The sequence below is a fragment of the Hyphomicrobium sp. genome, from assembly GCF_047600905.1.
Lineage (GTDB): Bacteria > Pseudomonadota > Alphaproteobacteria > Rhizobiales > Hyphomicrobiaceae > Hyphomicrobium_B.
On record NZ_JASGKD010000001.1, the window covers coordinates 3,305,370 to 3,362,014 of the forward strand.

53 protein-coding genes and 2 pseudogenes (2 of these 55 cut by a window edge) are annotated in these 56,645 nt (G+C 59.1%); 24 read left to right on the forward strand and 31 right to left on the reverse strand.

Annotation, left to right across the window (positions count from 1 at the left end):
* From QM780_RS15915 to QM780_RS15925, 3 genes are all read right to left on the reverse strand, one after another.
* Positions 1–112, reverse strand: the 5' portion of a protein-coding gene (locus QM780_RS15915) for a hypothetical protein (protein ID WP_415071417.1). The gene continues 200 nt to the left of window position 1, outside the view; the window shows 112 of its 312 coding nt (coding positions 1–112); its start codon is at positions 110–112; its stop codon lies beyond the left edge, outside the window.
* An 88-nt stretch (positions 113–200) separates the two neighbouring features.
* Positions 201–1,415, reverse strand: coding sequence for an efflux RND transporter periplasmic adaptor subunit (locus QM780_RS15920; protein WP_415071418.1), 1,215 nt, complete (start codon positions 1,413–1,415; stop codon positions 201–203).
* Positions 1,405–4,593 carry an efflux RND transporter permease subunit gene (locus QM780_RS15925; protein ID WP_415071419.1) on the reverse strand — a complete coding sequence of 1,063 codons (3,189 nt, stop codon included), beginning with the start codon at positions 4,591–4,593 and terminating at the stop codon, positions 1,405–1,407. The genes QM780_RS15920 and QM780_RS15925 overlap by 11 nt, the downstream gene beginning before the upstream one ends.
* Before the next feature lie 259 nt (positions 4,594–4,852).
* On the opposite strand from QM780_RS15925, the gene QM780_RS15930 reads away from it, so the two are divergent.
* Positions 4,853–5,791: a LysR family transcriptional regulator gene (locus tag QM780_RS15930; RefSeq protein ID WP_415071420.1), complete on the forward strand. Its 939-nt coding sequence runs from the start codon at positions 4,853–4,855 to the stop codon at positions 5,789–5,791.
* A gap of 9 nt (positions 5,792–5,800) precedes the next feature.
* On the opposite strand, the gene QM780_RS15935 is transcribed toward QM780_RS15930, so the two are convergent.
* The 6 genes from QM780_RS15935 to QM780_RS15960 all read right to left on the reverse strand — a co-directional run bounded on the left by QM780_RS15935 (position 5,801) and on the right by QM780_RS15960 (position 11,502).
* Positions 5,801–8,110 carry an ABC transporter substrate-binding protein gene (locus QM780_RS15935; protein ID WP_415071421.1) on the reverse strand — a complete coding sequence of 770 codons (2,310 nt, stop codon included), beginning with the start codon at positions 8,108–8,110 and terminating at the stop codon, positions 5,801–5,803.
* Between the two features lie 152 nt (positions 8,111–8,262).
* The gene (locus QM780_RS15940; RefSeq protein ID WP_415071422.1) at positions 8,263–9,105 is read right to left on the reverse strand and encodes a putative DNA-binding domain-containing protein; all 843 of its coding nucleotides are present in this window, start codon (positions 9,103–9,105) and stop codon (positions 8,263–8,265) included.
* A 9-nt stretch (positions 9,106–9,114) separates the two neighbouring features.
* Positions 9,115–10,005 (reverse strand): DUF692 domain-containing protein, encoded by an 891-nt coding sequence (locus QM780_RS15945; RefSeq protein ID WP_415071423.1) that lies wholly within the window; start codon positions 10,003–10,005, stop codon positions 9,115–9,117.
* A gap of 16 nt (positions 10,006–10,021) precedes the next feature.
* Positions 10,022–10,741: a cytochrome c biogenesis CcdA family protein gene (locus QM780_RS15950; protein WP_415071424.1), complete on the reverse strand. Its 720-nt coding sequence runs from the start codon at positions 10,739–10,741 to the stop codon at positions 10,022–10,024.
* A gap of 12 nt (positions 10,742–10,753) precedes the next feature.
* Positions 10,754–11,149: a thioredoxin family protein gene (locus QM780_RS15955; RefSeq protein WP_415071425.1), complete on the reverse strand. Its 396-nt coding sequence runs from the start codon at positions 11,147–11,149 to the stop codon at positions 10,754–10,756.
* A gap of 95 nt (positions 11,150–11,244) precedes the next feature.
* A complete protein-coding gene (locus tag QM780_RS15960) occupies positions 11,245–11,502 on the reverse strand; it encodes a hypothetical protein (protein WP_415071426.1) in 258 nt (85 codons plus the stop codon).
* Between the two features lie 265 nt (positions 11,503–11,767).
* Here QM780_RS15960 and QM780_RS15965 point away from each other — a divergent pair, with 265 nt between their 5' ends.
* On the forward strand, positions 11,768–12,256 hold the full coding sequence (locus QM780_RS15965; RefSeq protein WP_415071427.1) for a DoxX family protein: 489 nt from the start codon (positions 11,768–11,770) through the stop codon (positions 12,254–12,256).
* Positions 12,257–12,358: 102 nt separating this feature from the next.
* On the forward strand, positions 12,359–13,255 hold the full coding sequence (locus tag QM780_RS15970) for an SDR family NAD(P)-dependent oxidoreductase (protein ID WP_415071428.1): 897 nt from the start codon (positions 12,359–12,361) through the stop codon (positions 13,253–13,255).
* 236 nt (positions 13,256–13,491) lie between these two features.
* Here the strand turns inward: QM780_RS15970 and QM780_RS15975 are convergent, their stop codons facing one another.
* On the reverse strand, positions 13,492–14,397 hold the full coding sequence (locus QM780_RS15975) for an alpha/beta hydrolase (protein ID WP_415071429.1): 906 nt from the start codon (positions 14,395–14,397) through the stop codon (positions 13,492–13,494).
* 301 nt (positions 14,398–14,698) lie between these two features.
* Here QM780_RS15975 and QM780_RS15980 point away from each other — a divergent pair, with 301 nt between their 5' ends.
* A complete protein-coding gene (locus tag QM780_RS15980; RefSeq protein ID WP_415071430.1) occupies positions 14,699–15,814 on the forward strand; it encodes a beta-ketoacyl-ACP synthase III in 1,116 nt (371 codons plus the stop codon).
* A gap of 11 nt (positions 15,815–15,825) precedes the next feature.
* Here the strand turns inward: QM780_RS15980 and QM780_RS15985 are convergent, their stop codons facing one another.
* Positions 15,826–16,557, reverse strand: a complete 732-nt coding sequence (locus tag QM780_RS15985) for a DUF1345 domain-containing protein (RefSeq protein WP_415071431.1) — start codon at positions 16,555–16,557, stop codon at positions 15,826–15,828.
* Positions 16,558–16,814: 257 nt separating this feature from the next.
* Here QM780_RS15985 and QM780_RS15990 point away from each other — a divergent pair, with 257 nt between their 5' ends.
* Positions 16,815–17,222 carry a response regulator gene (locus tag QM780_RS15990; RefSeq protein ID WP_415072065.1) on the forward strand — a complete coding sequence of 136 codons (408 nt, stop codon included), beginning with the start codon at positions 16,815–16,817 and terminating at the stop codon, positions 17,220–17,222.
* A 39-nt stretch (positions 17,223–17,261) separates the two neighbouring features.
* Here the strand turns inward: QM780_RS15990 and QM780_RS15995 are convergent, their stop codons facing one another.
* The 7 genes from QM780_RS15995 to QM780_RS16025 all read right to left on the reverse strand — a co-directional run bounded on the left by QM780_RS15995 (position 17,262) and on the right by QM780_RS16025 (position 25,796).
* Entirely contained in the window at positions 17,262–17,936 is a 675-nt protein-coding gene (locus tag QM780_RS15995) for a response regulator (protein ID WP_415071432.1), read from the reverse strand.
* A 13-nt stretch (positions 17,937–17,949) separates the two neighbouring features.
* Complete coding sequence (locus QM780_RS16000) at positions 17,950–20,313, reverse strand: ATP-binding protein (protein ID WP_415071433.1); 2,364 nt, start codon at positions 20,311–20,313, stop codon at positions 17,950–17,952.
* 480 nt (positions 20,314–20,793) lie between these two features.
* Positions 20,794–21,006, reverse strand: a complete 213-nt coding sequence (locus QM780_RS16005; protein ID WP_415071434.1) for a hypothetical protein — start codon at positions 21,004–21,006, stop codon at positions 20,794–20,796.
* A gap of 146 nt (positions 21,007–21,152) precedes the next feature.
* Entirely contained in the window at positions 21,153–22,097 is a 945-nt protein-coding gene (locus QM780_RS16010; RefSeq protein ID WP_415071435.1) for a LysR substrate-binding domain-containing protein, read from the reverse strand.
* Positions 22,098–22,120: 23 nt separating this feature from the next.
* Positions 22,121–23,701, reverse strand: a complete 1,581-nt coding sequence (gene ahpF, locus QM780_RS16015) for an alkyl hydroperoxide reductase subunit F (RefSeq protein ID WP_415071436.1) — start codon at positions 23,699–23,701, stop codon at positions 22,121–22,123.
* A gap of 90 nt (positions 23,702–23,791) precedes the next feature.
* Entirely contained in the window at positions 23,792–24,355 is a 564-nt protein-coding gene (ahpC, locus tag QM780_RS16020; RefSeq protein WP_415071437.1) for an alkyl hydroperoxide reductase subunit C, read from the reverse strand.
* Positions 24,356–24,542: 187 nt separating this feature from the next.
* Positions 24,543–25,796 (reverse strand): Zn-dependent hydrolase, encoded by a 1,254-nt coding sequence (locus QM780_RS16025; RefSeq protein WP_415072066.1) that lies wholly within the window; start codon positions 25,794–25,796, stop codon positions 24,543–24,545.
* A gap of 498 nt (positions 25,797–26,294) precedes the next feature.
* On the opposite strand from QM780_RS16025, the gene QM780_RS16030 reads away from it, so the two are divergent.
* The 7 genes from QM780_RS16030 (at position 26,295) to QM780_RS16060 (ending at position 35,542) form a co-directional block, all read left to right on the forward strand.
* Positions 26,295–27,302 (forward strand): Lrp/AsnC family transcriptional regulator, encoded by a 1,008-nt coding sequence (locus tag QM780_RS16030; RefSeq protein WP_415071438.1) that lies wholly within the window; start codon positions 26,295–26,297, stop codon positions 27,300–27,302.
* Between the two features lie 145 nt (positions 27,303–27,447).
* Positions 27,448–28,749 carry a cytosine permease gene (locus QM780_RS16035; protein ID WP_415071439.1) on the forward strand — a complete coding sequence of 434 codons (1,302 nt, stop codon included), beginning with the start codon at positions 27,448–27,450 and terminating at the stop codon, positions 28,747–28,749.
* A gap of 336 nt (positions 28,750–29,085) precedes the next feature.
* The gene (locus tag QM780_RS16040; RefSeq protein ID WP_415071440.1) at positions 29,086–30,249 is read left to right on the forward strand and encodes an ABC transporter substrate-binding protein; all 1,164 of its coding nucleotides are present in this window, start codon (positions 29,086–29,088) and stop codon (positions 30,247–30,249) included.
* A gap of 7 nt (positions 30,250–30,256) precedes the next feature.
* Complete coding sequence (locus tag QM780_RS16045) at positions 30,257–31,249, forward strand: ABC transporter ATP-binding protein (protein ID WP_415071441.1); 993 nt, start codon at positions 30,257–30,259, stop codon at positions 31,247–31,249.
* Positions 31,249–32,139, forward strand: a complete 891-nt coding sequence (locus QM780_RS16050) for an ABC transporter permease (RefSeq protein ID WP_415071442.1) — start codon at positions 31,249–31,251, stop codon at positions 32,137–32,139. The genes QM780_RS16045 and QM780_RS16050 overlap by 1 nt, the downstream gene beginning before the upstream one ends.
* Positions 32,132–32,944, forward strand: coding sequence for an ABC transporter permease (locus QM780_RS16055; protein WP_415071443.1), 813 nt, complete (start codon positions 32,132–32,134; stop codon positions 32,942–32,944). The genes QM780_RS16050 and QM780_RS16055 overlap by 8 nt, the downstream gene beginning before the upstream one ends.
* A 147-nt stretch (positions 32,945–33,091) precedes the next feature.
* Complete coding sequence (locus tag QM780_RS16060) at positions 33,092–35,542, forward strand: GcvT family protein (RefSeq protein ID WP_415071444.1); 2,451 nt, start codon at positions 33,092–33,094, stop codon at positions 35,540–35,542.
* A gap of 5 nt (positions 35,543–35,547) precedes the next feature.
* On the opposite strand, the gene QM780_RS16065 is transcribed toward QM780_RS16060, so the two are convergent.
* Positions 35,548–36,111 carry an NAD(P)H oxidoreductase gene (locus QM780_RS16065; protein WP_415071445.1) on the reverse strand — a complete coding sequence of 188 codons (564 nt, stop codon included), beginning with the start codon at positions 36,109–36,111 and terminating at the stop codon, positions 35,548–35,550.
* A gap of 63 nt (positions 36,112–36,174) precedes the next feature.
* The gene (locus QM780_RS16070) at positions 36,175–37,683 is read right to left on the reverse strand and encodes an aldehyde dehydrogenase family protein (protein ID WP_415071446.1); all 1,509 of its coding nucleotides are present in this window, start codon (positions 37,681–37,683) and stop codon (positions 36,175–36,177) included.
* A gap of 159 nt (positions 37,684–37,842) precedes the next feature.
* On the opposite strand from QM780_RS16070, the gene QM780_RS16075 reads away from it, so the two are divergent.
* The gene (locus tag QM780_RS16075) at positions 37,843–38,454 is read left to right on the forward strand and encodes a helix-turn-helix domain-containing protein (protein ID WP_415071447.1); all 612 of its coding nucleotides are present in this window, start codon (positions 37,843–37,845) and stop codon (positions 38,452–38,454) included.
* A gap of 12 nt (positions 38,455–38,466) precedes the next feature.
* Here the strand turns inward: QM780_RS16075 and QM780_RS16080 are convergent, their stop codons facing one another.
* Entirely contained in the window at positions 38,467–39,081 is a 615-nt protein-coding gene (locus tag QM780_RS16080) for a helix-turn-helix domain-containing protein (RefSeq protein ID WP_415071448.1), read from the reverse strand.
* 247 nt (positions 39,082–39,328) lie between these two features.
* Positions 39,329–39,571: a hypothetical protein gene (locus tag QM780_RS16085; protein ID WP_415071449.1), complete on the reverse strand. Its 243-nt coding sequence runs from the start codon at positions 39,569–39,571 to the stop codon at positions 39,329–39,331.
* Between the two features lie 275 nt (positions 39,572–39,846).
* Here QM780_RS16085 and QM780_RS16090 point away from each other — a divergent pair, with 275 nt between their 5' ends.
* The 3 genes from QM780_RS16090 (at position 39,847) to QM780_RS16100 (ending at position 41,918) form a co-directional block, all read left to right on the forward strand.
* Positions 39,847–40,020 (forward strand): hypothetical protein, encoded by a 174-nt coding sequence (locus QM780_RS16090; RefSeq protein WP_415071450.1) that lies wholly within the window; start codon positions 39,847–39,849, stop codon positions 40,018–40,020.
* A 240-nt stretch (positions 40,021–40,260) separates the two neighbouring features.
* The gene (locus QM780_RS16095; RefSeq protein WP_415071451.1) at positions 40,261–40,821 is read left to right on the forward strand and encodes a TlpA family protein disulfide reductase; all 561 of its coding nucleotides are present in this window, start codon (positions 40,261–40,263) and stop codon (positions 40,819–40,821) included.
* Complete coding sequence (locus QM780_RS16100) at positions 40,818–41,918, forward strand: transglutaminase domain-containing protein (RefSeq protein WP_415071452.1); 1,101 nt, start codon at positions 40,818–40,820, stop codon at positions 41,916–41,918. Before QM780_RS16095 ends, QM780_RS16100 begins: the two co-directional genes overlap by 4 nt.
* Positions 41,919–42,013: 95 nt before the next feature.
* Here the strand turns inward: QM780_RS16100 and QM780_RS16105 are convergent, their stop codons facing one another.
* Positions 42,014–42,385 (reverse strand): PRC-barrel domain-containing protein, encoded by a 372-nt coding sequence (locus QM780_RS16105; protein ID WP_415071453.1) that lies wholly within the window; start codon positions 42,383–42,385, stop codon positions 42,014–42,016.
* Positions 42,386–42,978: 593 nt separating this feature from the next.
* Between QM780_RS16105 and QM780_RS16110 the strand changes: the two genes are divergently transcribed.
* Genes QM780_RS16110 through QM780_RS16120 form a run of 3 tightly spaced genes read left to right on the forward strand, consistent with a single transcriptional unit; the run spans position 42,979 to position 47,380 of the window.
* On the forward strand, positions 42,979–44,049 hold the full coding sequence (locus QM780_RS16110; protein WP_415071454.1) for an HlyD family secretion protein: 1,071 nt from the start codon (positions 42,979–42,981) through the stop codon (positions 44,047–44,049).
* Positions 44,046–46,403, forward strand: a complete 2,358-nt coding sequence (locus QM780_RS16115) for an ABC transporter permease (protein ID WP_415071455.1) — start codon at positions 44,046–44,048, stop codon at positions 46,401–46,403. The genes QM780_RS16110 and QM780_RS16115 overlap by 4 nt, the downstream gene beginning before the upstream one ends.
* A complete protein-coding gene (locus QM780_RS16120) occupies positions 46,403–47,380 on the forward strand; it encodes an HlyD family secretion protein (RefSeq protein WP_415071456.1) in 978 nt (325 codons plus the stop codon). The genes QM780_RS16115 and QM780_RS16120 overlap by 1 nt, the downstream gene beginning before the upstream one ends.
* 293 nt (positions 47,381–47,673) lie before the next feature.
* Here QM780_RS16120 and QM780_RS16125 read toward each other — a convergent pair whose 3' ends face one another.
* From QM780_RS16125 to QM780_RS16145, 5 genes are read right to left on the reverse strand one after another with little or no spacing between them, the layout of a single operon-like run.
* Complete coding sequence (locus tag QM780_RS16125; protein WP_415071457.1) at positions 47,674–49,140, reverse strand: nucleotidyltransferase family protein; 1,467 nt, start codon at positions 49,138–49,140, stop codon at positions 47,674–47,676.
* A 16-nt stretch (positions 49,141–49,156) separates the two neighbouring features.
* Positions 49,157–49,828 (reverse strand): glycosyltransferase family 2 protein, encoded by a 672-nt coding sequence (locus QM780_RS16130; RefSeq protein ID WP_415071458.1) that lies wholly within the window; start codon positions 49,826–49,828, stop codon positions 49,157–49,159.
* Positions 49,825–50,583 carry a glycosyltransferase family 2 protein gene (locus QM780_RS16135; protein WP_415071459.1) on the reverse strand — a complete coding sequence of 253 codons (759 nt, stop codon included), beginning with the start codon at positions 50,581–50,583 and terminating at the stop codon, positions 49,825–49,827. The genes QM780_RS16130 and QM780_RS16135 overlap by 4 nt, the downstream gene beginning before the upstream one ends.
* The gene (locus QM780_RS16140; RefSeq protein ID WP_415071460.1) at positions 50,580–51,659 is read right to left on the reverse strand and encodes a serine kinase; all 1,080 of its coding nucleotides are present in this window, start codon (positions 51,657–51,659) and stop codon (positions 50,580–50,582) included. The genes QM780_RS16135 and QM780_RS16140 overlap by 4 nt, the downstream gene beginning before the upstream one ends.
* Positions 51,629–52,072 (reverse strand): PqqD family protein, encoded by a 444-nt coding sequence (locus QM780_RS16145; RefSeq protein ID WP_415071461.1) that lies wholly within the window; start codon positions 52,070–52,072, stop codon positions 51,629–51,631. Before QM780_RS16145 ends, QM780_RS16140 begins: the two co-directional genes overlap by 31 nt.
* 208 nt (positions 52,073–52,280) lie before the next feature.
* On the opposite strand from QM780_RS16145, the pseudogene QM780_RS16150 reads away from it, so the two are divergent.
* Positions 52,281–52,721: pseudogene (locus QM780_RS16150) on the forward strand (class I SAM-dependent methyltransferase); the annotation flags it as partial.
* Here the strand turns inward: QM780_RS16150 and QM780_RS16155 are convergent.
* Together QM780_RS16155 and QM780_RS16160 are read right to left on the reverse strand one after the other, a co-directional pair.
* Positions 52,714–53,230: pseudogene (locus QM780_RS16155) on the reverse strand (SRPBCC domain-containing protein). The pseudogenes QM780_RS16150 and QM780_RS16155 sit on opposite strands and share 8 nt — an antisense overlap.
* Before the next feature lie 50 nt (positions 53,231–53,280).
* Entirely contained in the window at positions 53,281–53,754 is a 474-nt protein-coding gene (locus QM780_RS16160) for an SRPBCC family protein (RefSeq protein WP_415071462.1), read from the reverse strand.
* Between the two features lie 177 nt (positions 53,755–53,931).
* Here QM780_RS16160 and QM780_RS16165 point away from each other — a divergent pair, with 177 nt between their 5' ends.
* From QM780_RS16165 to QM780_RS16180, 4 genes are all read left to right on the forward strand, one after another.
* Entirely contained in the window at positions 53,932–54,321 is a 390-nt protein-coding gene (locus QM780_RS16165; protein WP_415071463.1) for a YciI family protein, read from the forward strand.
* Between the two features lies 1 nt (position 54,322).
* Positions 54,323–55,576, forward strand: a complete 1,254-nt coding sequence (locus tag QM780_RS16170; RefSeq protein WP_415071464.1) for an RNA polymerase sigma factor — start codon at positions 54,323–54,325, stop codon at positions 55,574–55,576.
* 71 nt (positions 55,577–55,647) lie between these two features.
* Complete coding sequence (locus QM780_RS16175; protein WP_415071465.1) at positions 55,648–56,061, forward strand: VOC family protein; 414 nt, start codon at positions 55,648–55,650, stop codon at positions 56,059–56,061.
* A 40-nt stretch (positions 56,062–56,101) separates the two neighbouring features.
* Complete coding sequence (locus tag QM780_RS16180) at positions 56,102–56,452, forward strand: hypothetical protein (RefSeq protein WP_415071466.1); 351 nt, start codon at positions 56,102–56,104, stop codon at positions 56,450–56,452.
* A gap of 1 nt (position 56,453) precedes the next feature.
* On the opposite strand, the gene QM780_RS16185 is transcribed toward QM780_RS16180, so the two are convergent.
* On the reverse strand, positions 56,454–56,645 hold the 3' portion of the coding sequence (locus QM780_RS16185) for an NAD(P)/FAD-dependent oxidoreductase (protein WP_415071467.1). Its footprint extends 537 nt past the window's final position; the window shows 192 of its 729 coding nt (coding positions 538–729); the start codon falls outside the window, past its right edge; its stop codon occupies positions 56,454–56,456.

Below are 56,645 nucleotides of genomic sequence, written 5' to 3' on the forward strand. Positions count from 1 at the left end.
CAATGGTCTTCGCTCGGTCCGCGGGGCTGACCGCGCTGTCGGCGTGAGCCGGCATCGAAGCTGCGATGATTGCCGCGGCGGCCGCGGCTGCGATAAGCCGTTTCTCCGTCATTGGACATGGTCCTTTCAATCGTTCCATGCGGGAACGCATGGGCCGATAGACCTGTTCCCAAAAATGCGGAATGCGCGGTCGGTTCCCCTCAGCCCTTGTTCGGCGGCGTCGGCCCATTGGAGGTCGACGGCGCATTCGCGGGATTTGGCTTTTCCTTGACGTTCACCTTGTCGCCGTCGCTTAGGCCATCCGGCGGGTTCTCGATGACGTGATCCTCCGGCGCGAGTCCCGATGCGATTTCGACAGTCGCGCCGCGGTCGCGTCCGATCGCGATGGGCTTGAGGTTGACTTTGTCATCGGTGCCGACGGTTGCGACGCGCAGCCCTTCCTTATCGAAGATGATGGCGCTCGAGGGAATGACGAGCACATTATGCTTGTTGCCGACGGTAAGATGGACGTTGGCGTAAGCGCCCGGCATCAGCTCGCCCGCAGCGTTGTCGACGATAAGCTGCATGCGCGTTGTTCCCGAAGCCGCGTCGACGGCGCCGGACGATGCTTCGACCTTGGCTTCGTATTTCTTGCCGGGGCGTTCGGGGACGGTCAAAATACCGACGGTTCCGGTCGGGATCATCGGCACGTAGGCCTGGGGCACGTTGACGTAAAGGCGCAGTTTGTGCACGTCGGCGACGACGAACAACTCGGCGCCGGACGAGCTGCCGGTATTGATCAAGTTGCCGACGTCGGTGTTGCGGACCGTCACGATGCCGTCGAACGGCGCGACAATGCGCTTGTATTCGGTCAACGCCTTCAGCCGGTCGACATTTGCCTGCTCGGACTTCACGAGCGCGTTCTTGGCGTCGAGATCGGCTTTCTTTTCGTCGGCGGCCTGATGCGTGACGTAATTGCTCGGCAGCAGCGCCTGATAGCGCTGGTTGGTAACCTGGGCAAGCTGAGCGTTGGCTTTGGCGTTCGTCAGATCGGATTCGGCCTGAGACAATTGCTGATCGAGATCGGGCGCGTCGATCGTCGCGAGCACGTCGCCGGTCTTCACTTTCGATCCGATGTCGGCATTGCGAGTCGCCACGTAGCCGTTCACGCGCGCAAACAGTGCGGCCTGATAGTAGGCGTCCAGACGGCCGGGAAGATCAAGCACGCCAATGCTCTGCTTGACGGTCGGATTGGTGGCGGCGACGGTCGGCACGGCCCGTTCCGCGGCTTTCGTTTTCAACTGAGCGACCGTCTGCTGGCGGCTCTCAATCCCGGTGAAGGCGAGAAACGCAGCACCACCGACGAAGATGATCGTCGCCAGTGGTAACTTCCAGCGCGAGCGCTGGGGCTGCTCGGCGGGCGCTTCAGGCTGCATGGAATTCTCCGGGCATTGCGGCTTGTGGCGACGAAGAGTTAGATGTTCGGCGTTTGTGCATCAGGCTGAAGATGACCGGCACGACGAAGAGCGTTGCGGCGGTCGCGAAAATCAGACCGCCGATGACGGCGCGACCGAGCGGGGCGTTTTGCTCGCCGCCTTCGCCCAGTCCGAGAGCCATCGGCGCCATGCCGATGATCATGGCGAGCGCCGTCATCAGGACGGGGCGGATTCGCACGTATCCAGATTCGGCGGCAGCCATGATCGGGTCGCCGTGATCGGCCAGCCGCTCGCGGGCAAAGCTGACGACGAGCACGGCATTTGCGGTTGCCACGCCCATGCACATGATGGCGCCCGTCAACGCTGGCACCGACAACGTCGTGCCCGTGAGGAACAGCATCCAGACGATGCCGATCAAAGCCGCAGGTAGCGCCATGATGATCACGAGGGGATCAGCCCAGGATTGGAAGTTAACCACGATCAGCAGGTATATAAGCACGATCGCGCCCGCGAGGCCGAACAACATTCCGGAATAGGCGGTATTCATCGTCTTTACCTGGCCGAGCATGACGGCGGTGGCGCCCTTGGGAAGATCTCCCGCGGTAGCGTCGATGACCTTCTGAATGTCGGCTGCGACGGCGCCGAGGTCGCGCCCTTCCGTCGTCGTCAAGATCTGCACCATCGGCTGGATATCGTACTGCGAGACGACGGCGTTGCTCGTCTGGCGTTGGAAATCGGCGACGGCACCGAGAATTTGCGGCGAAGGCGCGGTGCTGGACGTGATCGGCAGATTTTGCAGCGAAGCAAGCGAGTCGAGCTTGTACTGCGGCGTCTGGATGACGATCGGGTACTGCACGCCGTTCTTCGGGTTCAGCCAGAATGCGGGGTCCACCTGGCCAGTGCCGGCGAGGCTCGTTGCGACGCTGTTGGTGACATCGCGCTCCGTCACGCCGACGTATTGCGCGCGCGAACGATCGACATTCACGTCGAAGCCCGGGTTTCGCTGCGACTGCTGAATGCGTGCGTCGGCGACGCCCGGGATCATCTTGATCTGGCGAAGAATCTTCTGCGCGTAGGCAAAGGCGGCGTCGAGATCCTTGCCTCTGATTTGCAAATCGATGGGGGTCGGTGCGCCGAAGTTCAGGATCTGGCTGACGATGTCGGCGGGAAGGAATGAGAAGGTCACGCCGGGGAATTCCTTCGGCAGCCTGTCGCGGAGCTGCCTCACATATTCCGCAGTGGGGCCGTGACCTTCCTTAAGAGCGATTTGGATATCGCCGTCCTGCGGACCGATCATGCCGGTGTTGTTATAGGTCGTGTTGATGCCGCTGATCGGCATGCCGACGTTGTCGACCATGACTTCGATCTGGTCGGACGGGATAACTTCACGGATCGCGTCCTGAATTCTCGCGAATTCGTGCGCGCTCTCTTCGATGCGCGTTCCGACCGGAAGGCGGGCGTGCATCAGAATTTGCCCAGAATCGACGGCCGGAAAGAAGCTGCGGCCAAGATATGGGACAAGCAGGAACGACGCCGCGATAAATCCGAACGAGAAAAGAAGAACGATCGCTCGGTGCGCGAGAGCGCCTTCCAAAATCCGGTGATAGCCGCCGCGGAACGTTTCGAAGGCATGCTCAAAGCCGCGCTGGAAAAGTACGAAGGGATTTCGCGTCGGCCTCTCGTGGGCGTTGTGATCGTGGGGCTTCAGCAGATATTTCGCCATTGTGGGCACGAGCGTGCGCGACAGGATGAAAGAAGCAACCATCGCGAACATCACCGCTTCGGCCATCGGCACGAACAGAAATCGAGCGACGCCTTCGAGGAAAAACATCGGCACGAAAACGATACAGATGCACAGCATCGAAACGAAGGCCGGCGTCGCGATCTGATCGGCGCCGTCGAGGATCGCGGTCTCGACGTCCTTTCCCTGCTCCAGGTGATAGTTGATGTTCTCTATCGTCACGGTCGCTTCGTCGACCAGAATGCCGACGGCGAGCGCGAGGCCGCCGAGCGTCATGATATTCAGCGTTTCGCCGAGCGCGGAGAGCATGGCAACGGAGGCAAGAACGGCGAGTGGAATGGACGTCGCGATGATGATCGTCGAGCGCATGCTGCCGAGAAAGAGCAGGATCATGATGCTTGTCAGAGCCGCCGCGAGTATGCCCTCGTGGATAACGTTTTGAACGGCGCCGCGCACGAAGATCGATTGGTCGCCGAGATAGGAGATGGTCAAGGCGTCGGGAAGGCCCGGCTTGATCTCCTTCACCTTGTCCTTGATGCCCTGGATGATATCGAGCGTCGAAACGGCGCCGTTCTTCAACACGGTCAGCAGCACCGAGCGATTGCCGTCGACGTGCACGATGTTCTGTTGCGGTGGGTTGCCGTCGCGGACTTGCGCAACATCGCGGATGTAGACCATCGCGCCATTGACGGTTTTAATCGGCAGATCGCCCAACGCGTCGAGGTCGGACGGCGCGTTGTTGAGCTGCATCACGTATTCGGTCGGACCGATTTTCTGAGTGCCCGCCGGATTGATCAGGTTTTGCGCTGAGAGCGCGGTTTGCACATCCTGAGCGGACAATCCTTTGGCACGAAGCGCCGCATCGTCGAGATCGATCTGGATCTGGCGCGACTTGCCGCCATAGGGGTATGGCAAGGCTGCGCCCGGGACGGTGACGAGGCGAATACGCACCTGGTTCATACCGAGGTCGAAGAGGCGCTGCTCGGTCATGCCTTCGCCGCCGAGCGCCAATTGCACGATGGGAACAGTCGAGGCGCTGTAGTTCAGGATGAGCGGCGGATTGGTTCCGGGCGGCATCTGCCGGAGCATCGTCTGCGAAATCGCCGTGACCTGCGCGTTGGCGACGCTGATGTCGACCGAAGGATGAAAGAAGATTTTGACGACGCCGATGCCGTTATAAGAATTCGCTTCGATATGCTCGATGTCGTTGACGGTCGTTGTCAGCGCGCGTTGAAAGGGCGTGACCATGCGGCCGGACAATTGATCCGGCGGCAGGCCGGTATACTGCCAGACGACTGCGATGACGGGGATGCGGATTTCAGGAAAGATGTCGATCGGAGTGCGGAGCGCAGCCAAGCCTCCGGTGAGAAGAATCAGCAGCGCCAATACGACAAATGTGTACGGCAACCGCAGTGCGATTCGCACAAGTGCAGCCATCGCTGTGAAGTCTCCATCTCGCCGCCGCGGAAAAACGCGGGCTAGCGCCCAGGCTGCTAACTCGTAAGCCGACGTACATCCGTCTCAGAAAACAGCTGACACGTCGCGACGAAACGGCACGCCGACACGCTCGCCGGCTTCGCAACGTGAAAATTCGCGCCGACAACCGAAGCAACGACGGTCAGAATTGGGGGATTGCCGTCCATCTGTCCAATAGTATGTTAGGATGCTATTGTTCTGGGATATCGATTAATCTCGGATGGTGTTGAGAACCTTGGACCTCAAGCAACTGGAACATTTCGTAGCGGCGGCGGAGGAAAAGCATTTCACCCGCGCTGCCCGCAAAATGAACATTGTTCAATCAGGTTTATCGGCGTCGATCCGGGCGCTGGAGCAGGAAATGGGTGCGCCGCTGTTCGTGCGGACGACGCGGCACGTCGAACTCACAGTGGCCGGCCGTGTGCTTTATGAAAAAGCGCAAGCGATTATCGCCGGGGTCAAGGAGGCGCGGAGCGCCGTTGCGGCGATCAACGGTCTGGAGCGCGGGACGCTGACCATCGGGACCTGCGGCAGTCTCAACGCATTTTTCGATCTGCCGCTTCTTCTCGGGGAATTTCACGATCTTCATCCAACGGTGGAAATCAAGCTTTGCCACGGCACCGCGACGAAGATGATGGACAAGGTGAAGGATGGCAGAATCGACTTGGCTTTCTTTCCCCTTTTCGAGAAGAGCCGCGAGATCGTCACGATACCGATCGCGTCGGACAGCCTGGTGATTGCGCATCCTCTCGGCCACCGGCTCGAAGGTCGCGAGAACGTCACGCTCGAGAGCCTTGCGGACGAGACCTTCGTCGATTTCCAACCCGACAAGGGGACACGACGGATCGTCGATCGCGCGTTCGGTGCGGTCAATATTTCGCGGCGGACGGTTCTCGAAGTCGGCGATGTCCAGGTGCTTCTCGATCTCGTAGCGCGCGGCTTCGGTATTGCGCTGGTACCGAAAACGTTCGCGTGTACCCGCGCCATTTCGGCGGCTTCGCCGAAACTTGGAATTGCCAGCCTGAAAAAGCCCGGGCTTGCCTGGGAACTGGTGGCGGCATGCCTCGGCCGTGCGGGCACCGCGCAGACGCGCAATCCGACGGTCGCCGCCTTCATCAAGCTGCTCGATAAAATCCGCAGCGATGCGGTCGCAGCCTGAGCAACCGCGTCAGCTGATGCTAGCCTGATAGACGTAATAGGCCATCGCCGCAGACATCGCCGGAATGAGTGCGATGTGGATGAAGGCCAGAGATTTCTTCAGCCATCCGATCGGCTCGATGCGCCTGTTCACGCGCGCGATCGTGATCGCAATGATGACGCTCAGGACGAGATACGTGAATAAGAATAGCCGGTCGGAGAGCGTCTCGATGTTGGCATCGAGCTTGGGAAGCGCGAGGTAAAGCGCGACTGCTGACAGCAGGGCGGTAACCTGGATCGTCACGATGGCTTCGAAGTGATGGGTCGAGATGAAGATCGACAGATAGGCGATGAATAGGATGAATCCCAGGGGCACGACGACCCGGAGGAAATAGTCCGTCGTCTGCCGCTTCATCAGCCAGGCGAAGCTCGCTTTGTAAAACGGGACGACGCTCGGTTCGAGCGTCTGCGCATCGACGGTGCGCACGAAATCCTCGTCGTAGCTGACATACTGATCTTTCGGGTCCCAGCCGTCGACGGTGACGGACTTATCCCGAAGCTCTTTCGGTGGCGGCTGGACAATAAAGGCGCTGGCGCCGTTCTTCGGTTGCAGGTCGATTGAAAATCGCTGCGTGTCGAAGGGATAATTACGCAGGTTTGGCGAATAGAGAAACTTGCCCGTCACCTGATAGATTTTCATGTGATCGGGATAGGCGTCGCTCTTGCCGCCGTCGTGGATTGGGCGGATCGTGATTTGCCGGCTGTTGGATCCGGGATCGAGGTAAGCGTTGGAAAATTCGATCTGGTCGATGGATGCGCCGCTGCGATCGTTCATCGAAATGTAGAAGTCGGCCAGAAATGTCTGGTCGTTGTCATCGATGCGATCGGCGTGGATCAGATCGATGTCGGCGTAGAGCGTATCGATCCGGCGCATCGTGTCGTTGCGGAGATGAAGGAATTGCATCGGTGCGAGCTGGGGATGATTAATTCCCCGCGGCAGCACGACGATGAGCGGGGTGCGAGCCACCGCGCGTGACATCGGGCGGAACGACCAATTGCCGAAGCGGCCTTTGAACATGCCGCGACCGGCGGCGTAGGTCGTGCCGAGCTGCTCGACGATTTCATCGCGAAGGTTCTGAATGTTGGCTGCGGGCGGCGCGGCGCGAGCGGCCTCAGCGATGAGGCGGATCATATCGGCGTAGCGCATACCGGTCTGCAGCGCGCGCATGTTTTCTGTGTCCAGCGCGTTGGGGGGCAGATCGTCGTCCCTCACCTTGCAGGTTCCGTCCTTCCAGCCTGGCGCGGCGTCGTTCTTGGCGCCCTGGAAGATCCAGTAGTCGGGGTTGTTCGTTGTCAGGAGCAAGTCGCGCAGACGCTCGCTGTCGACATCGGGGAAGCCGTCCCAGGCAAGTTTGTAGACGTCGTTGGGATAGAAGCTGCCGCCTTTTGAGACCAGATCTTCGATCCGCCCGGTGGCGAACATCGGCGGGGTATATCCCGCGATCTTGAATTGTTTCAGTACGTCCTTGATACGATCGCTGCCGATCGCGATAAAAACCAGATCCGGCGTTTTGCCTTTCAAGTCGTCAACCATTGCCGCGACATCGGCAGGATTGAGCTTGTCGTCGGTGAGCGCCAGCCGATGATCGGCGACCATGGCATCGGCGCCGAGATATTTCTTCAGAGAGTCGCCCAAGTTGCCGCTTGCGACGTTGTCCTGCAGGCCGATGAAGGCCACGCGGGCGAATTTCATCTCTTTGACGAAGTTGGTGATGATCGGCATCCGCTCATCGTCTTCCGATGGGCGGGTGGTGAACACGGACGGGTAATCCGCGATGATGGCGGCGACAGAGATGTCGGACAGAAATGGGATGTTGGCGGCCTTCAGGGCTTGGCCGTTGGCCTCGAACGCCGCTTTGGAGCGCGTCGCGTTCGTCATGCCGACCATCGCAACCGTCTGCGGGTCTGAAATCGCAGCGGCGAGATTGGCGGCCGCCAATTTGGGATCACGTTTGTCATCGTAGAGATTGATGATGATCTGGCGGCCGGCGATGCCGCCCGTGCGATTGATGTAATTTTGCGAGAGCGTTGCCACACGTTTGATCGCGGCGACGATGCCGCTGTCGTAGCAGTCATCGCTCTTGGACGTGAAAAATATGGGAACGCTGACGGGCGGACGCTGGGCTGCTTCGGCATCGTCGGTGGCTTGTGCCGACGCCATCGTGCTCGGGCCTGCAAGGAGCGTGACCGCCAAAACGACGGCAATTTTGACATATCCCGCCAGACGCTTGCTCCAAGCGCCGGTGCCAAATTCAAATCCCGCTAATCTCAAATTTCCCACCCGAATTCATAGGATCAGAACGTCCGAAGCTCTCGGAGCCTTCCTATGTCCAAACCCATCGTGCCCGCAGGCTTTCTATAAGTCCGGGCTAGAAAGCGAAAGAATTTGGTTTGGATTGGGCGGCTCGGCGGCCGGCGTCGTTATTTGATGGCCTATTCTTCCAGGAGACCTTTTCCCAGAAGTCCGGACGCGATCCAGCCGTGCAGATATTGGGCGGCGCGCATCGGTGCGGACTCGGGGTCATCATAAACGGCGACCAGCTCGCAAAGGCCGCCGAACGGTACGCCGCTTGCTGCTTCCTTCCACATCATGGCTTCCTCGTAGGGCATGCGACGGACTTTCGGGGTCGTCTCGTGGCGCCAAACGATGATGTTTTCGGCTTCTGAACGTGTCTCAACCGGAGGTGGCGTTTCGGTATTTTTGAGCGCCAGCCATAGAGCGTGGGCGTTGGTCGAAAAAGAAAGAATGTGTGTAGAGGGATGGGCCTCAAAAATGAGATCGGCCCAGCTTTCGGGGGGAACGGCGGCGAGGTCGGACATTTTGACGGTCTCTTGGTCGGGAGCATCGAAGGCGTCGTTCAGCGCGCGCTCCAGTTCGGCAAGGTCGGCAACGTGCGGTTCGGAGGGGCGGACGTCGGCGATGAAGTCGGGAAAGCCGTGGGAGAACCATCGGGCATTCTGGTTCCGGGATGGGTGCGCCTGCACATAAGCCTTCGCCAGGTCCTGAAACGCGGTGTCGCCAAGGTATGCGGAGAGAAGCGGATGATCGTTGCGCACGACCTCGATCAGGCGCGCGACGTAAGCGTGACGATAAACGCCAAAGAGAACGTTTCGATCGGTCCGCGAATTGTCGAGGATCTCATTGAGAACGGCGTCGTCGCCGAGCATTACCGCGCGCTGAAACGCGTCCTGCATTTCGCTGAGCGATGGAGCGGCGGTTCTTGTTTTTTCCGCCGACTGGCCTTCTCGAGGAACGGATATGATGTTTGCCGGCATGATGAATTGCTACCGCTCGTTCGAGTCAGCGAAAACCTCTTTCGCAAGATGGCGCGCCTTGCCGAGCTCTTCGAGCATGACGTTCAACGGTGGAATGTCGTCGTCGCGCTCGATGATGGTTGAGACCGGGCCGAAACGGTTGAGTGCCGCTTTATAAAGCGTCCACACTTCATCGCAGACAAGGGCATCATGGGTGTCGATGATGTGGGTCATGTTGTGCTCATGGCCCGCGAGATGAAATTGCACGACGCGGTCGGCGGGAATTCCGGCGATGAATTCGTAGGGATCATATTCGTGATTGAAGGCGCTGACGTAGACGTTGTTGACGTCGAACACGAGCCAGCAACCTGTTCGCTTCGTCATTTCAGCGATGAATTCCCATTCCGGCATTTCGGAATTGCGGAACTGGACGTAGGACGAGACGTTCTCGAGCGCCAAGGGCCGCTTCAGATAATCCTGCACGTGGTGAATGCGGGAGACGACATGGTCGAGCGCTTCGGGCGTATAAGGGAAGGGCAGCAGATCGTGAAGATTGACGCCGTGCACGCCCGTCCAGCAGAGGTGGTCGGAAACGAAGACGGGCTCGGTGCGATCAGCGAGCGCTTTTAGGTCTTTCAGGTAATCGGCATCGAAGGGGGCGGTCGAGGCGATCGATAGCGAAACTCCGTGCATGACGATCGGATAGCGGGCGCGGATCTGGTCCAGGATGCGGAGCGGCTGGCCGCCCGGCACCATGTAATTTTCGGAGATCACCTCAAACCAGTCGATGTCGGGATTGCCGCCTAGGATATCGGCATAATGCTGGGCGCGAAGGCCCAAGCCGTAACCGAGGTAGCGCGGCTTTGCGCCCGCCTGCTGCCTGCGGTCGGTCGCGTTATCGGCTGTCGCTTGAACGAGCATGGGCAGGCTCCTCGTTTCAGTATTTCGTTGTCAATTCGGTTAGCCAAGCCGGCGAGGCAGCTACAATCTGGGCTTCGAGGGCTTTATCGAGGCCGGTCAGGATCGCGAGGCCGGTCAAGATCAGTACGCCGCCGAGAACATATTTACCCGCAGATCCGGCCGACGCCAGCGCGTTGCGCCAGCGATTGAGAATTTCGCGCGAAAGCGCGCCCAGGACGAGAAGCGGGACGACGGCTCCGATCCCGAACGAGAGCAGCGTCAGGCTCACCTTTCCGAGGTCTTCGCCTTGGGCGGCGAGCAGGGATGCGGCGCCGAGTGTCGGTCCGACACACGGGCTCCAGACGGCACCGAGAACGAGCCCGACGCCGAATTGTCCCCATAAGCCGGGTGCCGAATAGGTACCGAGCGTTTGGTCGGCCCAATTGGAAATGGGACCGGCGGCAACGGCAAAACGCTGCTGCAAGACAGGAACGACCAGAATCGCGCCGATCACAATCAGGAGCGTGGCTGCGACCGAGCGGAAGAACGCACCGTCCAACCCGATGGCGAATCCGACTGTTGCCACAAAAAGGCTTACCGCGACGAACGACAGGGCGACGCCTGCCGATAGCGCAACGGGACCATATCGATGTGCAGACGCTGCCGTCGCCATCACGATCGGAACGAGCGGCAGCACGCAGGGCGAGAGAACGGACAAGACGCCGGCGATGAAGGCCAATGCGAACGACGCGAGCATGATGCAGAACCCTTACAGCGCCTTGCGCAACAGGCTGTCGATCGCGCTTTCGTTTGTGCTGCCGACGGAGCGGCCGGCTTCATTGGCGCCCTTGAAAACGATCAATGTGCTTTGCGACTGGGCGCGGAACTTTCGCAGCACGTCTTTTCGGCTGTCGAAGTCGACGTCGAAGATCGTCAGATCGCCGTAGCGGGGTTCTGCCGCCAGTTTTTCTATGATCGGCTTTTGCGCCTGGCAGGTCGGGCACCAAGGGGCGGAGATGTCGATGAGGATGGATTTTCCTTGAGCCTGCGCTTCGGCAAATGCCTTCTCATCGAACGTTCTGCGGTCGGCGGCGGATGCACCGATAGCCGTCAAAATAATAAGGGCGAAAGCCAAACCGGCATGCGTCAGAAATCTGATTGTCATCGATCGTCCTTGAACTCTGCAATTGCAATTTTCCGGGCCGAATGGCCCAATAGAAAAAACGCCGCGGTTAGGCGGCGTTTTTTGAATTTTGCGTGTTACTTCGCGGGTTCGAAGTGGCCGGTCGTGCAGCCTTCCTTCGTCGTCTCGGTAAAGCCCTGGCCTTTGCAAGCGTTCTGACCTTTGCAGGCGTTGGTGGCGCTCTTGCAGGCGCTCTGACCCTTGCAAGCGTTGGCACCGACGCAATGGCCGGTTGCTTCATCGGCGAATGCGACCGTCGACATAACGGCGTTGGCGAGCATGAGCGATGCTGCTGCGGCCGCGAGAGCCGAACCGGACTTTACGCTGATCTTCATGGTATGTTCCTTTGGAAGATTTTGTTTCCACGCTGTCGTTTGTGCCCCGGTTGGACCGGTCACGAGGAAGGTTACGAACCATCCAACTTGGACGTTTCGAGTTTCGGAAAAAAAATATGAAGAATTTTGCTTTGGCGATGAGCCGGGGCGGATAGCCCGGCGAATTTATTCGATGGTGAATGTAACCGGCCAGCATTTTGCCTCGTAACCCCCCATCAGTTGCAGCGGAAAATTCCGCCTTTTTCTCCAGCTGAGGGCTTACGCCATGAGATTTCTGACGCATTGGTTGATCGACATTCCCGAGAAGCTTTCGCGGGTGTTTTTATGGCTGCCGCCGCTGTTCGCACGCATTGTCGTGGGCTGGGTGTTTATGTGGAGTGGCTGGGAAAAGCTGCATGCTCTGCCGCAAATCACCGCCAATTTTGAATCCTGGGGGATTCCTTTTCCGTCGATTTTGACGCCGTTCGTTTCGGGCGTCGAATTCTTCGGCGGACTTTTTCTTCTGCTTGGACTTTTCACGAGGATTGCAGGCGTGCCGCTCGTCGTTGTGATGATCGTTGCGATCATCAGTGCAAAGTGGGACCAGGTCGATTCGCTCGAGACGCTGCTTGGTTTCGAAGAAGTGTCGTACATGGCGCTGTTCGGGTGGCTGGCCGTTGCGGGCCCCGGACCGATCTCGCTCGATTACCTGCTGCAGAAGCTGCAAGCGAAGACCGACGATGGGGTGCTTGCTCCCTCGGTCAGCACAACGTGATGGGCTTATCGAAAACTGCGTTGGGGCCGCCTTGCGACCCGATTGAGGTTTCCTTACTTTCCGCTGATGGCGACAAAACCATCAGCGGGCCGTCACGAGAACATGCAAAAGCGGACGGCTCCCTGGTATGCGCGGCTTTGGCCTTGGCATACTCCCGCTGACGACGCGGCTGTAAGACGAGCGCTGCAGGACGTATCCGGTCTCGAGCCTGCCGTGGTCGTTACCGGTGGATCGCGCGGCATCGGGCTCGCGATTGCCCGACGGTTTCTGCAGGCGGGCCACCAAACCGCGATCGTCGCCCGCAATGCCGTACGTCTCGAAGAGGCGGTGGCAGAGCTCAAAGCATCGACGGGCGCTGACGCCATCGCTATTCTGTGCGACGTCACCGAGCCGAGCGCGTATGACGTCATTGCGACGGCTCTCAATCGCAACGGCCTTTATCTCGACATTCTGGTGAATAATGCGGGCACGGGCTTGGCCGGCCCGTTTGCCACGCACTCCGAAGCCGATTTGTTCCGACTGGTAGCGCTCAACGTCGCGACCACAACCCGGCTGACGCGCGAAGCTCTCCCAGCGATGCTTGAGCGGCAACGCGGTGGCATTCTGAATGTCGCCTCATTGGGGGCCAGCGTTCCCGGACCAAACCAGGCGGCGTATTATGCGAGCAAGTCCTATGTCGTGTCGTTGACCGAAGCGATCGCGAGCGAAAATGCGGGGCAAGGCGTGCGCATTGCTGCACTCTTGCCTGGGCCTGTCACGACGGCATTCCATGAAGAGATGGGCGCGGAGCAATCGCTCTATCGTTATCTTCTGCCGCCGATGTCAGCGGAAAGCGTCGCCAACAGCGCCTACCGCTGGTTCATGTTCGGAAATCGCGTGATCGTGCCGGGAATTTTCAACGTCTTCTTTTTCGTCGCCCTCAAGATCCTGCCGCATGCACTGACAGTGCCGCTCATATATTGGCTGTTGCGAAAGCCCGATGCGTTAAACAGGTCTTAAATTCGCGGGTCATTTTTACGATATTTGCGGACGTTTGCATTATGGCAACCATTTCTGCGTAGGTTTATCAGGGCTCCGGAATGAGGTTTCGCGTATCCGGGGTTCCCTCGCGGCTGCGCCTGACGGAGACCACGGACTCTCTCGAGTTCGACAGATCCGACGCGTGGCCGCGCTGAATTGGATGCGACGCCGGCGCAGCAGACATCTGCTTTTTGCGGTCGTCGCGTCTTATCGGTTCAAGCCGCCTTGATCGGCCGCGATTTGCCACCCACCTCGGTGCCTTCGCTATTGCCGCCCGTCGCGATACGTTCAACGAAATCGCGGGTTCTTTCGACCACCACGTGACGCTGCTTGTCGAGCGTGACCATGTGATAGCTGTCGTCCAGCACGATGAGGTCGGTCGCGGACGGCAGCTTCGCCTGCAGGTAGGTGGCATTGTTGAGATCGGCGTAGTCGTCTTCGCGGGAATGGACGATCAGCGCGGGCTGACGGATTTTGCCGAGCAGTTTCTTGGCGGCGGCGACGAGGCGGCGGTGCTCGAACACCATGGCGCCCGGCGTGCCGACGGTGCCGAGGTCCGAGCCATCGGATGCTGCCAGCGCCGCGCGAACGAATTCGCGGACGCGCGGGCATTTGATGCCGAGCGATTCAGCGTCGGGGAACTGCATCAGATTTGCGACCCAGCGGCTGCGGACGAGCGAGAACAATTTGCTGTACCAGGGCATCGCCCAGCCATTGGTCCACAGCGTCGGCGAGAAGAGCGCGAGGCCATCGACCTTGTCCGAATTGTTGGCGGCGAGATGCAGGGCGATGATGCCGCCGAGGCAAAGACCGCCGATGATGACCGTGTCGCAAGTCTGGCGGAGTTCTTCGAGGGCGGCTTCTGCGCTGCGATACCAGTCCTGCCAGGTCGATTTAACGATGTCGGCGCGGGAGCCCCCGTGGCCAGCCAGCGTGGGGCAATGGACCGTGTAGCCGGCGCGCGCCAGGCCGAGGGCGACGAAGCGCATTTCAGCGGGGGTGCCGCAGAGCCCGTGGATCAACAATACGCCGGTCTTACCGCCTGCGATGCGGAAGGTCTCGCCGTTCGGGCTTTTGGCGGCGGCCGGGGCGGTCGTCAGCGTAGAGATCCGTGCGGACATGGCGTTGTCTCCTCATCTTCCGGAGACAAGCTTTAGGGGCGCGCAGGCGGTGGGGCTGTTCCGTCGGCAACAGGCGCGGGGGTGGCAAGTGATTGATCTGCTTGCTGCGTTACCCACGGAACACCAGCGGAAGGTGGCCCTTGGGGCGCCCGCCCGTAAGACGGTGCGATTGGAGTTCGCCGCAAGCTGCGCTATGGAGGCGGCGAGATCGTTAATGCCCCGACGGTGCGCAGGCGAGCGATCTTCGAACGGACAACAATGAATGGGCGGCCGGAACGCCCGACAAGAATTGGAAACGCTCGTGCCTCAGCCAGTCATCGCCGCGACGGGACTTTACGTTCCGCCCGACAGCATTTCGAACGCCGAGCTCGTTACCGCCTTCAATGCGTACGTCGCTGCGTTCAACCGCGATAATGCCGCTGCAATTCAGGCGGGCGAGATCGCAGCGCTGCTGCCGTCATCGGCCGAGTTCATCGAAAAGGCGTCGGGAATCAAATCGCGTCATGTCGTCGATAAGTCCGGTGTCCTCGATCCGGCGGTCATGCGACCGAACATTCCCGAGCGCGCGAATGAGGACATTTCCGTTCTTGCCGAGATGGCGGTGCGCGCGGCACGGGGCGCGCTGGCGCGTTGGGGCGGGGACATCCGTGATATTGGGGCCGTTCTGTGTGCGGCGTCGAACATGCAGCGGCCCTATCCGGCGATGGCCATCGAGGTGCAAAACGCGCTTGGTATCGCGGGATTTGCCTTCGACATGAATGTCGCCTGTTCGTCGGCGACATTCGGCATCAAGACCGCGGCGGATTTCATCTCTGGCGGCTCGGTCAAGGCGGTGCTGGTCGTCAATCCCGAGATCTGCTCGGGGCATCTCAATTTTCGCGACCGGGATAGCCATTTCATCTTCGGCGATGTCGCGACTGCGATCGTGGTGACGGAAGAGGCGCTCGCTCGGGGTGGCTGGACCATTCTCGGTACGCGCCTCAAGACGCAGTTTTCGAACAACATTCGCAACAACTTCGGCTTTCTCAATCGCTGCGCGCCCGAAGGCATCGGGACCGCGGACAAGCTTTTCGTCCAGGAAGGCCGCAAGGTGTTTCGCGAAGTCGTGCCGATGGTGATCGACATGATCATCGATCATGCGCGCGATCTCGGCGTCGAGCCGAAAATCCTGAAGCGCCTATGGCTGCATCAGGCGAACATCAACATGAACGACATGATCGGCCGGAAGGTGCTCGATCGCGTGCCGACGCCGGAAGAGAACGTCATCATCCTGGATGAATTCGCAAACACGAGTTCGGCGGGCTCGATCATCGCATTCCATTCCGCCAACAGCGATTTCAAGCCAGGGGACACCGGATTGATCTGCTCGTTTGGTGCGGGCTATTCGGCCGGTACGGTTTTCGTCAGGAAGCGGTGAGTTTATTTCCGTCACGCGAGACTGGCGGAGAGGTTGATCACCAAGGCGAGCACCATCGTATTGAAGAAAAACGAGACGATGGCGTGAAGCGTCGTCAGCCGGCGCATGTGTTTGCTGTTGATCGTGACGTCCGAGGTCTGGGATGCCGCGCCGAACGACGTCGCGAAATAGAAGAAGTCCCAATAGTCGGGTTTTCTGTCGCCTGGAAAAGTCAGGGCGTCGCGTGCTTCCGAAGTATTCTCTGAAAATTCCTCCGGTGAATAATATTCATGGGCGTAATGGAAGGTGAAGGTCACCTGCGTCACCAGCCAGGAAACGACGATGGTCGTGGCGGCGAGGGCGGCGAGAAACATTCGTTCCTGATCGGACGCGCCTTTTGCGGCGACAAGCAAGCCGAAGATGGCTGCAAAACTTGAAAACATCGCCGTCAAGACGATCACGAGGATAACCACTGCGCTGTCGTCTTGGAGCGCCGCGCGAGAGCGGATTCTATCCGAGTGGCATCCACCGATGAATTTGAACGCCATGATGAGGTAGGCCGTTCCTCCGGCGCACCAGGCGAGCGCTTCTCTAACCGAACCACGGAGCGAGGATGGAAGCAGGAACAACGCCGCGATGGCTATGAATGCGCCGACGACGATGCGGGGGCGCAACGCGATCGAGCGGCCGATCGAGCGAGGGCTATACCAACGGGAACGCGGCGGCGCTTTTCGAGTCGTGTCGATTTTATCGTTATTTGCCATGCTTGGTTTTTCGTCCGGTTGAAGCTCGATCGTTTTGCAAAATCAGAAACCTACCACAGGTTTTCCCCAGCCTCCGCCGGCGATCGCGTGCGCGGTGTGGATTGCGCGCATTCCAGGCGCCGGGAATTCTTCGCCGTTGGCTAGTTCGAGCGGCCTATGGCCTCACGCTGACTGGCGACGGCCATGCAAAGAGCCTCAAATCGTTGTGTTTGCTGAATTATGGAGGAGGCCCGCGGATGATCACCCCCTCTCGGGAGATGGCGGTGGATTGTGCTCGGCCGGCGTTCGAAGACCATTCGCGCCCGTTGATCGTCGTGATCGAGGATGACTACCGGTCATCGATGGCACTTACGATGCTGATCGATGATTGGGGATATTCATGCGTCGCCGCGCGATCTTCGCGCGAGGCGGTCCGGACACTCGGCCATAGCCTCGGCAATATCGCGGCTATCATCACCGACATCGAAATCGACGGACAGATGCGCGGAGTTCGTGACGCGCTCGCTATCGCGGCGGCGATCGGTCACTCAATTCCGACCATCATCACGACAGGGCACGCGGATTATTCGTCCGGTGCCTTGCCATTTCCCGTCGTCAGGAAGCCGTTCGATCCAGATATTCTGCGACGCTGGTTGCGATACCGGGTCGGTGCAGTTGTTGCGTAAGTAGAGTTTGCGTCTGACCGTCGAGCCATCCCTCGAAGGTCAGCTTCTCGTTGCAAGTTCGGTGCGGTTTCTTGCGCCGAAGTGAGAGAAGAGAGCGGCGAGATGGATTTTCACCGTGCCCTCGGCGATATCCAGCTCGCGCGCGATCTCTTTATTCGAAAGGCCCCGGCGGACACATTCCAGGACATCGCGCTGGCGTGGTGAAATGGATTTGTAGGTGGCTCCACCGCTGGGGTCCCCTTTGCTTCCCGACGATTCGGCGTTCTGCGGTTTTGACGGCGCGGACATCGCGGAATTGCCGCCGACCGTCATGAAACGCGGAACGAACACCCGGCCATCAAGTATGTCGCGCAAAGCGCCGACGATCTCATCGTCTGCGAGCGATTTCGGAACGAAGCCGTTGAGACCCATGGCAACCGCTTTGACGACGTCATTGCGTTCTTCGGATCCCGAAACGATCGCGACCCGAATGCCGGGATAGGTTTCCTTGACGATGCTCAACCCTTCGGGGCCGGAGATGCCGGGCATTGCAAGATCGAAAAGGGCGAGTTCGACATTGGGGGTTTCGGCCAGACGATCGAGCGCGGCGTCGAACGTCGCCGCTTCGATCACGGAGCGGAAGCCCATACGATCGCGCAGCAGAAAGCCGAAACCAGAACGATAAAGGCCGTGATCGTCGGCGACCAAAACGGTGTCGTGCTGAGGATGTGCCATTGGTATCTCTTGACTAGCCGGCATTCATTTCTGCTCCGAATTCCGTGCGAAGTTCGTTCCGTGAAATTTTATGAGCTTTGAGAATCGCGCCGAGCGTTGCTGCAATAAGTTCGGGATCAGCAGGCTTCGTTAGCCACGGGCGCCCGGCTTTGGCAAGAACTGCCAAGGTCGCAGACTCGGTGCCACCCGATAACAGGACACTCGGAATATCGGTATCCAATTTTGCCGCCATCCGCGTGATGAATTCAAGTCCCGTTTCGGTCCCGCGCAGATCAAAGTCGAGGACTGCGGCGTCGATGACAAGACCATGATCCAATGCCGCTTCGGCATCGGTGTTGCGCTGGTAGCCGAAGACGACGTTGCCGCGATCTTCCAGGTCTCTCGTCAGTGCCGAGACGATCAATGGGTCGTCGTCTAAAACAAGTATGCGCATGCCGTAAACATTCGTTCCCGGCGCCTGAGGGGACGGAAGGTGGACAATCCGTTCGACGACGGCATTTTTCGGCAAGACGATCGTGAATCGGGAGCCGGATCCCGGCCACGACGAAACTAGGATTTTCATGCCCAGGAGCTCGGCATAGCGTCGGGCGATCGACAGGCCGAGGCCGAGACCGTCGTTGACGCCGTAGGCGCGCTGATCGGCACGCGAGAATTCCTCGAAGATTCGTTCGCGACGATCGTTGGATAAGCCCGGGCCGGTGTCATAGACGTCGATGACGCGTTCGCCGTTGCGGTAGCGAGCCGCAAGGATGACGCCGCCGTGCTTGGTGAATTTCAGGGCGTTCGAGACGAGATTGCGGATGATCGTTTCGAGCAGCGCCGGGTCCGTCTCGATGATCCAGTCGCGCGACCGGCTCAGGAATTTCAGGCCGTTCTGCTCGGCTTCGACGCGCGAGCCCACCGACACGCGCTCGATGATTTCGGCGATCGAAACCGGGGTTCTCGTGGGCTCGATCAGCTTGGCGTCGAGGCGGGAAACATTGAGCAGGGCATCGAACATGCCCTTCAATCCTCTGAGGCCCTCTTCCATTTGGGCGACCAGCGTCGTCGCCTCGTTGCCAGTGACCCGGCGTGACAGGGCGCGCGCAAACAATGTCAACGCGTGCAACGGCTGGCGCAGATCGTGGCTGGCGGCGGCAAGGAAGCGTGACTTGGCTTCGGTCGCGCTTTCTGCCGCGGCTTTGGCTTTTTCGAGCCCGACGTTTTGCTCGGCCAGCCGCTGAGTGCGCTCTCGGACCTGGCTTTCGAGCGACTGGTTTGCGGCCGCGAGCGAGGCCCGCTGGGCGTCGAGCTCTTTGACCAGAGATCGCAGCGACTGCGAGAGGACGCGGGCTTCCTGATAGCCGCCCACCTGCGGGAATTCTAGCTTCTGGCCACGGCGCAGCCTTTCGGCGACATCGGCGAGCTGAAGCAGTGGCTGAGATAGCTTGCTGGCGAGGATCCAGGCGAGAAGGGCGGCAATAGCGGCGAATATCGTGCCCGAGATGACGATGGTTTTTTGCAGACTGCGGACGGGTGCGAATGCCTGCCGTTGGTTCTCCCGCACTAGGACGATCCAATTCAGGCCCGAATACGAGCGATAGCCGTCGCTCTTCGAATAGCCCGTCACGAAGGACTTGCCGTTCGGCCAGCGCTCGACGGCAAAGTCAGCGTTGCCTGGACGGGCGGCGCGGATGCTCGGAAGATCCAAGGTTTTTCCGGCGATATTGTCCGGGCCGAACAGCACCTGATGCGCCTCATTGAGAACGATGACATCGGCGGGAATTGCGTCCTTCATGCTGCCGAGGAGAGTATCGCGAACTTCCTCGGCCCATTCGGAACTGAGCGTGGCGCCCAGGACACCAATCGTTTCATTGCCGTCCACCACCGGAACGGCGAGGTCGATCAAATCCGACGCTCCTGAGCCCTCATGCGGAATTCGCGGCGTGTCGCCGGTATTGGGGAGGCGCACGTCGCCGACGAACTCTTCGTGCAAACCTTTTTGGAACCAGCGCTGGTCCTTGACGTTCCGGCCTTCGTATTCGCCGCCAGTGGCGCTCAGAATTTTACCGCTGGAATCAACAAAGCCGATCCAGGAATAATCCGAGTAGGCGCCTTGAAAACGCTGCAGGGTCGTCCGCAGGGAGGCTTGGGAATCGGCTTTTTGCAGGATCCGGCCGAGCGCTGCCATGTTGTCGAGGGATTGCAGCCGCTCGAACATCGCGCGGTCGAGCTTGTCCTGCATCTCGTCGGCGAGAAGGGCGAGGGATTGGCCGATTTCCTGCTCGAGACGCGTGACGGCATCCCGGCCGATGACATACGAAACCGCAATGGTCAGCAAAAGCGAAACGACCGAGATCGCCGCTGCAATCAGGACTTTCAACGAAACTCGGCGCATCGGATCTCGCTTTTTCCGCGTCAGCCGAAGAGCACCCTCAGACCCAATCACGGCGAATATCAAGAACCGATTTCTTAAACTCCTGACAGGTTATGCAGGGCGCAGCGCTGATTGCGCGAGCGATCGGAGGGGAGGTAGGCCATTCAGCCTAGTGCGTGGTCATCGAGCTAGTTCGCCGGGCTGAGTGGCTTCGACAATTCGAGAGGCGCACACATGTTTTTGCCAAGCGGATCCATGGCCCTATCGGCATGGTCTCTCACGTTAGGCGGGTCCGCTTTGTAAGGGAGCGTGCGCCGTCCCTCACCCACACAACGCGCCGCTTCAGTAGCCAGGGCCCGGCTTACCCCCCAAGCCGGGCCCTTCTCGCGTGTCGAGTGTCTGAAAAGGACGAGCGCGGAGGCCCGGATACCTTACGCCAAACGACAACGCAGCGTTCGACGGGTTTCGAACGCTGCCAAATTCCTTTGTGACGCCTGCGGATTAACTGTCTTGGGCGACGAGCCTCTGGACCGGAATATTATGCTCGCTCATCAGCGTTCGCCAGTCGGCGACATGCTTTTCGAGCGTCGCGATAACGGCTTCGGTGATCTCGTCATCGGAGGCCGGGCCGTTGAAAACACGCGCGACGCCGCCCTTCCAGAACGCCAATTGACCCTCAAGGGTCGATAACTCCCTGTTTGCCCATTCAATCATTGGCAGGTCTCCCCCAGGCTGAGTTGCCGAAAACACTTTAGGCCGACTTACAAGATATCGAAATCGGCTGGGCGGATGCGGTGACGTTAAAGCTGTGGGGTGTTGCAGGAAATCACGAACATTTCATATCGTCCGTGGAGGCCGTTTCAGCGCGGCGTGGCCCGGTGCTCGGCGGCGGAAGGACGAGATCGGTTGCGCAATACTTTCCGGCCGCAGTTCTTGAACAGCGCCGCGAGACTGAGGAAGAGTTGCTCGCGCGCCGAACTCTTCCGCCAGCACATTGCGATCTGGCGGCTCGGGTTGGAGTCAGCGAAGCTCAGCAGGCGGACTTCGGAGGCTGCCGCGCCCTGATTGAGGGTCGCGAGTTCGGGGAGCAAAGTCATCCCGACCTTGGCGTTCACCATCTGACGCAGAGTTTCAAGGCTCGTCGCCCGGAATGCCGATCGCTCGGCAGCGCCTGAGAAGGCGCAAACCTCAAGGGCGTGATCGCGCAGGCAGTGACCCTCTTCGAGCAACATCAAATCATGATCGACGAGTTCACCGATGCCGATCGATGCGCGGTCCGCAAAAGGATGGCCGTCGGGCACCGCGAGGAGGAACCGCTCTTCGAACAGGAATTCGGTGCGCAATTGGCTGTCGTTGATCGGAAGCGCCAGAATGGCGGCGTCGATTTCGCCTTCGCGAAGCTTCGTCAGCAGTGTGCTGCTTTTTTCCTCGATCAGAAGCAGCTTGAGGTCCGGCAGGTGCTTGCGGATGGAGGGGACGACGTGCGGAAGCAGGTAGGGACCAAGTGTCGGGAAGATCCCGAGGCGGATCGTTCCGGCTTCTGGGTTTTGGTTCTGCTGGATGCTGTCTTTGAGTTCCTGAATTTCGTGCAGGATCCGGCGCGCCCTGGCCGCTGCCTCGTGGCCGTAAGACGTCAGGATGACGCCGCGCGAATCTCGTTCGACCAGTGCGACGCCAAGTTCGTCTTCAAGTTTTTTGATCTGGGCCGAGAGGGTCGGCTGGCTGACTTGGCAGGCCTCGGCGGCGCGTCCGAAATGCAGATACTTCGCGAGCGCGACAAGATATTCGAGTTCGCGAAGTGTCATACTCTATTCAGATCTCGGTCGGATTAAGCGGCTTTGACCTCTTTTTCGTCCGGCGCCGAGATGCGGATAAGGTGGTCAAAGGCCGCAAGCGAGGCTTTTGCTCCTTCGCCGAGGGCGATGACGATCTGCTTATAAGGCGTCGTCGTACAATCGCCGGCCGCAAAGACACCGGGCATCGATGTGCGCCCGTGCGAGTTGACGACGATTTCGCCGTGCGGCGTCAATTCAAGCGTTCCCCTCAGCCATTCGGTGTTCGGCAGCAGGCCGATTTGCACGAAGACGCCGTCGAGCGGGAGGACGCGCTTTTCGGACGTTGCGCGGCTTTCGTAGGCGAGGGCGGTGACTTTCTGGCCGTCGCCCTGGACCTCGGATGTTTTCGCGCCCGTCACGATGTCGACGTTGGAGAGGCTGCGGAGCTTGCGCTGAAGGACTTCGTCGGCGCGCAGTTTGAAATCCAGCTCGATAAGGGTGACGTGTTCGACGATACCGGCAAGATCGATGGCGGCCTCGACGCCGGAATTTCCGCCGCCGATCACGGCGACGCGTTTACCCTTGAACAAGGGACCGTCACAGTGCGGGCAATAGGTGACGCCCTTGTTGCGATATTCCTGCTCGCCCGGTACGCCGAGCTGTCGCCAGCGCGCGCCGGTCGCCAGGATGACCGATTTCGATTTGAGTGCGGCGCCGTTCGCCAATTCGACTTCGAGGTATTCGCCCTTGCGCACGAGCTTCTCGGCCCGCTGCAGGTTCATGATCTCGACGCCGTATTCCTTGACGTGCTCTTCGAGCGCGGTGGCGAGGGCCGGGCCCTCGGTATGACGGACCGAGATGAAATTCTCGATCGCAGCCGTATCCAGCACCTGGCCGCCGAAGCGCTCGGTCGCGATGCCGGTGCGGATGCCTTTGCGTGCGGCGTAGACGGCGGCAGCGGCGCCCGCCGGGCCACCGCCGACGATGAGGACTTCGAACGGCGCCTCAGCCTTTATCTTTTCGGCGGCGCGGTCGGCTAAACCGGTGTCGAGTTTGGCGAGGATTTGCTCTATGTCCATGCGGCCCTGGCCGAAGACTTCGCCGTTCAAATATATCGCCGGCACCGACATGATCCGCCGAGCTTCGACTTCATGCGGGAAAACGCCGCCGTCGATCGCGACGTGCTTGATGCGCGGACTGAGCACCGCCATCAGGTTTAGGGCCTGAACGACGTCGGGGCAATTCTGGCACGAGAGCGAGAAATAGGTCTCGAAGCTGAAGTCGCCGTCGAGAGCGTGGATCTGATCGATGATTGCCTGCTCGACGCGCGGCGGGTGGCCCCCGACCTGCAGCAGCGCGAGGACGAGCGAGGTGAACTCGTGGCCGAGCGGGATACCGGCGAAGCGAAGCGAAATATCGTGGCCGGGACTTGTCAGTGCGAACGATGGCGTTCGTTCCGTGCTGCTTGCCTCTTCGACCAGCGTGATCTTGTCGGAAAGATTGGCGATGTCGGTCAACAGGCTCACCATCTCGACGGATTTGGCGCCGGCATCGACCGCGGCGCGGATCTCGATCGGGCGAACGACCTTTTCGAGATAACCCTTGAGCTGGGATTTGAGTGCATCGTCGAGCATGGAATTTCCTGTCTGAAGTCGTTGGATCGCGGCAGTGGGGTGGTGCACGCATGGCCTTCCCTGACGCGGGAAGGCCATGAGAAACTTGTTCTAGATTTTGCCGACGAGCTGCAGCGAAGGAGCGAGCGTCTTCTGACCCTCTTCCCACTTGGCCGGGCAGACCTCGCCCGGATGTGCGGCGACGTACTGGGCGGCCTTGACCTTGCGCAGAAGATCGGCGGCGTTGCGGCCAATTCCCTCGGCGGTCACTTCCATGGCCTGGATGATACCCTTCGGATCGACGACGAAGGTGCCGCGATCTGCAAGGCCTTCGCCTTCGCGCATGACTTCGAAGTTGCGCGTGATCGTGCCGGTCGGGTCGCCGATCATTGCGTATTTGATCTTGCCGATCGTTTCGGAGCTGTCGTGCCACGCCTTGTGGGTAAAGTGCGTGTCTGTCGAAACGGAGAAGACCTCGACACCGAGTTTTTGAAGTTCGGCGTAGTGATCGGCGAGGTCGCCAAGCTCAGTCGGGCACACGAAGGTGAAATCGGCCGGATAGAAAAAGAAGATGGCCCATTTGCCTTTGATGTCGGCTTCGGTGACTTCGACGAATTTGCCCTGCTTATAGGCCTGAGCTTTGAACGGCTTTATCGCGGTATTGATGAGAGACATGGATTGTCCTGGTCGTGGTTACGGAGAAAGCTTCGAGCTTTCGCATCGCAATATAAGCCACGTCCGGCGATAGAAAATTTGGATAAATGTCGCAACTTCAATAGGTTCAACCTATCGCGGCGATAGCCCTGACGGGGCGCAGAATTTGATGGAAAGGCGATCGATTTCGCAGCTGCGATGAGGTGGGTCAGCGCACGGTTTCGGCCGTCAGCATGTGATCGCAGGCCAGCACCGCGTCGAGCAGGACCTGGGCGCCGGCTGCGCATTCGTCCGGGCTCGTCGCTTCAGCCTCATTGTGGCTGAGCCCGCCTTCGCAGGGCACGAAAATCATCGTCGTCGGGGCGACGCGAGCGACGTAGGCGGCATCGTGCCCGGCGCCCGAGACCATGTCTCGCATGGCAAAGCCCGACTTTGCAGCAGCGGTGCGAACGCAGTCGATCAATTCCGGCGCGAACTTCACGGCGGCAGAGGACCAGATCTTATTATCGTCGTAAGTCAGCTCGAGAGCGGGAAGTGCGCGCGCGAGAGCTGATCGCAATTCCTCTTCCATGGCGTCGAGCGCATTTTCATCGGGGTGGCGCAAATCGACGGTCAGGAAGACCTCGCCGGGAACGACGTTGCGGCTGTTGGGCTTGTTCTCGATCAGGCCGACGGTCGCGACGCCCGGCTGATGTTTCTGGCCAATCGCATCGACGGCTTCGATGATGCGGGCGGCGCCAAGCAGCGCGTTCTTGCGCAGATACATCGGCGTCGCGCCGGTATGCGCGTCCTGACCCTTGATGGTGATCTCGTACCATCGCATGCCTTGGACACCGGTGACCACGCCGATCATCTTGCTTTCGGCTTCGAGGATCGGACCCTGCTCGATATGAAGCTCGAACATGGCCGAGAGCTTATGATCTCCAGCCTTCATCGGACCGCGGTACCCGATGCGCTCGAGTTCCTGCAAAAACGTGATGCCGTCGCGATCGGTCCGCTCGTAGGCGTATTCGGCCGGGAATACTCCGGTGAAGACGCCGGATGCCAACATGGCAGGCGGAAAGCGCGACCCTTCCTCATTCGTCCAGTTCACGATCTCGATCGGCGCGTTGGTCTCGTAGTCCTGCTCGTGCAGGGTGCGCATGACCTCAAGTGCCGCGAGGACGCCGAGGACGCCATCGAATTTGCCTCCGGTGGGCTGGGTGTCGAGATGCGAGCCCATGGCAATTGGTGGAAGGCTGTTGTTTCGTCCTCGACGGGTGGCGAACATGTTGCCGACTTCGTCGACGGCGACGTGACAGCCGAGCGCTTCGCATTGCGCCTGGAACCAGTCGCGGACGCGCTTGTCGTCATCGGTGAGCGTCAAGCGCCTGATGCCACCCTTTTCGGTGCCGCCGAACGCGGCGGTTTCCATCAGTGTGTCCCAGAGCCGCCGCGAATTGATTTGCAGGTTGGTCAGCATCGTCGATCTGCTCAATTGAAATCGGTCGTTGGGTGCGCCGCTCGGGGCATCACCATGGCCATCCCCAGATCAGGAATGCGGCCGGAAAGGCAATTCCGAGAGCTATGAGCAGGAGCCAGTCTTGACGCGTAAAGCCCACATCGTCGTCGGGTGAATTTTCAAACCAGCGAATGCGTCTTTCAAGTTCGGGATCGAGACGCTCCACCACAACTTCCCCTTTGCAACGCGACTTTTATTCAAGCGTCAATACGGACGATGGTTCGGAAACTTTCCAACTCGGAAAAAACAGAGTTGGTCGGCGGCCGCAACGTCGGTACCATCGTCCAGTATTTTGAAGCATCACGCGCTTGATGCGTCTAGCCGCGATCCGCATAATGTCCCGTTTCAAATACTGTATTTCGTGGCTTTACCCAGAGTCAAGAACGGTGCCATTTTGATCTCGTTTGAATTTTTCTTGTCGGCGCGTGCGCCGCTATTCGCGCACAGGGGGAGGGTCGGATGAAAGGGGACATTGCGACGACGGATTATCTCCGGCTGGTCGCATCGCTCGACGATATCGATCGTCGCATTGTTTCCCTGCTGCAGGCTGACGGGCGCATGCCGTTCTCGCACATCGCGCGAGAAATCGGCGTTACGGAAAAGACGGCGCGTGCGAGAGTCCTCGATCTGATCGAGCAACGCGTCATGCAGATCACTGCGGTTACCGACCCTTCCGTTCTTGGATATGGCGCCAGTGCGCTTCTTGGTTTGAAGACACGGCCGGATCGGCCTGCAAGCGAAATAGCGATCGAACTCCAGAAAATTCCGGCGATCGACTACGTGGTCGTTACGAGTTCGCGCTATTCGATTTTTGCCGAGCTGATTTGCACCGACCGCGCAGCGCTCCAGGGGGCGATCGAGAATGAAGTCGGCAAGATCGCGGGGATTCAGTCGATCGAGGCGATGCCATATCTGAGCTTTCACTATCAGCTGGCGCATTTCGCGGCGGCTCAGAACAAGGCGGGGATTGCGGCGGGCGTCCGGCCCCGCGAAATTGAGCCGATCGACATCCGCATCATTCGGTCGTTGAGCGAAGACGGGCGCAAGCCGTTTCTGCAAATCGCCGATGAGCTCGATATTTCCGAAGGCCAAGTGCGCTTGAGGTTCAAGCATTTGAGCGAGACGGGCACCGTCAGCGTGATCGCGCTCATCAACCCGATGAGCCTCGAATTCAATTCCATGGCGTGGGTGGCGATCAACGTCGCTGCCGGCTATCGCGTCACGGACGTTGCCGATGCGTTGTCGCGTGTCGCCAACACGACCTATATCGTCATCTGCGCCGGGCGCTTCGATATCCTGACCGAGTTCATCTTTCAGACCGATCGCGAGCTGCTTGAGGTCATTGATCAGAACGTCCGGTCGCTGCCCGGCGTCGCGGGCATCGAAATCTCGATCTACAACGACCTCTATTATAAGCGGCTCACTCCGATCCGGGACGAAGGGGCGACCGCGATCGTGAGGGTCTAGTTTTTATTTGATGCCGGGGCTCTGGCTCCGATGGGGGCGGAATGAGTTCTGCGAAAGATCAGGTCGCCGAATCCGGCTGGCCGCTGACGCCGCGTGACAAGACCTGGATTGGTCGGCAGCTATCCGTCGTTCTCCTCGTCACGGCATGCGGGAACTGGTCGTACCTATCGGTCAGTATGTCGCCTTCTATCTGGACTTCAGGATGGGCGTTTCGGCGCTGATCGCAGGGTCGATGATCGGAATGTTTCTTTTGACGCTTGCCGTCGTTCCGGCGTCGACGAAGTACGGCATTGATTCCATCGCAGCGTCGAAACCGCAATTCGGCAATCGCGGCTGGCTCTTCACGGTCTTCCTGCAATACACGTCAATAATCGGGTGGAATGCGCTGCTGCTTGTTTTTTTCGGCAAGGCCGTCGCGCAAGCGCTTATCACCTTGAGCCTCGTGCAACCCGACCACGCACTTGCAATCGAAAGATTGGTTGCGGCGGTGACGTGCGTTGTCGTCTATCGGGTTTTGCTGCGCGGATTGAAAGGGCTTGAGGCCGCATCGAATGTTCTTTTCGTCTTCGTCGTCGGCATCGGGCTGTGGATGCTCTATCAACTCCTCACCAGTCAAGCTGGTGCGCTCGCGGTCGCGAAGCCGACGATGGCGTCGAGCAGCCTGGCGTGGAACTATGTGGCCGGCGTTGAAATCGGGATCGTCTCGCTTCTCGGCTTCTGGGCCTATTTCGGCACCATCGTTCGTGAAGCGCCGTCGCCATCAAGCTCGGTATTGCCGTCGATGCTGGCAATGGGATTGTCGCTGCCGCTACTCAGCATTGTCGGCCTTGCGGCGATGCTCGTTCTCAAAGTTCCGGACCCGACAGCGTGGCTGGTTTCGCTCGGCGGTCCGCTCTATGGACTGATCGCGCTTCTTTTCGTAATGGCGGCCAATCTCGGACCTTCGCTGGCCGGCGTTTATTCGACCGCGATAGGACTGCGCCGTGTTCCGATGCTGGAGCAGGCCTCGTGGCGGATGCTCCTCTTGCTCTCGATCGTCCCGGTTGCGGCCGTCGGCGTTCTCATTCCGGAAGAATTTTTTTCGAGCTTCGGAACGTTTCTGGCCTTTATCGGCGTCTTTTTCGCGCCGTTATGCGCAATTCAGATCGCGGATACGTTCGTGCTGCGCAGGAACAGATTGAACATCCGCGCGATCTATCAGGACGGCCCCGGCAGCCCGTATGACTTCTGGCGCGGGTTCAATCCTGCAGCGCTCACCGCGATGGCTGCGGGGTTTTTGACCTATTGCTACCTCTTGAATCCGGTTTCCTACGAGAGCCGGTGGCCTTACGAATACACGACCGCTTCGCTGCCGTCGGCTCTGATGGCGGGGCTTGTCTATCTCGGGATCACCCGACTGTTTGTAGCCCCCGCGGGCAAGGGCGATTATCGGCGGGATCTGGGTTAGCGGCGGTTTGGCCGGTCGGCCCACATTCCAGAGTGCCATCCGGATTTCCGCTCCCTTGGAGAATGAGCAATATCGCGAGAGACGCCGCCGTGCGTCAGCGCATACAAATCTTCGCGAAGATTAGAGTGGCTTGAGCCGCGCCCCGTTTCGGACGCGGCGCGATAGCGCGTAATCGTGGGTTTCTGCCGTGGGAATATGCGAAATGCTGTCTGTAAAAAGGCTGCTTATGCGCTTTCCCGCTGAATCAGCAAGTTTTGACACGTTCTACGTTCCTGGAGTTCGGCATCACGCCGGCACTGTTCGCGTCCGCATCACCAGCCAATTGGGAGTTCATCAATGAGTGACGGGGAAGAGAAGGTGAAGAGCATCAGTGTCACGCGCCGCCAAATTCTTGGGGCAGGTGCCGTTGCAGCAGGCGCGGCGTTGCTGCCGATGCCCGCCATCATCGGCAAGGCGCGGGCCGCCGATGCAAAAGACGCGTTCAAGGGCGAAGAGCTGACGGTATGCGCCTGGTCGGGCGGTTATCTCGATTCCTTCAAGCAGGCGATTTCGGATCCCTTCAACGAACAATATGGCACCAAAGTCTCGCTGGTCGGCGGCTGGGATCAGATGGTTGCGCAGATGAAAGCGGCGCCGCCAGGAAAGCCGCCGTTCGATATCACCGTCTCGGAAGAATATACGACGCTGGGCGCGCTCGCCGAGGGGCTGTATGCCAAGTCGGATCGCTCGAAATTTCCTCAGCTTGCGGACCTGCAGCCCTTCTTCCTGACGGCGCGGCCTGAATCGGCGCGTGATTACGGCGTCCCGCTGGGCTTGGGTTTTGCGCTGCCGATGCTCAACACCTCGCTCGCTCCCAACAAGCCGTTGAGCTGGACGACGATGTGGGACAAGGATCTTGAGCGCAAGCTGGCGCTCGACGCGGGCGCATACTGGTGGCTCATCGCGATTTCGGCGATTTGGGGTGCGAAGAAGGATTTCAATGCCTTCTATGACTGGAAGCCCAAGCAGGCATCGGACCCGATCTTCGAAGCTCTCGAGCAATTGCGTCCGGCAAAGTACTATAAAGACGGTGCGGAACTGTCGTTCCTGATGCTGCAGGAACAGGCAGCATTTGCCGAGATCTATTCGGCCGATGCGCTGGGCCTGATGCAAAACGGCGGCCCGAACTTCAAGACGGGCATCCCGGAGGATGGCACCGCTGCATACGGCGACTGGTACATCAAAGTTAAAGGCACGCAGCACGACGCGCTCGCCGACATGTTCCTCGGCTATCTTCTGGAGAAGGAAACGCAGGATCGCTTCATCAAGGTTCAGATGTCTGTCATGTCGCGAAAAGACGTGACGGTGCCGTCGTTCTGGCTCAATTATCCTTCGACCAACGAAGACTTGGTCAAGAACGTGAAATTGATGACGATGGCGGGCCTGGAACGCCTGCTGCCGAACTTCGACGCCATGGGCGAGCGCTTCCAACAAGCCGTGCTCAAGACGTCCAAGAGCTAGGATAGGAATGGTTTGCGCCCTTCGACTGGATCACGTGGTCAAACGCTACGGGGGCCATGCTGCTGTTGACGGGATCGATCTCGTCGTCGAGCAGGGAGAATTTCTAACGCTTCTCGGGCCCAGCGGGTGCGGGAAGACGACGACTCTGCGTCTCATCGGTGGCATGGACCGCCCGGACAGCGGCACCATTGAAATCATGGGACGCAGGGTCGATCGCCTGCCGAGTTACAAGCGCGATACCGCTACGGTCTTTCAGTCGGGGGCCTTGTTTCCGCACCTTACTGTTGCGGAGAATGTCGCTTACGGTTTGAGGATGCGCGGCGTTGCGGCGGCCGAGATCGGCCCTCGGGTGAAGCGCATTCTCGAAGTCGTTCGCATGTCGGAATTCGGCGAGCGCTATTCATCGGAAATGTCGGGCGGCCAGCGGCAACGCGTGGCGCTCGCACGCGCCATGGTGGTCGAGCCGAGCATTCTGCTGTTCGACGAACCGATGAGCGCGCTCGACCTGAAGCTCAAGCTCGAGTTGCGCGCAGAGATCCATCGGCTCCACGATGAACTGGGTTTCACGGCGGTCTTCGTGACGCACGATCAGAGTGAAGCGATGGCGCTGTCGGACCGCATCGCGGTCATGAATAAGGGCAGGATCGAGCAGGTTGGGACGCCGATCGAAATCTTCGAGCGGCCCGCAAGCGAGTTCGTCTACACGTTCGTCGGGGAGTCCTGCTCGCTTGAGTTGCCCGCGCCGAAAGAAGGGGATCCGGCCGCGCGATTGTTCCTCCGTCCGACCAGTCTCGGCCTCGTCAACGGCGCGGGCGCCGAGAACGTGCTGATCGCGCGGGTGACGACAATCGAATATCTCGGTGGCGTCTATCGCATTCATGCCGAGACCGAACATGGAGCGCTGTTCTTCGACAGCACGAAAGCTCCCGAAGTCGGGCTCGACCATACAATCAAGATCGGCTGGAGAAGCGCCGACGCAACCTATTTTCCGATATCGTGATGGCAAGCACCGACGTCATCGATCGCAGCACCGGCGTGTCGAAAGCGACTGCCAACATTCCCTGGCTGCTGGTGCCGGCGTTGCTTTTTCTCATTTTCGTATTCGGTTGGCCGTTGCTCTATCTGCTGCGGATGAGCTTCAACGATCATCCGGGCCCGACCGTCTATGAGGAAGCTTGGACGCTGCGCAACTATATCGCCGTGCTCACCGAGCCGGCGATGCTCACGGAAATCGGCAAGACCGTCTATATTTCTCTCGTCACGGCAGGGATAACTGTCGTCGCTGCGTTTTTCTTTGCTCAGTTCGTCTGGCTGCGCGAAGGAAGCACGCGTTTGATCTTCCTCGCCATCGCGCTCGGGCCGATGCTGATCTCGGAAGTCTCGGTCATCGTCGGCTGGCGGCTGTTCTTTCCTTACAACGGTCTGCTCTCTTATACGCTGGTATCGATCGGCATCAGCTCGCAGAAGATCAACCTGCTTGGAACCGAAATCGCAGCAATCGTCGGCCTGTCTTATATCTCGGTGTCGTACTGCTTCTTTTCCATTCTGAGTGTTCTCAACGGTATCGATCGCGGGCTTCTGACGGCTAGCGCCGATCTCGGCGCTTCGCCGATCAGGACGTTTTTTTCCGTTCTGCTGCCGCTCGCGAAGGGCGGAATCGCAGCGGCCTTCACGCAAGCCTTCGTGTTCACGATGGGGATCTACGCGACCACGAACGCGCTCGGTCCGGATTCGCTGTGGACGGTTCCCTACGAAATCCAGCTACAGATGCTGACGCGGCGGAATTGGCCGATGGCATCGGCTCTGGCGATCGTCCTGATCTTGATCATCGCCACGGCCGCGGTACTGACGCAATGGCTGCGCCACAGGAAAGGCCGCCGCCATGTTTGAAGAGCGCGCTTTCCGCTATTTGCATCGTGTGTTCGCCGGTCTGTTCACGCTCTACGTCTTGATACCCATCGGCGTGACCGCAGTCATGGCGTTCAGCGACGACAACGTGATCCGCTTTCCGATCCGAGGATTCTCGGTCAGATGGTTCGGACAATTTTTCAACGATCCGCAGTGGAACAACGCGGCGTGGAACTCGCTCGAGATCGCGGTGATGACGACGGTCACGTCGCTGGCATTGGCGCTACCGGCGGCTTATGCCTTCGCGCAGGGGAAGAGAGCGCGGCCGCTGCTTCAAACGCTAATGATCCTGCCGCTGTTCGTGCCCGGTGTGGTGCTCGGCATATCAGTGGCGATGGGGCTTGGATCGGTGACGGTGTTCGGTTCGGAGCTTTTCGGCTCTAAGATTCTCGTTGCGGCCGCACACACGCTCTGGGCGCTTCCGCTTGCGATGACGGTGCTGGTGCCGACTTTCGAAACGCTCGACAAGAGTTTGATCGAGGCCGCGGGCGATTTGGGGGCATCGCCTCTGCGGGCATTTTTCAACGTCATCGTGCCCATTGCCATGACGGGAATCGTTTCGGCGGGTTTGTTTGCGTTCATCACGTCGCTCAATGAATTCATCATGGCGCTGTTTCTGACGACGCGCGAAACGCAGACTCTTCCGGTCATGCTGTGGCTGTCACTTCGGTCGAGCGCATCTCCGCAGATCGCGGTTGCGTCGTTCGTGCTCGCGGGATCCGTCTTCACGATCCTCGGACTGGCTTACGCCTGGTTCGCTCTCGCTCGCAGGCGGGTCGGGACGTAGCGAGCGTGGTGCATTCCCCAATGAATTGGTCGGTCAATAATCGAAATATTTTCGCATGCAGATCACATATGTGAAATTCAAAGTTGATAATTTCATATATGCGATGGCATCAGCGTACAGAAGAAAAGCAGTGGTGGACGGGCGCGCATGTCATCTTTCCGAAATCGGGTCGAAGTTCTGATCGTTGGCGGCGGCGTCGCCGGCGTGTCGATCGCTTATCATCTCGCCAAGCTCGGCATCACCGACGTGATGCTTTGCGAGCGCAAGCAATTGACGTGCGGCACGACCTGGCATGCGGCAGGGCTCGTCACGCAGCTTCGCGCCACGCGCAACATGACGGAGCTCGCCAAATATACGGGCGAGCTGTTCTCGAATCTCGAAGCGGAGACAGGTCAGGCGACGGGCTTCCGGCAGAACGGTGCGCTTCGTGTCGCCAAGACCGAAGGTCGCTTTGAAGAATTGAAGCGCGGTGCGTCGATGGCGCGTAACTTCGGGCTGCCGGTCGAGGTTCTGCGTCCGGAAGAATTGAAAGAACGTTGGGCGCCACTCAACATCGATGGCATTGTCGGCGGCCTCTGGATGCCGAAGGACGGCCAGGTCAATCCAGTCGATGTCACGATCGCGATGGCGAAAGGTGCGCGCAACGCCGGCGCGACCGTTCTCGAGAATATCCGCGTCGAGCGCATTCTCGTCGAAAACGGGCGCGCTGTCGGGGCGATCACGGATCAAGGTGAGGTCCGCGCCGATAAGGTCGTCATCTCGGGCGGAATGTGGTCGCGCGATTTCGCAGCATTGAGCGGGGTTTCGCTGCCGCTGCACGCAGCCGAACATTTCTACATCGTCACAGAGAAAATCCAGGATCTGCCGCGCGATTTACCTGTGCTTTTTGTGACGGACGAAGAAGCCTACTACAAAGAGGATGCGGGCAAGCTCTTGCTCGGATGTTTCGAGAAGAACGCCAAGCCGTGGGGACATAACGGCATTCCAGCCGAGTTCTGCTTCGATTCATTGCCGGAAGACTTCGAGCACTTCGAGCCCATTTTGAACACCGCGATCAATCGCGTGCCGCTGCTGGCGAACGCCGGCATCCAGTTGTTCTTCTGCGGTCCGGAAAGCTTTACGCCGGACGATCGCTACCTGTTGGGCGAGACGCCGGAGGTCGAAAACCTTTTCTGCGCCTGCGGCTTCAATTCGATCGGAATTTTATCGTCGGGCGGCGTCGGCAAGGCACTGTCGCAGTGGATCCGCGACGGCCGGCCGCCGGTTGAACTGACGGACGTCGACGTCCGGCGCATGCATCCGTTTCAGTCGAACAAAAAGTATCTGTACGACCGGACGACCGAAACGCTCGGACTGCTGTTCGATATGCACTGGCCCTATCGCCAGTTCGAAACTGCGCGGAACGTACGTCGCAGTCCATTCCATGACCGGCTGATCGCACAAGGCGCGTTCATGACGGAGGCTGTCGGCTACGAGCGGCCAGGCTTCTTCGGGGTTCCAGGAACGAAGCCGGTGATCGAGTACAGCTATGGGCGGCAGAACTGGTTCGATGCCGCCGGTGCCGAGTGCCGGACTACGCGCGACGCCGTCACGCTGTTCGATCACAGCTGCTTCGTGAAGTTTGCGGTCGACGGGCGCGACGCCTGCGCGGCGCTCAACCGCATTTGCGCCAATGACGTCGATGTCCCGGTCGGGAGACTCGTCTATACGCAATGGCTCAACGAGCGCGGCGGAATCGAGGCGGATGTTACCGTTACGCGCTTGTCCGAGACGTCGTTCCTGGTGGTCACGATCGCGGCTTCGCAAATCCGCGATTTCGCGTGGCTGACGCGGCATCTGCCGAAGGATGGGCACGTGTTCGCGCGCGACATCTCATCGGGGCTGCCGATGCTGGCTTTGATGGGGCCGAAATCGCGTGAGCTTCTGAGCAGCATTTCGAACGCCGATCTTTCCAATGCGGCTTTTCCGTTCGGGACGAGCCGCGAGATCGAGATCGGCTACGCGAAAGCGCGCGTCAATCGCGTGACGTTCGTGGGTGAGCTCGGGTTCGAGATCCTGATGCAGGCCGAATTCGCGCAGCATATCTTCGACGTGCTTGTGGAGGCCGGGCAATCGTTCGGCTTGAAGCACGCCGGCTACTTCGCGATGAACTCGCTGCGGATGGAGAAGGGCTATCGCCACTGGGGCCACGATATCGGCGAGGATGACACGCCGCTGGAAGCCGGCCTTGGATTCGCCGTTGCCTGGAACAAACCCGAGGGCTTCATCGGCCGTGAGGCGCTGCAGAAGCAACGCGACGGGGGTCTACTGAAGAAGAGGCTGGTCCAGGTGATGCTCGAAGGTGCCGATGCGCCGATGCTCTATCACGAAGAGCCGATCTGGCGTGGCGGGAGGATCGTCGGCTCGATCACGTCAGGCGGATACGGACACCGGATCGGAGCGTCTCTCGGAATGGGTTACGTGCGAAACGACGACGGCGTCACGCAGGATTGGCTTTCGGCCGAACCGCTTGAAATTGAGGTTGCGTGGAAGCGTTATCCGGCGCGCGCCCAACTTGCGCCCTGGTACGATCCCAAAGGCGAACGGATCAAATCGTGACCTAATCAGAATTCGGAACCAAGCTTGCGCGCGCCGGCGAGAATGTTCTCGGGGCCGGGCGCGCCTTCGATAGAACCATAAAGAAATTCGAGCCGGGTCTCTGCGATGCCGCAATAGTCCAGAATGCCGACGTCGAGCTGCGTATGCATCGCCTTGTCGTAACCGCGCTTTGCGTATGCGTCGGCGCCGCTGCCTGCGATAGCGAGCATCCAGGCGCGCTTGTGGGGATATTGCTTGTCGCCGTAGGCCCAGCCGTTGTTCCAGACGCGATCGATCCAGCCTTTGAGCAGCGCCGGCATCGACCACCACCAGATTGGAAAGATCAGAACGGTGGCTTCATTGCGTTCGATGCGGGCCATCTCGGCGCGGACTTCAGCCGAATAGACCTTGTTTGGATCCGACCAGTCGGGTTCGTCGGGTTGGCGCAGAACAGGGTCGAAGCCCTCGGTCATGAGATCGGCGACTTCGATGTCGTGACCATTGCTGCAGGCGGCGTCGGCGAAAGCGTTGGCGGCGGCATGCGTGAGCGAGTCGCTGCGCGGATGGGCGACGACGAGAAGAACTTTCATCTTTGGTATCGAGTCCCTGAGAAGAAGCCCGGGCCGTGTGTCTTAGCACTTCGGCGCGCTTCGTCACACGGGCTTAAAGCTCTCGGCGTTCGAATACGGGAACCACCAGAAGTCCTGGTTGGACGCTTTGGGATCGATCATAACGAATTTGGTGTTCTGGAATTGCGCCAGACCTTCCGGCCCGAGCTGACGGCCGCTGCCTGAAAGTTTGCGGCCGCCGAAGGGCAGCGCGTCATTGTCGAGAAGTGGCGCATTTATCCAGAGGATACCGGATTCGATTTCGCGGACGGCGCGGAAGGCCTCATTCATGTCGAGAGAATAGAGGTTGGCGCCGAGCCCGAAGCGGGAGCGGTTGGCAAGCTTGATCGCTTCATCGAAGCTTTTCACCTTACAGATCGGGGCGACGGGGCCGAACGGTTCTTCGTTGAGGATTTCCATGTCGGGCGTGACGTCCGTCAAGACTGTTGGTTCGACGAACCAGCCGCGATTGAGTTCTGCGGGTCGGCCGCCACCTGTTGCGACCTTGGCGCCTTGCTGACGCGCACGTGCGATCAGGCCTTCATAGCGGTCGCGCTGTTTGCGCGTCGCAAGCGGACCGAGATCGACGGCGCCCAGTCCGTCGCCGATCCGCAGCTTCTTCGCCTCGGCAACGAGGCCTTCGACGAAGGAATCATGGATATCCTCGTGAACGTAGAAGCGTTCCGCGGACGTGCAGACCTGGCCGCAATTGAGGTATGCCGCGAAGGCAGCACCTCGGACCGCCATGTCAAGCGGCGCGGTCGGCATGACGATGAAAGGATCGTTGCCCGAGGCTTCGATAAGGGCTGGTTTGAATGTTTCCGCGCAGGTGTGCGCTACGGCCTGGCCGACGGCGACGGAGCCGGTATAGGCGACGCCGTGGGTCTTGGGGCTGCCGACGAGCCGTTGACCGACGCGCGCGCCGCCGGTGATCACCTGGATCAAGCCGGCAGGAAGGCTTGCAAACACTTCCATGAACTTGAGCGTCGTCAGGCTCGTCTGTTCGTGTGGCTTGACGACGACGGCATTGCCGGCGGCAAGGGCCGCAGCAGCTTCCCAGCACAACAACACCAGCGGATAGTTGAACGGCAGCACGATGACGATGGTGCCGAGTGGTTCCTTGACGCTGAAATGAAATTGCCCGGGGACCGTCGCACCGGCGAGGCGTCCGGTTTCGTGGCGCGCCAACTCAGCATAATAGTCAATTGCGGTCGCGCACCAGGATACTTCGTCCACCGATTCCTTGAAGGGTTTGCCTTCCTCGCGAGTCAGGCATTCGGCGAACGGACGCTTATCCTTACGCAAAAGCGACGCGATATCGTGCAGGATGACGGCGCGGCTGCGGGCATCCATGGCGGTCCAGACTTTGCGTGCCGCTTCGGCGATATCGAGGGCATCGTCGATCTCGTCGTCGGGGCAGTCCGCGATGAAGCCAAGAACTTCTTCGGTTGCAGGATCGATAACGTCGAAGCGTTCGGTGGCGCGGCTGGTGACGAATTTGCCGCCGACATAGATCTTGTTCGACAGGTTAGCGAAATCTTTCAGAGCCGACATCGCGCTCTCTCCTGGCCTGACCGCTTGTTAAAGACTATATAGCATAATGGCATAATTATTTTAACATGCAAGAGGCACGACTCCTGCTATTGTTTGGCGCGTTGATCTTTCCGAACGAACGAGCTTCTGGAAAGTATGGGTCGCTCAGGCACGGGTGAAATGAAACAGCAGAAGAAAAAAGCGGGCGCGGACGAGGCCAAAGTTCGTGCGCGGGAGGAAGCGAGCGAACTTGGCGTGGGGTTGCGTCTCAAGGCGATCCGCGAAGCGGCCGGACTGTCACAGCGCGAACTCGCAAAGCGCGCCGGCGTGACGAATGCCACGGTTTCGATGATCGAGCAGGAGACGCATGCACCCTCGCTGGCGTCGCTTCACCGGCTACTGACGGCGATTCCGATTTCGCTTGCCGATTTCTTCGCATTGCCCGCGTCGCAAAAGAATGCGCTGTTCTATGACGACAAGGATCTTGCCGTCGTTTCGCGCGGCGCGGCGGATCTCCGCGTTCTGGGTAGCGAACGGCGGGAAAAGAAACTGCAAATGTTTCTGGAGCGCTACAAGCCGGGTGCGGGAACGGGGGAAGAGCCGATCATGTTCGACGGCGAAACCGCCGTCATCGTGATCGAGGGAACAATCGAAGTGCAGACGGACGGCGAGGTGCGGCGGCTGACGAAGGGCGGGGGTTATCAACTTTTCGGCCGGGTTCCCTATCGGCTTCGCAATGTCGGCAAGACCGTCGCCGTCATCGCTTGCGCCTGCACGCCGCCGATTATCTGACGGCCAGGGGCGTCAGTAGGTCGGAGGCGTAATTGCCCACACGACAATTGTTTCGACTTCGCCGGGATTGCGATAGCGATGCGGCGTGGTCGAGGGGAAGCTGAAGCTATCGCCCGTCTGCAGGGTGAAAAGCTGATCGCCGATCCAAAGTTCGAATGTACCCGACAGAACCAGTCCGGCTTCTTCGCCCTGATGCGAATATGCCGGCTCGGCTTCCGTGGCGCCGGGCGGAAAACGCGCCATCACCAGTTCAAGCTGACCTCGCAGATTGGGTGACAGCAGTTCGTCAGTCACGCCGGATGCGAAGCGCAGCATCCGGCGGTTTCCCGCGCGGACGATGTAATCGCGTTCTGCGGGATCGCAGCCCTCGGCATTGTACAAGAACCAGCCGATCGTGACGCCAAGCGCCTTCGCGATGTCTCGGAGCGTTTTGATGCTCGGCGAGGCGATGCCGCGTTCGATCTCACTGAGATGGCCGATCGATACTGAGGCAGCGAGAGACAACTCCTTGATCGTCAGCCTCTTTGCTTTGCGCAAGTCGCGGATTTCGGCTCCGACCTGGGTTGGCGTCAGATCGCCGTCCTGTTCTTCTGAAGCGACCACCACGCTGTCTTTGGATACCGCCACTGGAATCCCCGCTTTCCGGTTCTGTACTCCTCAGTATTGATTTTTTGTCGTGAAATTTGCAAGTTGTTATTTCGGAAATGCGAATTTGTATCCGAGCAATATTTCTGACCATGATGCTTTTTATGAGGTTTTGCTGATCGAGATCGCAAAACCGCGCCGGGGGCCGCATTTTGGGTCAGACAGCCGCTGACGTTACGGCGCAGTCCTCGCAAAGGCGCGGATTGGAAAATCGTCGGCAGATCTGCGCTCAGCGACGAGCGCGCTCGATGAGGAAGCCCATGATCAAAAGATTGATCAGTCCAAAGAAGGACCAGATCAAGACATGCTGGTAGCCTCGGACGCTGCAGTCATGTGATTTATCTATGGTCTTGCACCATGTCTTCTCGACAATGGATGTCATGATCTCGGTGGCAAAATTCCAAAGAATAACCGCAGCGGCAATGACGATCGCTCCTAGCACAATCAGCGCGATTTGCCGGGCAATGCTCATGTCGATCTCGCGCCCAGATGTTTCTTCGGCCTCGAAAAATGTCGTGGCACAGTGTTCTCAACAATTAGTCTGTCGTCAAACTAAATCACCATTGCGGTGCATTTGTCGATTATTCCGAACGTCGGTTCGATCATAGCAGCCTCGCTTCTGGCCTGCTGGCGCTGGTGCAATTTGAAACCTTGTCTCCTCTTTATCCTACTCGTTGTCAGCCTGACCTTTATTCAAGTCGCGATTGGGAATGTTCTTGGGCCGATGCTGATGGGCAATGGGCTGAAATGAGCCCGTTTGCAATAATCCTGTCGCTGGCGTTCTGGGGGCTGATTTGGGGCATCACTGGGATGTTTTTGAGCGTGCCAATTCTCGTCGTCGTGATGATCGTGTGTGCCCGAATTCCCAGGTGGCGCTGGGTCGCGGTTGCGCTCTCGAAAGACGGAAATATCGCAGACTAAAGCGGAGCCTCGCCGCCAGTAGGCGCAGGTTTTGTCTCGGTTGGCGTGCAAATCCGAAATACGTTGATCCGGTCCCCTCCGAGTATCTGATCGCAACCGCGAACTGCTCTCGGTTCCGGGCGATTGACCGCGATAATGATCTAAGCTTACCGTACCCGCTCAATGTTCCGCATCAGCGCTCCCGAGTTTCGGGGCAACATGTTTGAGCGTTTCGCGCTCGCCCGGCGCTGGGAAGCTTGCGTGCCAGTGCCTTTTCTCGTTTTTACCGGCGTTTGTCTTCTATCGAGTCCGGCCAGCGCGGGAGCCGAAACGCAGCAACCATTTTCAATCGTCTCCTCGCCCAAATGCGGCGCGATGTTTGCGCTGCCGGACGTCGACGGACGTGAGCAGAAGTTGGCGGCGCAGAGGGGCCATCCCGTCGTGCTTCACTTCTTCGCGACTTGGTGCGAGCCGTGTAAAGCCGAGTTCGGGCCGCTGCAGACGTTTTTCGAAAAGCGCCGGGATCAATTGGACGTGCTCGCGGTCAGCGTCGGAGAGGTGCCGGGCGCGGTGCGAACTTTTCTTAAGCAGACCCCGGTCGACTTTACCGTGTTGCTCGACGCTGATCGTTCCGTAACTAGGGCTTGGGCTGTCGAGGCGCTGCCGACGACAGTCATACTCGATGCAAAGCTCAAGCCCATTCTCCTGGCCACACGCGAGGTCGATTGGAACAGCGCGGACGTCGGCGCTGCGATCGAGACGGCGCTGGCGAGCGAAACAAATTCTCAAGGCGCCGATTGCGCAAAGGAGGATCTCAGATGAAACTTACGCGACGCGATGTGCTGAAAACGGGTGGCGCTGTCTCGGCCATGGCGATGATGCCAAGCTGGCCCGCACGAGCGGACTTTGCGCCGCAGCCCGGGACGTGGCGAAAGTTCGAGATCTTCACGCGTGTCAATATCGCCAACGCTCCCGGCTCGGCGCAGGCCTGGATACCGCTGCCGGCATTTTCCAGCCCGGATTGGTTTAAGCCCGAGGGCAGCACCTGGCAGACAAACGCGAAGTTCGCCGAGATCGGCAAAGATCCAAACTCGGACGCACAGTTTCTCCACGTCATCTGGGCGGAAGGCGAGAGCGCGCCGGTGATCGAGGTGAAGAGCGCATTTGCGACGCAGAGCCGTGCCGTCGATCTCGACAAGCCGCTTGGCAAGCACGTCCTTTCCGATGCGGAGCGAAAAATCAATCTTGGTCCCACGGATCTCATTCCCACCGACGGCATCGTCAAGCAGACGTCCGACAAGATCACGGCGGGTGCAAAAGACGATATCGGCAAGGCGCGACTGATCTATGAGTGGATCGTCGAGAACTGCTACCGCGATCCGAAAACAAAAGGATGCGGAATCGGCGATGTCGCGAGCCTTCTCAAATCCGGCAATCTTGGCGGAAAATGCGCGGACCTCAATGCGCTTTACGTCGGCTTGGCTCGCGCCGCCGGTTTGCCGGCGAGAGACCTTTACGGATTGCGCGTCGTTCCGTCGGCGTTCGGATATAAGAGCCTTGGCGCCAAGAACGAAGTCGTGACCAAGGCTCAGCACTGCCGTGCTGAAGTGTTTCTCGCCGACTTCGGATGGGTGCCGGTTGATCCTGCCGATGTCCGAAAGGTGGTCCTCGAGGAACCACCGGGAAACCTGGCGATAACCGACGAAAAGGTCGTGGCGGCGCGCAAGACGTTATTCGGCGCGTGGGAGGGCAATTGGCTGGCCTACAACAGCGCCCACGACGTTTCTCTCCCGGGTTCGACGGGTCCGAAAGTCGGCTTCCTGATGTATCCGCAGGCGGAGGTGGGTGGTATCCGGCTCGACAGCCTCGATCCCGACGCATTCAAGTACGCCATCACGGCGCGCGAGATCACATCATGAGTAGAAGGACGCGACAACAACTGGCCCGGATGTTGCCACCCGCGCCAGTTGGAGGCCAATAAAAGCACTCGGCCTCGCTGTCATACGTACTGGCACTACGATTTGAAGAAGCCGTAGTCCGGTAATGCTTTGAGAAAATCCTTGGTGGCATCCGTGGTGATTTTCACGCTGCCGTTGTCGCGCATGACCTTCAACGAATTGAACGGAACGCCGACGTATTTATCGCCGATCCCAAGAAAGCCGCCGACGCTGAGAACGACTTCGTCCATCGACCCATCGGGTTTCAGGATAATGTCTTCGATGCTGCCGATGTTTTCGTTGGCGTTGTTGTAAACCTTGGAGCCGACCAGCTTGCTGGTGCGAAATTCGTCCGCAGTCTGGACGTTGTCGGCGGCAAGGGCCGGCACTGTTACAACGCCGCCCAGCAGGGACGTCGCGACGATGATACCGAGGGAAAGTTTCTTCATGGGGTTTGCCTCCATAAGTCTCTGATACCAGCCAAAAGCTTCCGAGGTTTGTTTTGTTCCCACGCTCTTTTGCACGGCGATGCGGGGCTATTGGCGCCGGGTATCCCACGTCTGCTTCAGCAAAATGCGCGCGGAACGGGTTAGATGTCAGCGCGTACCAATGCGTTGTTGTCGCGGCCAGAGCCGGCAAAATGGCCACGTCCATCGTTCTCCGTTGCGGCCGGTTGACACCGCGCGCATAAGGCAAACGCGGCTCCTCTTGAAAGAGTTCAATTGGACGAAAGGACTGCCTCAGGCGCTCAAGTCATGCGGCCGATCATCTGGATTCCGGTGAGGGCGGGAAAAGGGGCAGAGTCTTTTTCCGTTTCGACTTTTGTCGTTTGTGCGATGACGCGGACGAAAGAGCAGCGCAGTTGCCAGCGTCCGTTCCCTGTCGGACACATTGCTCGAATAGTTCGACGGTGCGCTTGCCGCATATATAGGCGACGGCTAACCGTTCGACCGTCATTGGCACGGGATAAGCTATGCATTAGAGTTTCGATCTCGCTGACGATTTTTCCATCGGTGCAGACATTTGGGGGTGTGACTTTTCCATGACGGACGCTGATCCCACGAAAACGCCGGCGGAAATCGAGGAGAGCGAGCCCAAGGCAAATGTTCTCCAAGGCGGTGGATCAGTTGCGCGTGCTTCTGCAATTATTGTCACGATCATTATTGCGACGATCGTTGGTCTGTCCCTTTGGTATCTCGCGCAGCCCCAGCCGGTGCTCGTCCAAGGAGAGGCCGATGCGACGCGTATCGACATCGCGGCGCGTATCGACGGCAAAGTCGGCGAACGGCCGGTCGAACGTGGAGACAACGTCAAAACCGGCGCAGTTTTATTTAAAATCGATAATCCCGAGCTCATCACGAAGCTGCAGCAGGCCGAGGCGTCATTGGGCGTCGCAAAAGCCAATCTCGCCAACATCGAAGCCGGCACCCGGCCGGAAGAAGTCGCACAGAAAAAGGCGGCAAAGGATGTCGCCGCAGCAAACTTGGTGCTGGCAAAGAACAGTTTTGCACGCGTCAAGGAATTGACGGCCAACGGCAACGCATCGATCCAACGGCTGGATGAAGTCACCAATGATCTTCAGGTTGCTCAAAGCGGCGATGAACAGGCTAAAATCGCGTACCAGGAAGCTGTGAACGGCTATACGCCGGAGCAGCGGGCGATCGCTCATGCCAACGTCGCGCAGGCCCAAGCCTCGATCGATACAATCAAGGCGCAAGTCGACGAACTGACAGTCACTGCACCGATCGCCGCGCAGGTCTATCAGATCGGCGCCGAGATGGGCGAGTACGTGTCGCCCGGCGTGCCGCTTTTGTCGCTCGTTGATCTTAATGACGTCTGGATCCGCTTCGATCTGCGCGAAGACCTGGTGAAGGGCCTGAGGGTCGGAGACGAATTCAAGATGCGCGTGCCTGCTCTCGGCAATCGGGAAATCACCGCTGCTATTCGTGTCATCGCACCGAAAGGCGAATACTCGGGGTGGCGTGCCACGCGAGCGACGGGAGATTTCGATCTCAGGACTTTTGAGGTCCGCGCATATCCGGATCCGGCAGTACCGGAGCTTCGGCCGGGCATGAGCATCTATGCCGTCGCTCCGGCGCCGAGCGTAAAATGAAAAGCGTACCGCGACCAGGTATTCTTCTCGTCGCCACGCGCGAATTGCGGTGGATGCGGCGCGACGGCGTGGCGCTCTTTCTTGTGCTCGGCGTCCCGTTGATCGCTTTCACACTGCTGGCATTCACTTTCAGCAGCGCGGTGATCCGCAATCTGCAAGTCACGATCGTCGACAGCGATCGAACGCCGACATCGATGAATTATATCCAGGCTATTGCATCGGCTCCGGGGGTGCGCGTTGCGAACAGCGCCGATGGTCTCAACGACGCGATGAAAGATATTCGCTCGGGCCGATCGCTCGCTGCGGTGTTCCTGCCAGAAAATTTCGAGCGCGATTTGATGGGGCGAAAGCGCCCGCAAATCGTCGTTTTCTACAATCGCCAATATTTCACGCCCGGCAATAACGCCAACAGCGCGCTGACATCGGCCATCTCCGCTGCGACCGCCGGGCTGCCTTCGCCGGTCGTCGGGCGCGCAACGTCTTTCGAGCCGGGATCGCTCGTGCTGGAAAAATATGTGCTGACCAATCCGGCGCTGAACTATGCGCAATTCCTGTTGCGCGCGATTTTGCCGACGGTCCTGCATGTGATCACAGCGATCGCAGCGGGATATGCGGTAGGCTCCGAATTCTCATCGCGCAGCATGGCGGAATGGATGCGGGCGGCGGGAGGCAGCCCGTTGACGGCCCTTATCGGCAAGCTCCTGCCGCTCTTCGGCATCTTCGTGCTGATGATGGTTGTCGTTGCGATCATTATTCATGGCACGTTTCATGTTGCGTTCCGGGGCGACCCTATCATCATGGGCGCAGCTGCGTGTCTTCTCGTCATCAGCTATCTGGCGATGGGCGCGCTCTTTGCGCTGCTCGTGCGCAATCTGCCGCTCGGACTGAGCCTCACCGCGATTTTCTGTTCGCCGGCGTTCGGTTTTGCCGGCGTCGGCTTTCCGGTGCTGGCCATGAACGGCTTTGCAAAGATGTGGGGCGCGATTCTGCCGCTCCGATGGTACATCGAAATTTTGTTCGATCAGGCCGTGCGCGGCCTTCCGCCATCGGAATCGGTCAAGCCGTTTGCGATTCTGGGTCTTCTGGCGGTTATGTTCCTGATGCTCGGCTGGTGGCGACTGTCGGCGATCCGCGATGCAAAGGTTCCGAAAGAGGATGCTTCGGGCGAAGACGCCGATGTCTCGATGGCGCCAGGCATCGGCGGGGCGATGTTCGACGAAATCCGCCGGGTATTGAACGACAGGGGCGTACTCGGTCTGATCGTTCTGGCTCCGGTGGTCTACGGCGTCCTCTATCCGCAGCCCTATCTCGGGCAATTGCTGCGTGGTCTGCCGATCGCCGTCGTCGATCAGGACCATACCGAGTTGAGCCGCCGGTTCATCCAGGCTTTGAACGACGATGAAGCAACCCAGGTTGCCGTCTCCGCGGATACGATCGCCGATGCCCGAGCGGCTTTGGCGAAGCGGCAGGTCTATGGCATCGTCACCATTCCGCGGGACACAGAAAAAGAAGTGCTGAGAGGTAATTCCGCTCGCATCGGCACTTACGTCGATGCCGCCTATTTCCTGGTTTATAGCAGGATCCTGCAAGGAATATCGGAGGCAACCGGAGTCCTCAACCAGGATATCGCCACGCGTGGCGCTCGCCTCGACGGCAGCCTCGCGCATGCCGGCATCATCAAGGTCTCGCCCGTCGAAGCCCTGAGTGAACCGCTTTTCAATCCGACGGGAGGTTATGCCAGCTATGTTGTTCCCGCCGCTTTCCTTCTGATCATCCAACAAACGCTCTTGATGGGATCTGCGACGCTCGGCGGCGTCGCAAACGAGCAAGGTGGGATTTCCGCCCGCCGTCGCCGCGGCGGCTTTCGCGCCGTCATTGGCCAATCGTTAGCTCATCTTTGCCTGGTGTTGCCTGCTCTGGCGCTCTATCTGATCGTTCTGCCGCGCGTCTATGGATTTGCCTATTCCAACCGCGTTCTCGACTTGCTGCTGATGGCGATCCCGTTCGCCCTATCGGTGAGCCTGCTCGGCCAGTTTGCCGGCTCTTGGTTCAAGCGGCGAGAAACAGCGGTCGTCCTTTTCATTGCGACGAGCTTGCCGCTGTTTTTTCTCGTTGGAGTCGCGTGGCCGCGAGAAGCTATTCCGCCAGTGCTGCAGTCTTTCAGCTTCGTCTTTCCGAGCACATCGGCAATCGATGGCCTCGTGCGCATCAATCAGATGGGAGCGACGCTGAATGAAGTCTCAAGCGATTGGTTGCATTTGTGGCTGCTCGTTGCCGTGTACGCGGCGCTGACGGCCATTTCCGGTTGGCTCCTTGGGCGCCGCAGCGCCAAGCTTGCGAATGGGGGACCGTGATGCGGAGCCGTCTTCTCCTGCTCGGACTGATCACGCTTGGCGCGTTGGGAGCGATCTATTATCTCCACCGCGAGCCGGAGGCAGAAAGTGCGATGCCGATCGGGATTGCGCGTGAAACCGAAATCCATGTCGCGCCGGAAGTTATCGCGCGCTTGGACACGATCCTGGTCAAGCCTGGGCAATACGTACGCAAGGGCGACGTTCTTGCCAAGCTCGATAGCCCCGAACTCACGGCTTCGCTCGCGCAAGCGAGGGCCGGCGAAGCGCAGGTCCGCGCCGACCGCGAAAATGTCTATGCCGGGGTGCGTGAGGAGCGGCGCGCAATCACCGCACATAATGTCGAAATCGCAAAATCGAATGTCGTGCTTGCGAAACAGCAATATGATCGCACCGCCGCACTGGCGGCACAAAACTATTCGAGCCGGCAGAAACTCGACGAAGCTGAAAACACTCTGAAGAAGGCAGAAGGTAATCTCGCCGAACTTGAGGCGTCGTTGGCGGAAAGCAATGCCGGGCCGACGCTCGAGGAACGCGGTATTGCGGATGCTAAAGTTGTCTTGGCTTCAGCCTCGACGGCCGATGCCGGAGCGCAGCTTGCAAAAATCCAGATCACGTCGCCGATCGACGGAGTCGTCGGGCTGCTGGTTTCCTCGCCAGGCGAAGTGGTGTCGCCGGGGCAGACAATCCTAACTCTCAATGCCTCGGATCGACGCTGGTTTTCGTTCACGATCCGCGAGGATCGCCTTGGTAACATCGCGATTGGCGCACCGGTCACTGTTCTGTCTTCGAATGGACAACGTATTCCAGGCCGCGTGACGGAGCTTCGGTCTCTCGGAGAATTCGCGGTCTGGCGTGCGGCGCGTGCCGTCAATGATCACGACCTCAACAGCTTCCTGGTGCGCATCGATCCCATAGGTGCAAGCGAAGATATCAAGCCGGGGATGACGGTATGGGTCGATACCTCAGCATCAAAGTAATCGCCGCACACCTGGAAAATATCATTACCAGGGGCAGTTTTGCGTACCCAACCGAGCTAAAGGTCGGTTGTGGTGCGAGCGTTTTTCAAGAAATATCAGTTTCTTGTTGAGCAGGCGCGCCGTGGAGGATGAAAGTGCGAACACTTATGTCGTTGAAGCGACCATCTAGTTTATCGGCTTTATCCTAAGTCGGCTGTCTTGTGGTAGTGGCCCGCATCATTATCGTCGAACCACGTCCTCCAATTGTCGAGAACCGAATATGGTTTGCGGATGCCCGTAAGTGTCTTTGGCTCTTAGCGCATCGACACCGAGACGGAAAAAGGGCGTGGCCCAAACAACATTTTCTCGTCTTCGCTATGAAGAGAGGGAAGAGGCCCGGACTGTCGCAACTCGATCCACAGATCGTCACGCGCGAGATCATTTGGAAGAGATAATTCGGCGGAAAGTTTGATCTCCGATCCTGCGCCACAACGATCCCGGTATCGCAGGCGCGTGACGTGCCGGTGGCCGGTGTTAATCTCGAACAGATAGCGCCGAGGCTTGTCGGTGCCTTCGACGCCAATCAGAATTTTGACTTTTGTTGCATCTTCGCCGACGACAAGACGATGGCGCAATCCCCGGGGCGAAGCGGCAACAGCTAATCCGCTCGATATCCGGTGCATTCTGATATCGCTCTTTGGAACTGCCGCCGACGCCTTCTTGTTTGCCGCGTTGATTTGAGCACTATGGTGCAATTTGAAGATGCGCCGTCCCAATCCGGTCAAGACCGAGTGCTTGTCCCGGGGGTAACCGAGCAGAAGCGCCTTGAAATACGCGGTCGAATCCTTTCTTGCCTGCTCCCAGATCGGCACGAGGAACTGATCTGGAATTTCGACGTCGAGAATGTCACGCAGATAGAAGAGCGCGCTCGATAGCTGTGCCGAGGCTGAAAGCTCTTCGGCGAGCGCTGCGAGCAGTTGCCAATCGATCTTTTCCTCGGCGATCAGGCGAGCACTGTCTATCAACCAGTCCGAGTGATGGTTTGCATCGAGCGCCCCGTGAGCAATCGCCGTCATCAGACGGTCCGTCGCACAGGGAACGAGAACATCGGCGTCGAGGAGGAAAGCACGAGTGCTTCTCTGCCAGATGCCAGTCTCCGCCGGGCTGTCGGCCGAGGTCGTTAAACAGGCTCGCGTGTGCAGATCGATGTCGCCGAACGGCCGCTTCAGAAAATTGATGCTGCGAAAACGCGCGCCCTGCTCCTTGAGGAAGAGAAGTGACTCTCCACGGTTCGGGATCCATCCTTGTCCGTCTAGCGTAACAAGGGCAGTCGGCACGTCACGCGTGTGGATCAGAATATCGATGTCGTGCGCGATCCGCCCTTTGAGGTTCTGTAGATCGTGCGCGACCGCCGCCATGCCCTTGAGCACGAGAATTTCCACGCCAGCCGCCCGGAGCGCCCGCAACGCTGGAGCGGCTTGGTTCAAGGACAGGCGCGACCGCGTCCAAAACATACGGACGAGACCGTCGAGTCGAGCGCGATTGGGCACTGTAAGGCGCGTCGCCGGGAAGCGATTCGTCGCCGTCACAAGGAGTCGCTGCTCGGCGAATTCCACCTTGTCGAAGTCTGCTCGCAATTGCCAGTCGACAAACGATGCCGCCGCGCGGTGCTCGTCCCTATGGCCCGCCGCGATAAGGAGCGCGTTGCGATCTCCGCTTGGCCACGTCCAGGAAAGATGCGGGAAGCGTCGTGCAGCGGAAAAATGCTGTGGTATGAACATGGCTGCGCCCGAAGCACTAAGCTGATGACGACGCGCGGCGGCGAAGAACGGAACGCCGTGCCGCGAACAGATACCCTCTTCCGGCGGCTTCACTTCGCTTATGAGTCAAACTGCCCGGGCGGAGCCGCCTGAGTGCCAGAACCTCCGGTATAAGGTGGAGAAGGCTTCCTGCTTCGCGGATGCGTGCGAGCCAGTCGACCAGTTCGCCGACGCCCCCGGGCGGATCGCAAACGGGACCAGCTGCGAGAGCGACGTCCGTGCGGATGACCATCGTCGTTCTCGTCCATGCGTCCGCGGTCCATCCACTGCCGTCATCGGGGCGCCCGTCGCGAAATTGGCGCGTCCGTGCGAAACATCCGGAGATATCCGGGTTGGATTGAAACTCGCGGAGCTGCGTCTCCATTTTATGAGGAAGCCAGACATCATCGGAATCGAGTCCTGCGATCATGCCTGTCGTCACCGCGCGCAGCGCCGAGTTGGTCGCCTCGCCGCTTCCTTTGTTTGCCTGCCGAATGAGCCGAATATCAGCGCCCATGTGAGCAACGATATCTGCGGTTCGGTCTGTCGATCCGTCGTCGACAACGATGATTTCGCTTGGGCCTACGGTTTGTGCGCGGACGGATGCAATGGCGTCTGCGATGAAGGCCTCCGAATTGTAAGCGGGAATAATCACGCTATAGGCGCTCATTTTGCCCACCTCTCGAGATCGGCCAGATGGTCCGAACTGAAGATGTCCCTTGGCATCTCGAAGCCGGCAAGTTTCGAGCGCCGCTTGCGCGCACGAAACAGGGCGCGCATCAGCTCGTGTTGAGCCTGCTTTCGTTGCTCTGTAATGCCACCATTGTTTTTGCGATAATAAACGCCAACCTCGTCCGACACGAAATAGTTCGGTCGCTCCTCGAATATGCGCATTAAGTAATCAAGGTCCTCCGACTGCACGAGCGTTTCGTCGAACAGGCCGACGCGGTCGATGAGTGTGCGCCGGTACAATCCCGCCGCGAGCTGCACAACGCGGCCGTCGACAGCGTTCGCTCCGATGCGAGGCGAAAGCGTGTGCTGATCCTCAAAATCGAAAAAGCGAACCTTTGCATAGATCAAATCGATAGCCGCATCGGCTTCGAGGATGGCGATATCGCGCTTCATTCTTCCATCGGGAGAAAGATCGTCGGCATCAAGGAATGATACGACGTCTGTATCTTCCGAAAGCGCTTTCAGCCCGGCGTTGCGCGTTTTCGAGATGCCGCCGTGTGCATTTTCAATGAGCCTGATTTCCGGCTCCGATGCCATCAATTCGCGAACGACGGCGCAGGTCCGGTCGCTTGAGCCGTCATCAATCACGATAATATCCAACGTTGCAGCGTCTCGCTGGCGAAGCAACGATCTGATGGACGAAGCGATCGTCGCCTCGGCCTCGTAAGCGGGTATAATGATCGCGGCTTTCATGATGCGTTTCCGCCAATGAAATTACGAATGGCGTCGGCGATCTCCGCCGGGTTTTCGCTGAGAGCCAGATGATACGCTGGCAATGCACGTGCGATCGAAGCAAGAAGGCCGAAATCCTCCTTCCAGGTGCCGTAGAGCTGATAGAGCGAACTGGGTGCAAGAGACATCATCGCTTCCCGGCCGCTCGCCGGCCGAAACGAGGATCGCGCCGCGCCGGATATCTGCGGTATCAGGATTGCTTTCATCGCAAGTCTGCCGGCGCGTGCGCCCGGCCTTAGGCTGTCGAAATCGAATTCGAATTTGCCCTGCCAGTTCGGACCTTCGAAGGCAACACTCTTGAGACCGAGACGGCGCAGACCTGCTTCATCTTGCTTCATCAGGCGCAAAACGGGTTGGGTTTCGATCCGGCCGTGTGCAAAGCGCACCGCGACGTAGTCATCTCCGGCGCTTTCGAGGCCATTCAAGATGCCGGAAAGGGTGGTCCCCGATTTGCCCGCTCCGCCGGCGCCCGCCAAAAAGACGCCTTCGCGGGCGTGGCCGAGCGTCCCCGCGTGGATCATTCCGCGATCCTCCGATCGCGCCGACCAATGGATCAAGAGCCGCGCGGGGAATGATCCCTCCCATGCTGGCCGGCTATCGAAGGATGGCATGACTTGCACGGCCAGCGCGCGGTCGGGATCGTAGACGTACCAGATGCGATGATCCGGATCGTAAGCACCGCGCAGACCTTGTTCGGCGAGCGCCAGCGCGACATTACCCATTCCGGGCGAAGCACCCGGCCAGAATGGCAACGCGGGTAGCGAAGCGTGGTCTAGTATCGCTAGCGTGACCGGCCGCAGATCTTCGTCTTCGCTCGCGGAAGCCGTGGGATACGCGCGCTCGCAAAGCCTAAGATAGTCGGGCGAGGAGCAACCAAACCTCAGAGACACTCCCGCAATCTCAAAGGTTTGTTTGGAGGCGAGATTTTGGAACTCCCACTCGGCAAAATCGAGGAGGGTCCGGCAATACTCAACGATCAGGTGGGCGTAGCGCTCGCGCGTTGCGCTCAGGCTACTTCCGATTTGCGCACTGGCCATCCTGCTGCTTCCTCAACATCGTGGATGGGATCGGCCATGATCAGCTCCGCGAGATCGTCGAACATCTCGACAGACGGTGGCTTGTCGCTTGTCAGCAGTTTTTGAAGTGTGGCCTCGTCGATCGGCGCGGAACTCGGCGCGTCGGAAGGGACAAGACAGCCGTATCCGACTAGCTTTTGCAGAAATTCATGGATCGACGCGAAATTCGTTGGTCCGTTTGTTCCCGTTGCTTCTGCGAGCGATTGTGTCGAGACTCCCGAGACGACGGCCCGCCAAATAGCGCTCGCTGTCTCGTCCATGCTGAAATATTTGCCGCAGCTCAAATCCAACACCACGAACTCGCCGTCGAACTCCTCGGAGACGATGTCGGCGCTCGCGATGACGTATTGTGTGGGGTAAGAAACGACGCTCACCTGACGGCCCCTGCCTGATCAAAAGCGAGCAATCGTGAATATCCTGCGATTTACTGTCAATTTTGCAAGGCGGTTTTCCCCCAGTTAGTTCGCATAAGGACTTTCAATTTCGATCCTTGTGGCGAGAATAGCTCATCACCTGATTGGAAGGTCACAGCTGATGAACGTCGCAGCTCCACGAGAGAAACCGGCTGCCGAATGGCCGGAGATGTTGTTCCCGCAATTGCCGACGGCCGTGAGCGAACCCTGGTTTGCCGACAAAGAATTCACCTCGGACTGGGTCCATTGGAAACTCGGTTTTTGGCAGAGTCTTGCCAAGCAGATTACCGTCCGATCTCCTTCCATTCTGGAAATCGGATCGTGGGAAGGCCGCTCCGCAATAGCCTGGCTCAACCTTCTTCCAAACAGCTCCCTGACCTGCATCGATTATTGGGGCGGAGACGAGAACCATCGTTTCAATCGCAACACCTCAGCGTGGAAACACCGCATTACCAGGATGCGGAGCGAATCCGGCCGTGCGCTCGAGAAACTGCTCGTCGGGAAGAAATTGTATGATTTGATCTACGTGGACGGAAGCCACACCCTGGGCGGATCGCTGCAAGACACGGTCCTGGCTTGGCCGATGCTGAAGAAGGACGGAATTATTCTTTGGGATGACTATGAATGGGAGCCGCATCTCCCTGCCAACGAACGACCAAAGGAAGCAATCGATTGGTTCGTCGCAAAGCATGGCAGGGAATTAGACATTCCATTCCGCCGACGGAATCGTCCAGAGCTTTCTTTGAGGGATAGAGTTCACTCAGGACCAAAAGAGTTCTGGTCGCCTTTCTGCTCGAACGTCACCGTAGTTATGGCACCGTCATCACTTTCCTCGTTTGTCCAAACGAGGCGAGAATTCGGTATTACGTCAATGTACCTGCCGAAGAACACCATCGGCTTCGAAGCGCCGTCGCCCATCTCGAAGCGATATTTGCCCCCGACGTGAGCATTCACGTCACAGGATAGCAGCGATAGCCCCATCGACGTCGGCGCCCACCACTTTTTGAGCAAGACCGGATTGGTCCATGCCTCGAACACGATGCGCGCCGGACCGTTGAAGGTCCGCGTGACCACCAGATCGCGCTCAGATGTTCGTTCGACTGTCGTATGATTTTCCATGGGAAGGTCCCTCTCAATCTCTACATCAATAGACCCGGTAAAAGAGTTGATCAGTCGGGGATGTTGGGTTCGACGAGACGTGCAAGTTGGGCGAGCGACTGCTGCCAGCCGAGATAGCAGGCTTCGATAGGAATGACGCCAGGCACTCCCGATTGCTCGATCTCGATCTCCGTGCCCACAGACACGGGCTTCAGATCCACGGTCACGCGCATGATTCCGGGAAGGTTCGGATCATCGAATCTGTCGGTGTAGCGGATGCGTTCGTGTGGGATGAGTTCCAGGTATTCGCCACCGAATGAATGGCTGTTTCCGGTCGTGAAGTTCGCAAACGACATCCGGAACGTGCCGCCGACCTTCGGGGCCATATGTTCGACGTGGCAAGTAAAGCCGTCGGGGGGCAACCATTTCGCCATCGCATCCGCTTCCAGAAAGGCCCGATAGACCTTCTCGGGTTTGGCCGCGAAAACGCGGTGCAACCGAACGGTGTTTGTCTGTGCCGCGGCGGCTTGCTTCTTATCCGGCATAACGTTTTCCCTTTTTACTGACGAAAAGTGCTGGCACAGATCGCCATCTTCGAGTTTCCACTCTAGGACGATGCCGAGATATCGGACCCGACAAACATCCGATCATTTATTTTTCTATTTGCATGTCGGCCCCAGGCTTGCCGAGCCGTCTTCAATACAACCGTAAGGGAAACGCCCATGCTCTACACGCTGCTTTGCTATAATAAGGAAGATGTCGTCTGGTCTTGGACGAAGGAAGAAGACGATGCGGTCATGGAGCGCCTGAATGTCGTCCACGAAAGGCTGGTGAAGGAAGGAAAGCTCGGACCGGCACTACGCCTATTGCCGACGACGGCCGCCACAACGCTACGTGCACCCAACATGGTGATCGACGGGCCCTTCGCCGAGACCAAGGAACAGCTTCTCGGCTTCTACGTCATCGATGTCCCGGATCTCGACGGCGCTTTGGCGATTGCGCGCGAGCTTTCGGCGGCCAATCCGACGAGCGTCTACGAGATCCGTCCGGTTGCTCTCTATGTGCCTGAAGCGCGAGCCAATGCGCCGAAGGAGCGTATCAAAGCCTATTGAGATGACAGAGCTGATCTGCGATCCCGCCTGGATGCATGGTGCCCTGACGGCGGCCCGGCCGCAGGCCATCAGCGCGTTGCTCCGCTATTTCCGCGATATGGACGCGGCGGAAGAGGCCTATCAGGAGGCCTGTCTGCGTGCACTCGACAGCTGGCCCCGCAATGGACCACCACGCGATCCGACGGCGTGGCTCATTCTTGTCGGTCGAAATGCGACCTTGGACCGGGTGCGCAAGCGTAGCCGAGACGTAGAGCTGCCGCCGGACGACACGATCTCGGACCTTGATGACGTCGAGGCGCCGATGGTCGAACGTCTCGACGGCTCGCACTATCGCGATGATGTCCTGAGACTGCTGTTCATCTGTTGCCATCCCGAACTTCCGGCTACCCAGCAGATCGCACTTGCCCTCCGCATCGTCTCGGGTCTTTCGGTGGCGCAGATCGCTCGCGCGTTTCTTGTCAGCGACGCGGCGATGGAGCAGCGTATCACGCGTGCCAAGGCACGCATCGCCAAGGCTGATGTACCATTCGAGACGCCAGGTGCGGTCGAGCGTGCGGAACGGCTCGCTGCTGTCGCCGCCATGATTTATCTGCTCTTCAACGAAGGCTATTCCGCCGGAAACGATCCGGCGCGCGCTCCGCTGTGCGACGAAGCTATCCGTCTTGCACGTCTGCTTCTGCGTTTGTTCCAGACTGAGCCTGAGATAATGGGACTAACCGCGCTGATGCTGTTGCAGCAGTCTCGATTACCCGCGCGCTTCGATGCCGCCGGCGAAGTCGTTCTTCTCGAGGATCAGGATCGTTCGCTTTGGAACGCTAAGCTCATCAGCGAAGGTCTCGCGCTCATCGATAAAGCGATGCGCCATAACCGGCCGGGCCCCTATCAGGTTCAGGCTGCGATCGCGGCAACGCACGCCCGGGCTGCCACCGCCGCGGAAACCGATTGGGCGGGCATAGATGCTCTTTATAGCGCGCTCGAACGAATGCAGCCTTCGCCGGTCATAACACTCAATCGCGCGGTCGCGACCTCCAAGGTTCGCGGGCCGGAGGCAGGGCTCGCGTTGATCGTGCCGCTCGAGGCCGCGTTGTCCGGATACTTTCATTATTTCGGTGTTCGAGGCGCGTTCCTGCTGCAACTTGGCCGTTTGACCGAGGCGCAAGCAGATTTCGACCGCGCCATCGCTTTGGCCGCGACGCCCGCCCAAGCCGCACATATTCGCCAACACCTCGACCGACTGATGCAGGACGCGAGATAAATTTTTTATGCGAGCGGTGTCGGATCGACGCCTGTTGCCCCGTCATTGAGATGCAGCAAATGGAGATGGTCATGTCCGACTACAAGTATCCCAATCCGCCGGTCAAAGGCGGCGCCGTCGCCTACCTATCCGTCGATGGCGCGGTGAAAGCAGCTGAATTTTACAAGAAGGCATTTGCCGCAGAGTTGGCCGCTCTAATACCGCCCGACGATAAAGGCCGCACCATGCACGCGCACGTCTATATCAATGGTGCGTCCGTGATGATGAGCGACTTCTATCCCGAGCACGGACATCCCCCGGTTGCTCCCGCAGGCTTCAGCGTGATGCTGAAAGTCGATGACGCCGATGCCTGGTACAATCGTGCGATAGAAGCGGGATGCACCGCGATCATGCCGCTCGACAACATGTTCTGGGGCGACCGTTATGGTCAGATGAAGGACCCCTTCGGTGTCATCTGGGCCATCAACGGGCCGTTGAAGAAATGAACAACTCCCCCTGACCCCGAAAAAGAATTGGAGGACTGAAATGAAAACATATCTCGCGGTTTTTATGGGTAGTCCTGCGGCGATGGACGCATGGAAGGCGCTCCCCGATGCTGAGCGCAAACGGCGCGAAGAGAGTGGTATCGCGGCGTGGCACAAGTGGGTCGCCGATCATAAGGACGCAATCGCCGAGATGGGCTCTCCCCTCGGCAAGACCAAGCGCACCGACAAGAACGGAGTTTCCGATGTGCGCAACGAACTCGGCGCGTGGACGCTCGTGAAGGCGAATTCTCAGGATGAGGCCGCGCGACTATTTCTCAACCATCCGCATTTCACGATCTTCCCCGGTGATCGGGTGGAAGTGATGGAGTGTCTGCCGATCCCAAAAATGTAATTCAGCAGGGTTTCTTCTCTCGGTGCCAAATCGTTTTGCCGCGATCATGCCACCAATCGTCAAACTTCATCGCGGTCGTCACGGCCTTCACGGCGGCCGAGCGGACCGGCTCTGGCGGCATCGGCCAAGATCGGCGATTTACGAACCACAGATCGGTAAGCTCAGTCTTTCGGTCGAGGACGAGATCACGAAT

Coding starts and splice junctions, on each gene's coding strand:
- QM780_RS16005 (WP_415071434.1), bottom strand. CDS start 21,006: ATGATTGAATGGGCAAACAGGGAGTTATCGACCCTTGAGGGTCAATTG.
- QM780_RS16050 (WP_415071442.1), top strand. CDS start 31,249: ATGGCAAGCACCGACGTCATCGATCGCAGCACCGGCGTGTCGAAAGCG.
- QM780_RS16085 (WP_415071449.1), bottom strand. CDS start 39,571: ATGAGCATTGCCCGGCAAATCGCGCTGATTGTGCTAGGAGCGATCGTC.
- QM780_RS16140 (WP_415071460.1), bottom strand. CDS start 51,659: ATGGCCAGTGCGCAAATCGGAAGTAGCCTGAGCGCAACGCGCGAGCGC.
- QM780_RS16070 (WP_415071446.1), bottom strand. CDS start 37,683: ATGTCGGCTCTGAAAGATTTCGCTAACCTGTCGAACAAGATCTATGTC.
- QM780_RS16040 (WP_415071440.1), top strand. CDS start 29,086: ATGAGTGACGGGGAAGAGAAGGTGAAGAGCATCAGTGTCACGCGCCGC.
- QM780_RS15985 (WP_415071431.1), bottom strand. CDS start 16,557: ATGGCAAATAACGATAAAATCGACACGACTCGAAAAGCGCCGCCGCGT.
- QM780_RS16010 (WP_415071435.1), bottom strand. CDS start 22,097: ATGACACTTCGCGAACTCGAATATCTTGTCGCGCTCGCGAAGTATCTG.
- QM780_RS15955 (WP_415071425.1), bottom strand. CDS start 11,149: ATGACAATCAGATTTCTGACGCATGCCGGTTTGGCTTTCGCCCTTATT.
- QM780_RS15960 (WP_415071426.1), bottom strand. CDS start 11,502: ATGAAGATCAGCGTAAAGTCCGGTTCGGCTCTCGCGGCCGCAGCAGCA.
- QM780_RS15970 (WP_415071428.1), top strand. CDS start 12,359: ATGCAAAAGCGGACGGCTCCCTGGTATGCGCGGCTTTGGCCTTGGCAT.
- QM780_RS16105 (WP_415071453.1), bottom strand. CDS start 42,385: ATGAAGAAACTTTCCCTCGGTATCATCGTCGCGACGTCCCTGCTGGGC.
- QM780_RS15945 (WP_415071423.1), bottom strand. CDS start 10,005: ATGCTCGTTCAAGCGACAGCCGATAACGCGACCGACCGCAGGCAGCAG.
- QM780_RS15925 (WP_415071419.1), bottom strand. CDS start 4,593: ATGGCTGCACTTGTGCGAATCGCACTGCGGTTGCCGTACACATTTGTC.
- QM780_RS16060 (WP_415071444.1), top strand. CDS start 33,092: ATGTCATCTTTCCGAAATCGGGTCGAAGTTCTGATCGTTGGCGGCGGC.
- QM780_RS16115 (WP_415071455.1), top strand. CDS start 44,046: ATGAAAAGCGTACCGCGACCAGGTATTCTTCTCGTCGCCACGCGCGAA.
- QM780_RS16110 (WP_415071454.1), top strand. CDS start 42,979: ATGACGGACGCTGATCCCACGAAAACGCCGGCGGAAATCGAGGAGAGC.
- QM780_RS15950 (WP_415071424.1), bottom strand. CDS start 10,741: ATGCTCGCGTCGTTCGCATTGGCCTTCATCGCCGGCGTCTTGTCCGTT.
- QM780_RS15965 (WP_415071427.1), top strand. CDS start 11,768: ATGAGATTTCTGACGCATTGGTTGATCGACATTCCCGAGAAGCTTTCG.
- QM780_RS16165 (WP_415071463.1), top strand. CDS start 53,932: ATGCTCTACACGCTGCTTTGCTATAATAAGGAAGATGTCGTCTGGTCT.
- ahpC (WP_415071437.1), bottom strand. CDS start 24,355: ATGTCTCTCATCAATACCGCGATAAAGCCGTTCAAAGCTCAGGCCTAT.
- QM780_RS16055 (WP_415071443.1), top strand. CDS start 32,132: ATGTTTGAAGAGCGCGCTTTCCGCTATTTGCATCGTGTGTTCGCCGGT.
- QM780_RS16130 (WP_415071458.1), bottom strand. CDS start 49,828: ATGAGCGCCTATAGCGTGATTATTCCCGCTTACAATTCGGAGGCCTTC.
- QM780_RS16175 (WP_415071465.1), top strand. CDS start 55,648: ATGTCCGACTACAAGTATCCCAATCCGCCGGTCAAAGGCGGCGCCGTC.
- QM780_RS16090 (WP_415071450.1), top strand. CDS start 39,847: ATGAGCCCGTTTGCAATAATCCTGTCGCTGGCGTTCTGGGGGCTGATT.
- QM780_RS16160 (WP_415071462.1), bottom strand. CDS start 53,754: ATGCCGGATAAGAAGCAAGCCGCCGCGGCACAGACAAACACCGTTCGG.
- QM780_RS16030 (WP_415071438.1), top strand. CDS start 26,295: ATGAAAGGGGACATTGCGACGACGGATTATCTCCGGCTGGTCGCATCG.
- ahpF (WP_415071436.1), bottom strand. CDS start 23,701: ATGCTCGACGATGCACTCAAATCCCAGCTCAAGGGTTATCTCGAAAAG.
- QM780_RS16075 (WP_415071447.1), top strand. CDS start 37,843: ATGAAACAGCAGAAGAAAAAAGCGGGCGCGGACGAGGCCAAAGTTCGT.
- QM780_RS15990 (WP_415072065.1), top strand. CDS start 16,815: ATGGCGGTGGATTGTGCTCGGCCGGCGTTCGAAGACCATTCGCGCCCG.
- QM780_RS16000 (WP_415071433.1), bottom strand. CDS start 20,313: ATGCGCCGAGTTTCGTTGAAAGTCCTGATTGCAGCGGCGATCTCGGTC.
- QM780_RS15930 (WP_415071420.1), top strand. CDS start 4,853: ATGGTGTTGAGAACCTTGGACCTCAAGCAACTGGAACATTTCGTAGCG.
- QM780_RS15975 (WP_415071429.1), bottom strand. CDS start 14,397: ATGTCCGCACGGATCTCTACGCTGACGACCGCCCCGGCCGCCGCCAAA.
- QM780_RS16170 (WP_415071464.1), top strand. CDS start 54,323: ATGACAGAGCTGATCTGCGATCCCGCCTGGATGCATGGTGCCCTGACG.
- QM780_RS15920 (WP_415071418.1), bottom strand. CDS start 1,415: ATGCAGCCTGAAGCGCCCGCCGAGCAGCCCCAGCGCTCGCGCTGGAAG.
- QM780_RS16035 (WP_415071439.1), top strand. CDS start 27,448: ATGCGGGAACTGGTCGTACCTATCGGTCAGTATGTCGCCTTCTATCTG.
- QM780_RS15995 (WP_415071432.1), bottom strand. CDS start 17,936: ATGGCACATCCTCAGCACGACACCGTTTTGGTCGCCGACGATCACGGC.
- QM780_RS15940 (WP_415071422.1), bottom strand. CDS start 9,105: ATGCCGGCAAACATCATATCCGTTCCTCGAGAAGGCCAGTCGGCGGAA.
- QM780_RS16120 (WP_415071456.1), top strand. CDS start 46,403: ATGCGGAGCCGTCTTCTCCTGCTCGGACTGATCACGCTTGGCGCGTTG.
- QM780_RS16135 (WP_415071459.1), bottom strand. CDS start 50,583: ATGAAAGCCGCGATCATTATACCCGCTTACGAGGCCGAGGCGACGATC.
- QM780_RS16100 (WP_415071452.1), top strand. CDS start 40,818: ATGAAACTTACGCGACGCGATGTGCTGAAAACGGGTGGCGCTGTCTCG.
- QM780_RS16025 (WP_415072066.1), bottom strand. CDS start 25,796: ATGCTGACCAACCTGCAAATCAATTCGCGGCGGCTCTGGGACACACTG.
- QM780_RS16045 (WP_415071441.1), top strand. CDS start 30,257: ATGGTTTGCGCCCTTCGACTGGATCACGTGGTCAAACGCTACGGGGGC.
- QM780_RS16180 (WP_415071466.1), top strand. CDS start 56,102: ATGAAAACATATCTCGCGGTTTTTATGGGTAGTCCTGCGGCGATGGAC.
- QM780_RS16065 (WP_415071445.1), bottom strand. CDS start 36,111: ATGAAAGTTCTTCTCGTCGTCGCCCATCCGCGCAGCGACTCGCTCACG.
- QM780_RS16125 (WP_415071457.1), bottom strand. CDS start 49,140: ATGTTCATACCACAGCATTTTTCCGCTGCACGACGCTTCCCGCATCTT.